The 57,461-nt window shown below is 38.5% G+C and carries 70 protein-coding genes (2 of these 70 only partly in view); 10 read left to right on the forward strand and 60 right to left on the reverse strand.

Translation table 11 applies throughout. The features are described from left to right. The 9 genes from ftsY to IEV09_RS03450 all read right to left on the reverse strand — a co-directional run. Positions 1-526: the start of a signal recognition particle-docking protein FtsY gene (ftsY, locus tag IEV09_RS03410; protein ID WP_188366874.1), read on the reverse strand. It extends 704 nt beyond the left edge of the window; only the first 526 of its 1,230 coding nucleotides appear in the window; it begins with the start codon at positions 524-526; the stop codon falls past the left edge of the window. A 5-nt stretch (positions 527-531) separates the two neighbouring features. After that, entirely contained in the window at positions 532-1,350 is an 819-nt protein-coding gene (locus IEV09_RS03415; protein WP_188366875.1) for a Cof-type HAD-IIB family hydrolase, read from the reverse strand. Continuing rightward, positions 1,343-4,936 (reverse strand): chromosome segregation protein SMC, encoded by a 3,594-nt coding sequence (gene smc / locus IEV09_RS03420; protein WP_188366876.1) that lies wholly within the window; start codon positions 4,934-4,936, stop codon positions 1,343-1,345. Before smc ends, IEV09_RS03415 begins: the two co-directional genes overlap by 8 nt. Positions 4,937-4,949: 13 nt before the next feature. Beyond that, positions 4,950-5,642 (reverse strand): ribonuclease III, encoded by a 693-nt coding sequence (gene rnc / locus IEV09_RS03425; RefSeq protein WP_188366877.1) that lies wholly within the window; start codon positions 5,640-5,642, stop codon positions 4,950-4,952. A gap of 340 nt (positions 5,643-5,982) precedes the next feature. Then, on the reverse strand, positions 5,983-6,225 hold the full coding sequence (gene acpP, locus IEV09_RS03430; protein WP_229731660.1) for an acyl carrier protein: 243 nt from the start codon (positions 6,223-6,225) through the stop codon (positions 5,983-5,985). 131 nt (positions 6,226-6,356) lie between these two features. Beyond that, positions 6,357-7,361 (reverse strand): phosphate acyltransferase PlsX, encoded by a 1,005-nt coding sequence (plsX, locus tag IEV09_RS03435; protein WP_188366879.1) that lies wholly within the window; start codon positions 7,359-7,361, stop codon positions 6,357-6,359. A 235-nt stretch (positions 7,362-7,596) separates the two neighbouring features. Further along, on the reverse strand, positions 7,597-9,630 hold the full coding sequence (gene recG / locus IEV09_RS03440) for an ATP-dependent DNA helicase RecG (RefSeq protein ID WP_188366880.1): 2,034 nt from the start codon (positions 9,628-9,630) through the stop codon (positions 7,597-7,599). Between the two features lie 81 nt (positions 9,631-9,711). Further along, complete coding sequence (fakA, locus tag IEV09_RS03445; RefSeq protein WP_188366881.1) at positions 9,712-11,376, reverse strand: DAK2 domain-containing protein; 1,665 nt, start codon at positions 11,374-11,376, stop codon at positions 9,712-9,714. 46 nt (positions 11,377-11,422) lie between these two features. Next, complete coding sequence (locus IEV09_RS03450; RefSeq protein WP_188366882.1) at positions 11,423-11,788, reverse strand: Asp23/Gls24 family envelope stress response protein; 366 nt, start codon at positions 11,786-11,788, stop codon at positions 11,423-11,425. Positions 11,789-12,069: 281 nt separating this feature from the next. Between IEV09_RS03450 and rpmB the strand changes: the two genes are divergently transcribed. Next, positions 12,070-12,258, forward strand: coding sequence for a 50S ribosomal protein L28 (rpmB, locus tag IEV09_RS03455; protein ID WP_188366883.1), 189 nt, complete (start codon positions 12,070-12,072; stop codon positions 12,256-12,258). 404 nt (positions 12,259-12,662) lie between these two features. Further along, a complete protein-coding gene (locus IEV09_RS03460) occupies positions 12,663-13,295 on the forward strand; it encodes a hypothetical protein (protein WP_188366884.1) in 633 nt (210 codons plus the stop codon). 137 nt (positions 13,296-13,432) lie between these two features. On the opposite strand, the gene IEV09_RS03465 is transcribed toward IEV09_RS03460, so the two are convergent. After that, on the reverse strand, positions 13,433-14,173 hold the full coding sequence (locus IEV09_RS03465; protein WP_188366885.1) for a hypothetical protein: 741 nt from the start codon (positions 14,171-14,173) through the stop codon (positions 13,433-13,435). Between the two features lie 278 nt (positions 14,174-14,451). Between IEV09_RS03465 and IEV09_RS03470 the strand changes: the two genes are divergently transcribed. Beyond that, positions 14,452-15,309, forward strand: a complete 858-nt coding sequence (locus tag IEV09_RS03470) for an Rgg/GadR/MutR family transcriptional regulator (RefSeq protein ID WP_188366886.1) — start codon at positions 14,452-14,454, stop codon at positions 15,307-15,309. Between the two features lie 208 nt (positions 15,310-15,517). Here IEV09_RS03470 and IEV09_RS03475 read toward each other — a convergent pair whose 3' ends face one another. From IEV09_RS03475 to IEV09_RS03490, 4 genes are all read right to left on the reverse strand, one after another. Further along, entirely contained in the window at positions 15,518-16,771 is a 1,254-nt protein-coding gene (locus IEV09_RS03475) for an MFS transporter (protein ID WP_188366887.1), read from the reverse strand. Between the two features lie 278 nt (positions 16,772-17,049). Further along, positions 17,050-17,250 (reverse strand): hypothetical protein, encoded by a 201-nt coding sequence (locus IEV09_RS03480; protein ID WP_188366888.1) that lies wholly within the window; start codon positions 17,248-17,250, stop codon positions 17,050-17,052. 129 nt (positions 17,251-17,379) lie between these two features. Further along, complete coding sequence (gene fghA, locus IEV09_RS03485) at positions 17,380-18,213, reverse strand: S-formylglutathione hydrolase (protein WP_188366889.1); 834 nt, start codon at positions 18,211-18,213, stop codon at positions 17,380-17,382. Between the two features lie 4 nt (positions 18,214-18,217). Next, positions 18,218-19,333 carry an S-(hydroxymethyl)glutathione dehydrogenase/class III alcohol dehydrogenase gene (locus tag IEV09_RS03490; protein WP_188366890.1) on the reverse strand — a complete coding sequence of 372 codons (1,116 nt, stop codon included), beginning with the start codon at positions 19,331-19,333 and terminating at the stop codon, positions 18,218-18,220. Between the two features lie 272 nt (positions 19,334-19,605). Between IEV09_RS03490 and IEV09_RS03495 the strand changes: the two genes are divergently transcribed. Continuing rightward, positions 19,606-22,209, forward strand: coding sequence for a YfhO family protein (locus IEV09_RS03495; RefSeq protein ID WP_188366891.1), 2,604 nt, complete (start codon positions 19,606-19,608; stop codon positions 22,207-22,209). Positions 22,210-22,291: 82 nt separating this feature from the next. On the opposite strand, the gene IEV09_RS03500 is transcribed toward IEV09_RS03495, so the two are convergent. The 5 genes from IEV09_RS03500 to IEV09_RS03520 all read right to left on the reverse strand — a co-directional run bounded on the left by IEV09_RS03500 (position 22,292) and on the right by IEV09_RS03520 (position 25,558). Continuing rightward, positions 22,292-22,903, reverse strand: a complete 612-nt coding sequence (locus IEV09_RS03500) for a hypothetical protein (RefSeq protein ID WP_188366892.1) — start codon at positions 22,901-22,903, stop codon at positions 22,292-22,294. After that, positions 22,893-23,519, reverse strand: a complete 627-nt coding sequence (locus tag IEV09_RS03505) for an ABC transporter ATP-binding protein (protein ID WP_188366893.1) — start codon at positions 23,517-23,519, stop codon at positions 22,893-22,895. The genes IEV09_RS03500 and IEV09_RS03505 overlap by 11 nt, the downstream gene beginning before the upstream one ends. Then, positions 23,512-24,276: a hypothetical protein gene (locus IEV09_RS03510; RefSeq protein ID WP_188366894.1), complete on the reverse strand. Its 765-nt coding sequence runs from the start codon at positions 24,274-24,276 to the stop codon at positions 23,512-23,514. The genes IEV09_RS03505 and IEV09_RS03510 overlap by 8 nt, the downstream gene beginning before the upstream one ends. Further along, positions 24,266-25,084, reverse strand: a complete 819-nt coding sequence (locus IEV09_RS03515) for a hypothetical protein (RefSeq protein ID WP_188366895.1) — start codon at positions 25,082-25,084, stop codon at positions 24,266-24,268. Before IEV09_RS03515 ends, IEV09_RS03510 begins: the two co-directional genes overlap by 11 nt. 75 nt (positions 25,085-25,159) lie before the next feature. Then, positions 25,160-25,558, reverse strand: coding sequence for a hypothetical protein (locus IEV09_RS03520; protein ID WP_188366896.1), 399 nt, complete (start codon positions 25,556-25,558; stop codon positions 25,160-25,162). Between the two features lie 269 nt (positions 25,559-25,827). On the opposite strand from IEV09_RS03520, the gene IEV09_RS03525 reads away from it, so the two are divergent. Continuing rightward, positions 25,828-26,661: an Rgg/GadR/MutR family transcriptional regulator gene (locus tag IEV09_RS03525; RefSeq protein WP_188366897.1), complete on the forward strand. Its 834-nt coding sequence runs from the start codon at positions 25,828-25,830 to the stop codon at positions 26,659-26,661. Between the two features lie 241 nt (positions 26,662-26,902). On the opposite strand, the gene IEV09_RS03530 is transcribed toward IEV09_RS03525, so the two are convergent. The 4 genes from IEV09_RS03530 to IEV09_RS03545 form a co-directional block, all read right to left on the reverse strand. After that, positions 26,903-27,064 carry a hypothetical protein gene (locus IEV09_RS03530; RefSeq protein ID WP_188366898.1) on the reverse strand — a complete coding sequence of 54 codons (162 nt, stop codon included), beginning with the start codon at positions 27,062-27,064 and terminating at the stop codon, positions 26,903-26,905. Further along, positions 27,052-27,270 carry a hypothetical protein gene (locus tag IEV09_RS03535; protein ID WP_188366899.1) on the reverse strand — a complete coding sequence of 73 codons (219 nt, stop codon included), beginning with the start codon at positions 27,268-27,270 and terminating at the stop codon, positions 27,052-27,054. The genes IEV09_RS03530 and IEV09_RS03535 overlap by 13 nt, the downstream gene beginning before the upstream one ends. Positions 27,271-27,364: 94 nt before the next feature. Then, positions 27,365-28,090 carry a LytR/AlgR family response regulator transcription factor gene (locus IEV09_RS03540; RefSeq protein ID WP_188366900.1) on the reverse strand — a complete coding sequence of 242 codons (726 nt, stop codon included), beginning with the start codon at positions 28,088-28,090 and terminating at the stop codon, positions 27,365-27,367. Beyond that, a complete protein-coding gene (locus IEV09_RS03545) occupies positions 28,083-29,390 on the reverse strand; it encodes a sensor histidine kinase (protein WP_188366901.1) in 1,308 nt (435 codons plus the stop codon). Before IEV09_RS03545 ends, IEV09_RS03540 begins: the two co-directional genes overlap by 8 nt. 203 nt (positions 29,391-29,593) lie before the next feature. On the opposite strand from IEV09_RS03545, the gene IEV09_RS03550 reads away from it, so the two are divergent. From IEV09_RS03550 to IEV09_RS03565, 4 genes are all read left to right on the forward strand, one after another. Then, the gene (locus IEV09_RS03550) at positions 29,594-29,956 is read left to right on the forward strand and encodes a mediterrocin family bacteriocin (RefSeq protein WP_188366902.1); all 363 of its coding nucleotides are present in this window, start codon (positions 29,594-29,596) and stop codon (positions 29,954-29,956) included. 95 nt (positions 29,957-30,051) lie between these two features. Beyond that, complete coding sequence (locus IEV09_RS03555) at positions 30,052-32,022, forward strand: DUF1430 domain-containing protein (protein WP_188366903.1); 1,971 nt, start codon at positions 30,052-30,054, stop codon at positions 32,020-32,022. Next, on the forward strand, positions 32,019-32,630 hold the full coding sequence (ccmA, locus tag IEV09_RS03560) for a heme ABC exporter ATP-binding protein CcmA (protein ID WP_188366904.1): 612 nt from the start codon (positions 32,019-32,021) through the stop codon (positions 32,628-32,630). Before IEV09_RS03555 ends, ccmA begins: the two co-directional genes overlap by 4 nt. Then, positions 32,627-33,085, forward strand: coding sequence for a hypothetical protein (locus tag IEV09_RS03565; protein ID WP_188366905.1), 459 nt, complete (start codon positions 32,627-32,629; stop codon positions 33,083-33,085). The genes ccmA and IEV09_RS03565 overlap by 4 nt, the downstream gene beginning before the upstream one ends. Positions 33,086-33,279: 194 nt before the next feature. Here IEV09_RS03565 and truA read toward each other — a convergent pair whose 3' ends face one another. From truA to thiD, 35 genes are all read right to left on the reverse strand, one after another. Next, positions 33,280-34,020, reverse strand: a complete 741-nt coding sequence (gene truA, locus IEV09_RS03570) for a tRNA pseudouridine(38-40) synthase TruA (RefSeq protein ID WP_188366906.1) — start codon at positions 34,018-34,020, stop codon at positions 33,280-33,282. A gap of 271 nt (positions 34,021-34,291) precedes the next feature. Continuing rightward, positions 34,292-35,089, reverse strand: coding sequence for an energy-coupling factor transporter transmembrane component T family protein (locus IEV09_RS03575; RefSeq protein ID WP_188366907.1), 798 nt, complete (start codon positions 35,087-35,089; stop codon positions 34,292-34,294). Continuing rightward, positions 35,079-35,945 carry an energy-coupling factor ABC transporter ATP-binding protein gene (locus IEV09_RS03580; protein WP_188366908.1) on the reverse strand — a complete coding sequence of 289 codons (867 nt, stop codon included), beginning with the start codon at positions 35,943-35,945 and terminating at the stop codon, positions 35,079-35,081. The genes IEV09_RS03575 and IEV09_RS03580 overlap by 11 nt, the downstream gene beginning before the upstream one ends. Then, positions 35,921-36,760, reverse strand: a complete 840-nt coding sequence (locus tag IEV09_RS03585; protein ID WP_188366909.1) for an energy-coupling factor ABC transporter ATP-binding protein — start codon at positions 36,758-36,760, stop codon at positions 35,921-35,923. Before IEV09_RS03585 ends, IEV09_RS03580 begins: the two co-directional genes overlap by 25 nt. 314 nt (positions 36,761-37,074) lie before the next feature. Next, complete coding sequence (gene rplQ / locus IEV09_RS03590) at positions 37,075-37,455, reverse strand: 50S ribosomal protein L17 (protein ID WP_188366910.1); 381 nt, start codon at positions 37,453-37,455, stop codon at positions 37,075-37,077. Between the two features lie 23 nt (positions 37,456-37,478). Continuing rightward, entirely contained in the window at positions 37,479-38,417 is a 939-nt protein-coding gene (locus IEV09_RS03595; RefSeq protein ID WP_188366911.1) for a DNA-directed RNA polymerase subunit alpha, read from the reverse strand. A gap of 79 nt (positions 38,418-38,496) precedes the next feature. Then, positions 38,497-38,886 carry a 30S ribosomal protein S11 gene (gene rpsK / locus IEV09_RS03600; RefSeq protein WP_188366912.1) on the reverse strand — a complete coding sequence of 130 codons (390 nt, stop codon included), beginning with the start codon at positions 38,884-38,886 and terminating at the stop codon, positions 38,497-38,499. A gap of 27 nt (positions 38,887-38,913) precedes the next feature. Beyond that, positions 38,914-39,279, reverse strand: a complete 366-nt coding sequence (rpsM, locus tag IEV09_RS03605; RefSeq protein WP_188366913.1) for a 30S ribosomal protein S13 — start codon at positions 39,277-39,279, stop codon at positions 38,914-38,916. A 17-nt stretch (positions 39,280-39,296) separates the two neighbouring features. Beyond that, the gene (gene rpmJ / locus IEV09_RS03610) at positions 39,297-39,413 is read right to left on the reverse strand and encodes a 50S ribosomal protein L36 (protein ID WP_188366914.1); all 117 of its coding nucleotides are present in this window, start codon (positions 39,411-39,413) and stop codon (positions 39,297-39,299) included. 32 nt (positions 39,414-39,445) lie between these two features. Then, a complete protein-coding gene (infA, locus tag IEV09_RS03615; RefSeq protein WP_071874013.1) occupies positions 39,446-39,664 on the reverse strand; it encodes a translation initiation factor IF-1 in 219 nt (72 codons plus the stop codon). 188 nt (positions 39,665-39,852) lie between these two features. Beyond that, the gene (locus IEV09_RS03620; RefSeq protein WP_188366915.1) at positions 39,853-40,497 is read right to left on the reverse strand and encodes an adenylate kinase; all 645 of its coding nucleotides are present in this window, start codon (positions 40,495-40,497) and stop codon (positions 39,853-39,855) included. 65 nt (positions 40,498-40,562) lie between these two features. Continuing rightward, the gene (gene secY / locus IEV09_RS03625) at positions 40,563-41,855 is read right to left on the reverse strand and encodes a preprotein translocase subunit SecY (protein ID WP_188366916.1); all 1,293 of its coding nucleotides are present in this window, start codon (positions 41,853-41,855) and stop codon (positions 40,563-40,565) included. Next, positions 41,855-42,295 (reverse strand): 50S ribosomal protein L15, encoded by a 441-nt coding sequence (gene rplO / locus IEV09_RS03630; RefSeq protein WP_188366917.1) that lies wholly within the window; start codon positions 42,293-42,295, stop codon positions 41,855-41,857. Before rplO ends, secY begins: the two co-directional genes overlap by 1 nt. A 46-nt stretch (positions 42,296-42,341) precedes the next feature. Then, positions 42,342-42,521 (reverse strand): 50S ribosomal protein L30, encoded by a 180-nt coding sequence (rpmD, locus tag IEV09_RS03635; protein ID WP_188366918.1) that lies wholly within the window; start codon positions 42,519-42,521, stop codon positions 42,342-42,344. A 13-nt stretch (positions 42,522-42,534) separates the two neighbouring features. Further along, positions 42,535-43,035, reverse strand: coding sequence for a 30S ribosomal protein S5 (gene rpsE / locus IEV09_RS03640; protein WP_188366919.1), 501 nt, complete (start codon positions 43,033-43,035; stop codon positions 42,535-42,537). A gap of 20 nt (positions 43,036-43,055) precedes the next feature. Then, the gene (gene rplR / locus IEV09_RS03645) at positions 43,056-43,412 is read right to left on the reverse strand and encodes a 50S ribosomal protein L18 (RefSeq protein WP_188366920.1); all 357 of its coding nucleotides are present in this window, start codon (positions 43,410-43,412) and stop codon (positions 43,056-43,058) included. Positions 43,413-43,477: 65 nt separating this feature from the next. Next, positions 43,478-44,014, reverse strand: coding sequence for a 50S ribosomal protein L6 (rplF, locus tag IEV09_RS03650; RefSeq protein ID WP_188366921.1), 537 nt, complete (start codon positions 44,012-44,014; stop codon positions 43,478-43,480). A 31-nt stretch (positions 44,015-44,045) separates the two neighbouring features. Then, on the reverse strand, positions 44,046-44,444 hold the full coding sequence (gene rpsH, locus IEV09_RS03655; protein ID WP_188366922.1) for a 30S ribosomal protein S8: 399 nt from the start codon (positions 44,442-44,444) through the stop codon (positions 44,046-44,048). 35 nt (positions 44,445-44,479) lie between these two features. Further along, complete coding sequence (locus tag IEV09_RS03660) at positions 44,480-44,665, reverse strand: type Z 30S ribosomal protein S14 (protein ID WP_188366923.1); 186 nt, start codon at positions 44,663-44,665, stop codon at positions 44,480-44,482. An 18-nt stretch (positions 44,666-44,683) separates the two neighbouring features. After that, positions 44,684-45,223: a 50S ribosomal protein L5 gene (gene rplE / locus IEV09_RS03665; RefSeq protein ID WP_188366924.1), complete on the reverse strand. Its 540-nt coding sequence runs from the start codon at positions 45,221-45,223 to the stop codon at positions 44,684-44,686. A gap of 28 nt (positions 45,224-45,251) precedes the next feature. Next, positions 45,252-45,563, reverse strand: a complete 312-nt coding sequence (rplX, locus tag IEV09_RS03670; protein WP_188366925.1) for a 50S ribosomal protein L24 — start codon at positions 45,561-45,563, stop codon at positions 45,252-45,254. A gap of 34 nt (positions 45,564-45,597) precedes the next feature. Then, positions 45,598-45,966 carry a 50S ribosomal protein L14 gene (gene rplN, locus IEV09_RS03675; protein ID WP_188366926.1) on the reverse strand — a complete coding sequence of 123 codons (369 nt, stop codon included), beginning with the start codon at positions 45,964-45,966 and terminating at the stop codon, positions 45,598-45,600. Between the two features lie 60 nt (positions 45,967-46,026). Further along, positions 46,027-46,293, reverse strand: coding sequence for a 30S ribosomal protein S17 (gene rpsQ, locus IEV09_RS03680; protein WP_188366927.1), 267 nt, complete (start codon positions 46,291-46,293; stop codon positions 46,027-46,029). 24 nt (positions 46,294-46,317) lie between these two features. Next, on the reverse strand, positions 46,318-46,506 hold the full coding sequence (gene rpmC, locus IEV09_RS03685; protein ID WP_188366928.1) for a 50S ribosomal protein L29: 189 nt from the start codon (positions 46,504-46,506) through the stop codon (positions 46,318-46,320). After that, positions 46,496-46,930: a 50S ribosomal protein L16 gene (gene rplP, locus IEV09_RS03690; RefSeq protein ID WP_188366929.1), complete on the reverse strand. Its 435-nt coding sequence runs from the start codon at positions 46,928-46,930 to the stop codon at positions 46,496-46,498. Before rplP ends, rpmC begins: the two co-directional genes overlap by 11 nt. Before the next feature lie 2 nt (positions 46,931-46,932). Further along, the gene (rpsC, locus tag IEV09_RS03695; protein ID WP_188366930.1) at positions 46,933-47,589 is read right to left on the reverse strand and encodes a 30S ribosomal protein S3; all 657 of its coding nucleotides are present in this window, start codon (positions 47,587-47,589) and stop codon (positions 46,933-46,935) included. A 13-nt stretch (positions 47,590-47,602) separates the two neighbouring features. Beyond that, entirely contained in the window at positions 47,603-47,950 is a 348-nt protein-coding gene (rplV, locus tag IEV09_RS03700; RefSeq protein ID WP_188366931.1) for a 50S ribosomal protein L22, read from the reverse strand. Between the two features lie 20 nt (positions 47,951-47,970). Beyond that, positions 47,971-48,249 (reverse strand): 30S ribosomal protein S19, encoded by a 279-nt coding sequence (gene rpsS, locus IEV09_RS03705; protein WP_188366932.1) that lies wholly within the window; start codon positions 48,247-48,249, stop codon positions 47,971-47,973. 42 nt (positions 48,250-48,291) lie between these two features. Next, positions 48,292-49,125, reverse strand: a complete 834-nt coding sequence (rplB, locus tag IEV09_RS03710) for a 50S ribosomal protein L2 (RefSeq protein WP_188366933.1) — start codon at positions 49,123-49,125, stop codon at positions 48,292-48,294. A 41-nt stretch (positions 49,126-49,166) separates the two neighbouring features. Continuing rightward, entirely contained in the window at positions 49,167-49,454 is a 288-nt protein-coding gene (locus IEV09_RS03715; protein ID WP_188366934.1) for a 50S ribosomal protein L23, read from the reverse strand. Then, positions 49,454-50,077, reverse strand: coding sequence for a 50S ribosomal protein L4 (rplD, locus tag IEV09_RS03720; RefSeq protein WP_188366935.1), 624 nt, complete (start codon positions 50,075-50,077; stop codon positions 49,454-49,456). Before rplD ends, IEV09_RS03715 begins: the two co-directional genes overlap by 1 nt. Before the next feature lie 29 nt (positions 50,078-50,106). After that, the gene (gene rplC / locus IEV09_RS03725) at positions 50,107-50,736 is read right to left on the reverse strand and encodes a 50S ribosomal protein L3 (protein ID WP_188366936.1); all 630 of its coding nucleotides are present in this window, start codon (positions 50,734-50,736) and stop codon (positions 50,107-50,109) included. Between the two features lie 21 nt (positions 50,737-50,757). Further along, complete coding sequence (rpsJ, locus tag IEV09_RS03730) at positions 50,758-51,066, reverse strand: 30S ribosomal protein S10 (protein ID WP_005880808.1); 309 nt, start codon at positions 51,064-51,066, stop codon at positions 50,758-50,760. 270 nt (positions 51,067-51,336) lie between these two features. After that, the gene (locus tag IEV09_RS03735) at positions 51,337-51,864 is read right to left on the reverse strand and encodes an ECF transporter S component (protein ID WP_188366937.1); all 528 of its coding nucleotides are present in this window, start codon (positions 51,862-51,864) and stop codon (positions 51,337-51,339) included. A gap of 1 nt (position 51,865) precedes the next feature. Further along, positions 51,866-52,690, reverse strand: coding sequence for a bifunctional hydroxymethylpyrimidine kinase/phosphomethylpyrimidine kinase (gene thiD / locus IEV09_RS03740; protein ID WP_188366938.1), 825 nt, complete (start codon positions 52,688-52,690; stop codon positions 51,866-51,868). Positions 52,691-52,800: 110 nt separating this feature from the next. On the opposite strand from thiD, the gene IEV09_RS03745 reads away from it, so the two are divergent. Continuing rightward, positions 52,801-54,237 (forward strand): aminotransferase-like domain-containing protein, encoded by a 1,437-nt coding sequence (locus IEV09_RS03745; RefSeq protein WP_188366939.1) that lies wholly within the window; start codon positions 52,801-52,803, stop codon positions 54,235-54,237. A 65-nt stretch (positions 54,238-54,302) separates the two neighbouring features. On the opposite strand, the gene tuf is transcribed toward IEV09_RS03745, so the two are convergent. Together tuf and fusA are read right to left on the reverse strand one after the other, a co-directional pair. Further along, positions 54,303-55,490 carry an elongation factor Tu gene (tuf, locus tag IEV09_RS03750; protein ID WP_188366940.1) on the reverse strand — a complete coding sequence of 396 codons (1,188 nt, stop codon included), beginning with the start codon at positions 55,488-55,490 and terminating at the stop codon, positions 54,303-54,305. Positions 55,491-55,644: 154 nt separating this feature from the next. Next, positions 55,645-57,461, reverse strand: partial view of an elongation factor G gene (gene fusA, locus IEV09_RS03755; RefSeq protein WP_188366941.1) — the 3' portion only. 271 nt of this gene lie beyond the right edge of the window; 1,817 of the gene's 2,088 nt are visible here — the last part of the coding sequence; the start codon falls outside the window, past its right edge — the gene reads right to left on this strand; its stop codon occupies positions 55,645-55,647.

Genomic DNA, 57,461 nt, shown 5'->3' on the forward strand with positions numbered 1-57,461 from the left:
TCGCGTTTTGAACCGCTGCAGGCTTCTTAATGTTTTTCAATTTAACTTCTTGACGCAATTCCTCGGCAATACGCATCGACGTCTCAAAACCAACATCGGCGCCAATCAAGGTTTCTTCAACTTCCTCAAAGAATTCTTCATCGACACTGCGGAAATTAGCAAACAATTCATTCATACGTTCTTTAAAAGTCTTACGTGTTTTTTCTAAGCCTTTATCGTATTTCGCTTGAACATTTACTTCGTTAACTGGCTCAACGACTTCTTCTGTCACAGGCTCTGATTCGACTTCAACGACAACTTCCACCGATGTTTCTTCAGCCACTTCTTCTGTCGGTAGGTCTTCGATTGTCACGGATTCATTGACGATTGAAGAAGCTTCATCACTTGCAACGACTTCTTCGACTTGTTCCTCAACGACTGCTTCATCGGTTGATTCTTCAATGACTTCTTCAAGCAACGGCTCTACTTGTTTATCTTCTTCTTTTTCCTTTATAAAGGCTTTTTTTAACTTATTAAATAATCCCATGTCGATTACCTCCCCTCATTCAAAACATATTTTTCGATTGCTTGTGCAACACCGTCAGCTTCATTTGATGACGTCACGGCATCCGCAGCTTGTTTGACTTCTTCTGTCGCATTGGCCATTGCCACACCTAAACCAGCATAATGCAACATTGATAAATCATTTTCTTCATCACCAATCCCCATCACATTGGCCGGCTCTAGGCCCAAATCACGAGTTAACAATGATAAGCCATACGCTTTAGTGACACCTTTTGGCATGAATTCAAGTAGCATCTCACGGCTCTTAATCACTTCAAATTGTTCACGAATTTCGACTGGAATTTTTTTGATTTGTTGATCCAAAAACACTTGGTCAAAACCGATTACCGCTTTGTTGTAAACACGCTCTGGATCAAGTTCATCCAATCCGACCCAAAAATGAGTTAATAAAGGATTCATCGTCGCATAAAGCGATTCATTTACTGCGGAAGTTGGTAAGTGGTAAACTTTTTCCTCCGACAAAACATCTAGCGGTAAATCCAACGATTGTGCTAATTCAATCAAGTACTGTAACTCATCAAATCCTAAATGATTCTTCTCGATGATTTCTCCCGTATCATTGCGTTGAACTAAGCCACCGTTAAAAGTCACACTATAATCGCCCGGCTCTTCTAAATTCAGCTCCGCTAAAAACGGATGGATTGCTGACAATGGACGTCCCGTACAAACAACGACTTTGACACCTTGAGCTTTCGCTTTGGCAATCGCTGCTTTATTTCTAGCTGAAATTTCTTTCTTATTATTTAACAAGGTACCATCTAAATCAATGGCGACTAATTTAATCATGCTTGGCTCCTTCTAATTGCTGTATTTCTGAATCTTTCGTGACGTCTTCTAAACGTACAGAAACAATTTTAGAAACGCCTGATTCTTCCATCGTCACACCATATAAAACGTCGGCTGATTCCATCGTCCCTTTACGATGCGTCACCACGATAAACTGTGTCTCATTTTGGAAGGTCCGTAAGTAATTTCCAAAACGTAAGACGTTCGCCTCATCCAGTGCCGCTTCGACTTCATCCAGCACACAAAATGGTACCGGACGCACTTGAATAATCGAAAAGAGTAATGCGATCGCTGTTAACGCTCGCTCGCCCCCTGAGAGTAAACTCAAGCTTTGCAGCTTCTTACCCGGTGGTTGGGCTTCAATTTCTATTCCAGTATGCAACAAGTCCTCTGGGTTTGTCAAAATAAGCTCTGCACGTCCGCCCCCGAACATATTCGGAAAGACTTTTTTGAACTCTCGACGCACGCCTTCGAAGACTTCCTTAAATCGACTTTTGACTTCCTCATCCATCTCAGACATCGTTTCAAATAATTGTGTCTTAGCTGAAATCAAATCATTTTGTTGTCCCGTTAAAAAGTCGTACCGCTCTTTGACTAAATCAAATTGTTCAATCGCGTGAAGATTGACTGGTTCTAGATCGGTCATTGCTTGACGCAACCGTTGAATTTCGGCTTGCTGTTCATTGGTTTTGGCAACTAAGCCGTACATCGACAATCCTTGTTCATACGTGATTTGATGTACTTCCTGTAAATAAGCTAAACGATTGTCGAGTAGAATATCTAAGCGACTACGCTCAACTTCCAATGCTGTTTTAGCTTCCAGCAGGCTCTTTTGCTGTTGGTTGGCTTCACTTAATATCTGATCTTTCTCACGAATCGCCTGTTGTACAGCGACTCGTTGATTACGTGTCGTTTGGATTGTCGCTTGTAGTGTTTCTTTTTCAGCGATTAATTGATCAATCTTTTGACGTAAACTTTCTTCGGTCATCTCATGACTGGAAAAGTCGGTTGATAAATTCGCTAAATATTGACGAATAATCGTCGCACGACTTTCTTGTTCTTCAATTTGTTGCATAAAGTGCGTTGTTTGTTGACGCAAATGGGTACATTGTTCTTTTGAAACAGCTAAACGTGACTGAATTTGCGCCACATTTTGTGTCGCTGCTTGACGTTTTTCTTCCAAACTATCTTCTTCATTCGTGAGTGTTTGGATTTCCTCCGTAATGCGCGCCAACTGGGCTTCGATTTCTTTTAGTAACGTTTGATTCCGTTCTTTTTCTTCTCGATAAGTCGTCAAGAATGTTTGAACATGTGCCGTTTCGTAAGCAAAAACTTTCATTTCTTTATGAATGCGATCGATTTCAACTTGTAAATGTTGCTGTTGGTTACGTGCCTCTTGCTCGGCCATTTTAGCGGCTTCACCTGAGTCTCGCAACTGTTCTAACGTTTCTCTCGCCGATTTCATTTGTTGTTCAAAGGTTTGAACTTGTTTTTCAACCACTTGCAGTCGTTGCGTTAGTTGCTCACTGCGACTCGTTAGTTGTTGCAATTCTTGATTTTGGCTAAAGAGGCTCCCTTGTTGTCCACGTTTGGTCGCACCACCGGTCATCGAACCACCTGCATGCATAATGTCGCCTTCTAGGGTCACGATACGATAGCGATATTGCAATTTACGAGCTAACGCATTGCCGGATTCTAAGTCTTCCGCAATTAACGTCGTTCCAAGTAAATTCCCCATCACACCGGCAATTTTTTCTTCATACGTCACAAGTTCGCTTGCCACACCTAAGTAGCCCTCGACACTCGTTGCTTGCTGTTGGATACTTACAGGAATTTGACGTGCGTGAATCGTCGTCAATGGTAAGAATGTCCCACGCCCACCACGACTGCGCTTCAAGAACGAGATTGCTTGACGCGCATCGCTTTCGGTTTCAACAATTAAATTTTGCGCACCATTTCCAAGTGCGGTTTCAATCGCTAATGTATACATGTCTGGCACTTCAACAAGTTCCGCTACCGCTCCGACAATCCCCGATAACTCATGACGGTGTTGTAAAATATGACGCGTTCCTTGATAAAAACCACTATAGTTTTCTTGAATTTCTTGCAGACTCTTTTTACGTGCTTGCACTTGTTGCAATTCTCTCATTAAGTCAAACATCTTCGCTTGTCCTTGTTCGAATTGCATTTGGTTTTCTTTTAACTTTTCTTGTAATTGTAAATAAGAAGTACGTTGTTGTTCTAACTGGGCTTGCTCGGTTTTTAATTGTGTACGATTGGTTTTAAAAACCGCTTCTTTTTCAGCTAATTCTTGTTCTAGTGCCGCTTGTTTTTGCATAACGTGTTGGTTTTGGCTCGTTTCTTGTAAATATTGACGTTCCAAGTATTTCAACTCGTTGCTTGTACTTGCTTGTTGCTGTAGGTAATCGACATACTGCCCACGCAATTCTTCAATTAATTCTTTTGCTGTTTTTTGATATTGCACTAATTCCAATTGACCTTGCTCTAGGTCTTTTTCGAGCGTTTGCACCTCGCCATTTTTTTGTGACAGATCAGCCAAACAAACAGCTTTGTCTTCTTCTAACTGCGCCATTTTATCTTGAATTTCAGCCAGATTTTCTTGATACTCACTGACACTTTTTTCGGTATGCTTCGAACGCTCTAACAACACGTCACGTTGACCTTGGGCTTGTTTTAAATCCTCAACTAACGAAAGGTGGCGTTCATTGTGCGCTTCGAGTGCTTCGTCAAGTTGACTACGTTCTTCACGTAAACGATTCAGTGCCGTCTCTTCGTCAATCACCGCTTGACTCGCTGCTTGGACTTGAACTTTCAGTTGCGTTACGCGCTGACTTTTCTCATCAAACTGGGTTTTGGCTTCTGAAATTTCCGCTACAATGTAGGCAATATCCAATTCAGTAAATGATTCTTTTAAGGTCAAATACTGCTTCGCATTCGCACTTTGAGTCGCAAGCGGTGCTAATTGTTCCTCTAATTCATAGACAATATCTTGCACACGATTTAAGTTATCTTCCGTCTCGAATAACTTTTGCTCCGCTTGTTTCTTACGTTGTTTGTATTTTAAAACACCGGCTGCTTCTTCGAAAATTCCTCTACGGTCTTCTGGCTTGCTACTAAAAATCGCCTCGACTTTCCCTTGTGAGATAATCGAAAACGATTCTTTTCCAAGCCCCGAATCCATAAATAATTCTTGAATGTCTTTCAAGCGACATGCCTGTTTATTCAAAAAATAATCACTGTCACCACTACGTGAAATACGACGTGTGACACTAATTTCATTATATTCTAGTGGTAAATATTGGTCTTCATTTGAAAGTACAATCGTAACTTCTGCAAGATTCAGCGCCTTACGCGTATCTGAACCCGCAAAAATAATATCGGGCATACGACCGCCACGTAAACTCTTAACCGACTGTTCCCCTAATACCCAACGAATCGCTTCTGTAATATTACTTTTTCCACTGCCGTTTGGACCGACAATCGCAGTAATGTTTTCTTCAAAATCAATTACCGTTCGATTCGCAAACGATTTAAACCCTACAATTTCAATTCGCTTTAAATACACTGTTGATCCTCTCTTAATGCAGATTACGCTCTAATGCATTGGCTGCTGCTGCTTGTTCTGCTAATTTTTTTGATTTACCGTACCCTTCGCCAATTTTTTGGTCGTTGCAATGTACCTCTGTCCAAAATTGTCGATTGTGAGCCGGTCCTTCTTCTTTAATTAAACGATATTCAATATTGACATCGCCTGATTGTTGTAACACTTCTTGTAATTTGGTTTTATGATCCATCTCATGTGAAAAAGCACCCGCTGTAATTTTAGGGAATACAATTTTTTCTAAAAATAAATCGGCTCCAGCTAACCCTTGATCAATATATAAAGCGCCTAAAAAAGCTTCAAATAAATCACAAAGTAGCGCTGGCCGTGTTCGCCCACCTGAATGCTCTTCGCCTTTACCTAAACGAATGTATTGATCAAAGTGGCATTCTTTCGCAAATTTCGCTAAACTGTCTTCACGAACAATGGCTGCACGTAGCTTGGTTAATTTCCCCTCTGGTACCGTTGGATATTCACGATATAAAAACTGTGAAACGAGCAATTCCAACACCGCATCGCCTAAAAACTCTAAGCGTTCATTGTCAGATAGTTGTAAATATCGATGCTCATTCACATAAGATGAATGGGTAAAAGCTTGCTCTAAAAGCTCTCCTTTTGAAAAGGTGATGCGGTATTCTTCTTTTAATTTTTTTAGTAAGCCTTGGTCCATCTAATCCAGTCCTTTCCTTTGTTCTCACACTTCACTATTATAATCGTTTTTCAATGATTATGAAACCTAAGCTAGCGCTTCCTAACGAATTCTTTTGGTTTTATTTGTTCATTCAAGCATTCCGCTAATCGATTCGCCTTAAGTTTCACTTTTAATCAGTGTTCTTCGTTATTATCTAAAGCGTTTTGCGCCATTTGACGCTTTTTCCCATCTGAAAAGAGACCTGATAATCCATTCTTCACCCACTTAAAATAGCATGCAATGTTCATTATTCGAACCAATAAACGCAAAAAAAGCAACGGACTGTTGAATCATCCATTGCCTTTCATTGATGGCTTACTTAAACTAAATGTTTTTCGATATAGTCAACTGCTGCACCTACTGTTTGAATTTGTTCTGCATCTTCATCTGAAATTTCAGTTGAAAAATTTTCTTCTAATTCTAGAACAAATTCCATGACACTGATTGAGTCAGCATTCAAATCTTCTTTAATTCTCATCGTATCGGTTACTTTATCTTCCTCGATTTCAAAATGATTAGCGATTACTGATGCTACTTTTGCAAATATTTCATCACGCGTCAATTGCATTCACCTCCACATTATTGGACAAGGTCTAAAAAGGACTATGTCAATTTTATCGATTTATGACTGATTTGTCTAGCTTTTTTTCAATTTTGTTACATTTATGTCGATTTGAAGTCACAAAACAGGACTTAATCCTGTGATTTTGGTTCAAATTTTTCAACTAAATGAGCCACAACTTGCGATTCTAACATCGTGTGAATTTGACGAATTGTCGTCGCAACCGCTTCTGGACCCGTTGATCCATGCGTTTTTACGACTGGTGCTTTCAGACCGAATAGCACGGCACCACCATATTTTGCATAGTCCATTTCGTCTTTTAAGTTTTTCAAGGCATCTTTTAATAAAAGTGCGCCGATTTTCCCTTTAAGCCCTGAATCTAAAATCGATTTCTTCAATAAGCTCACAATATTTAACGCTGTACCTTCAATTGATTTTAAAACAGCATTTCCAGTAAAGCCATCTGTTACTACAACGTCTGCGACACCCGTTAAGATATCACGCGCTTCGACGTTACCAATGAAATGAATGCTTTCTTCTTGTGACAGCAATTCAAAGGTTTTTTTCGTCAACTCACTGCCTTTTGTTTCTTCCGTTCCATTGTTTAATAAACCAACACGTGGTTTCTTGATACCACGGACGTTTTGCGCATAAAAGGAACCTAAAATACCATATTGAACCAAGTGCTCTGGCTTATTATCCGCATTCGCTCCAAGGTCTAACAAATCAAATCCGGTATCTGAACCAATCACTGGCATGGTTGATAATAACCCTGGTCGCTCAATCCCTTTAATTCTTCCAACAATTAGTAACCCGGCTGCTAAAAGTGCGCCGGTATTTCCAGCTGAAAAAATCGCATCCGCTTCGCCATTTTTCACGGCTTGTGCCGCTAAAACCATCGAAGCTTGCTTTTTACGACGAATCGCACGAACGGGTTCATCGTCACTATTAATTTTTTCATCGGTATGTATAATTTTAATGTTTGATTGGTCATTCGTTAAGTATTTCTTAATTTCTGATTCTTTTCCGTATAATTGGAATTCAATTGTCGGGAAATCTTTGCTGGCTAATAACACGCCTTCTACAATTGCTTGTGGGGCATTGTCGCCGCCCATTGCATCAACAGCAATTCTCATTGCACTCGGCACTTCCTTTCATTTTCATTGAATAGTATAGCATATTTTTTCTTTGGCATGCATCATTGATTTCGGGAGCTGTTATTGAGCCAAAGATCTCAACTTGAATGCATTGATTCATCCCTTTTCGAGCTACGATTTCTTGCACCTTAACACTTGATTTATAACTTTAATCAATCCGTATAAAAAAGATAGCGATTTCGGAGATAAGGCGCTGAACATCTTTTTTATAACTTTAATCAAAATATTGTCCTTCTTTTTGTTCGCCTAGATAGTTCACGAGTGGTTGGTAATCTGGTAAGATTTCCCAGCCTTTTTGTTGTAAGATGCTTTCGGCTTCAATTTTTGCGACTTCTAAGATGTGCCCATCTGCTACGAGATCTGCGGTCGCAAATTCAGGTAAGCCTGATTGTCGATTACCAAAAACTTCCCCAGGGCCGCGTAACTCTAAATCTTTTTCACTGACGATAAAACCATTCGTCGTTTCCGTCATAATTTGCATGCGCTTCTTACCGGTATCGTTTTTCGGATTTGCAACGAGAATACACGTAGATGCCGCCGCACCACGACCGACACGTCCGCGCAATTGATGAAGCTGAGCAAGACCGAAACGATCGGCATCAATAATAATCATCATCGTCGCGTTCGGCACGTTTACACCAACTTCAATCACGGTCGTTGACACGAGGATTTGGCTTTCGTTGTTCTTAAAGGTTTCCATAATGGCATCTTTTTCTTGGTTTTTCATTTTCCCATGGAGCAAACTGACTTGGTAACGATCGCCATAAAAGTCTTGTAACTCTTCAAAAATCGTCACGGCGTTTTGCACGTCGAGCATTTCGGATTCTTCAATTAACGGACAGATGACATACATTTGATGTCCTTTTCCTAATTCTTCCAGACTGGCTTCTAGCACTTTTTCAAGTTGCGGTGGTTTGACCCAACGTGTGATGACAGGGATTCGACCGGCCGGTAATTCATCAATAATCGAAACATCCATTTCGCCATACGCCGTAATCGCTAACGTTCGTGGAATCGGCGTGGCTGTCATAAATAACACGTCTGGTTTTAATCCCTTCTCACGTAAAACTTTACGTTGGTTCACCCCAAAGCGATGCTGCTCATCGGTAATAACAAAGCCTAAACGAGCAAAATTGACGTCTTCTTGAATCAAAGCATGCGTACCGACTAGGACGTCAATTTCACCACTGGCTAACTGGCTTAAGATTTCTCTTCGCTCTTTGACTTTTGTCGAACCCGTCAGCAAAGCGACTTTGATATCAAAGCCCTCATATAATTGCTGCAAACTCTCCATGTGTTGTTGTGCGAGAATTTCGGTCGGTACCATCAACGCCCCTTGAAACCCCGCTGTTTTCGTCGCATAAAGCCCAATTGCCGCAACAACTGTTTTCCCACTTCCTACGTCTCCTTGAAGCAAGCGTTGCATGTGGTTTGGACTGAGCAAATCGCGACAAATTTCGTTTGTGACACGTTTTTGGGCACCGGTTAACTCAAATGGCAATTGCTGAGTAAAAGCTTTCAACGCATCGACATCATACGAAATCGCCATGCCGTTGCTTTCTGACTTCTCTTTTTGTTTTAATTGTTGCAATTGCATTTGAAATAAGAAAAACTCCTCAAAAACCACACGTCGCTTGGCTTGATGGTGCTCTGTGGCATCTTTTGGAAAATGCATGGCATACATCGCTTCTTGACGCGACAACAGGCGATACTTTTCAATTAAGGATAAGGGTAAATTTTCTTCAATCGCGTCATAGTAATGCTCAAATCCTTGCTTAATTAATTGAATCAACGTCGCTTGCCGCACGGCTTTATTTACACTATAAATCGGTGCAAAATCTTCCTCTTGCTTTGGTGCTAAGATTTTCATCCCTGTTAAGCTTTTACGTTTGGCATCCCATTTGCCGTAAACAGCAATTTCGGTCGAGACTTCCACCTTATCCTTTAAATACGGTTGATTAAAAAATGACACGGCAAAAACATCGTGTTCTTGCATCATACGAAATTGTAAACGTGATTTTTTATAACCAAAACGACTCAAAACTGCCGGAGAAACGACCAATCCTTTAATCGTGACTTTCTCTTGATCCTGAATCTCGGCTAACTTTCTTTCTTGAATGTCTTCATAGCGAAATGGATAGTAACCAAGCAACTGTTCAATCGTCTCGATACCTAAGGTCGCTAAGTTCTCAGCCCGTTTGGCGCCGACACCACTTAATTTTGTAATGCTTTCTTTTATATTCACCAAACTGACTCCTTTCTTTGAAAAAAAGCTTGGAACAAACAGTAATGTTCGCACCAAGCTTTTACAATTTTATTTAATTGATTCTTATTCTGCTGCAAAAAGATACGGATAAACCGGTTGATCACCATGATGGATTTCAACTTCAAGCTCGTCATTTAAAGCAAGAATCGCTTCTTCAAATTTCTCAGCTTGTTCTTGAGTACCTTCTTCACCAATAATAATCGTCACAATTTCTGTGTCTTCATCGATCATTTTTGATAAGGTTTCGAAACCAACTTCAAACGCGTCTTTTTTCGATACAACGATTTTACCGTCGATCATTCCTAAAAAGTCGCCTGTTTGAATTTGAATCCCGTCAATTGACGTATCACGAATCGCATGCGTCATTGAACCACTCACAACACTTGAAAGCATTTCGATCATCGCTTCTTTGTTTTCTTCAAGAGTCGCTTGCTCATTGAAGGCTAACATCGCTGTCATCCCTTGAGAAACGGTCTTACTTGGAACAACTACCACAGGAATTTCTGCGACTTCAGCTGCTTGATCGGCTGCCATAAAGATGTTTTTATTATTTGGTAAAACAATCACTTTATCGGCATTGACTTCAGTAATTGCTTTTAAGATATCTTCGGTACTTGGATTCATTGTTTGTCCGCCACTAATCACATAGTTTGCGCCTAAACTCTTGAATAACTCTTGCACGCCCTCACCAGCTGCAATTGCAATAATCGCATATGGTACACGAGGTTTCTTCACAGGTGCTTCATCATTTTCGACCAATATTTCGTGTTGGACACGCATATTGTCTACTTTGATTTTCATTAGTGAACCGAATTTTTGACCATAATTCATCACTTCACCCGGATGCTCCGTGTGCACGTGAACTTTAATGATCTCATCGTCATTCACAACAAGTAGTGAATCGCCTAGTTCGTTTAAGTAGTTACGGAATGTATCGTAATCAAATTCGCTATCAACCGTTGGGCCTTCGCCAATTTTCACCATAATCTCTGTACAGTAACCAAAGGTAATGTCTTCTGTCGCTACGTGATTATGAACGCTACGGTGATGCTCAGCATTAATCATTTCGTCCATTGCAGCGGGTGTATCAAAATTATTTTCTGGAACGTATTCCCCATTTAAGACACTTAGGAAACCTTCATAAATAAATAATAATCCTTGTCCACCACTATCAACGACACCCACTTCTTTTAAGACAGGTAATAAGTCAGGGGTTTTCGCTAATGCACGTTTTGCGCCTGTGACAACAGCCGTCATCACTTCGACACAATCGGTTGTTTCTAGTGCTTTTTTCTCACCAAATTCAGCTGCAACGCGCGCAACCGTTAAAATGGTTCCCTCGACTGGCTTCATTACTGCTTTATAGGCAGTATCCACTCCGTGAGTAAATGCTGCCGCTAAGTCTTTTGCTGTTAAAGTATCTACATTTGGAACTTGTTTTGCAAATCCGCGGAATAGCTGAGATAAGATAACCCCAGAATTCCCACGAGCGCCCATTAATAAGCCTTTTGATAAGTGTGTTGCTAATTCGCCAACTTTTTCAGATGGTGAATCGCTCACGGCTTTCGCCCCACTAATCATTGATAAATTCATATTTGTTCCTGTATCGCCGTCTGGTACAGGAAACACGTTTAATGAGTTGACGTACTCCGCATGCTCTTGTAGACGATCGGCACCAGCCTGAACCATTTCTTGGAACTGGCTTGCGCGAATATTCGTTACTTCCACTGATAATCCTCCTTAAAAATCAACTACTTCACAGTAGTTTTAACCTCTAGTCTTCTGGTAACACTCGAACGCCTTGGACAAAGACATTTACAGAGTTTGCTGTAATGCCTAACATCGATTCAAGATTGTATTTTACTTTTTCTTGAATATTGCGTGATACTTCGGAAATTTTGGTTCCGTAGCTAATGATCGTGTAGACGTCCACTGCAATTTCGTTTTCTTCTTGACGTACGACAACGCCGCGAGAATAATTCTCTTTACGTAAAATTTCATTAATGTTATCTTTAATTTGATTCTTACTTGCCATACCGACAATCCCAAAGACATCGGTTGCGGCACCGCCAACAACGGTCGCAATTACTTCGTTGGAAATCTCAATTAAGCCTGATGCTGTTTGAATTTTAACTGCCATCGATAAAGCCTCCTTAGATAGACTAATCTTCTTTTCTTATCTCTAATATTTTAACATAGACATGCCCTAAATAAAAGAAAGAGTCCTATGTTTTCAACTTCTGACTCGATTATGATTGATTAACCTTGTTCAATTTACCTGTTTCAGTTGAAATTGTCAATCAAATAAGATGGAAAAAGCTTGCATTCACTTCATAATTATGATAAGTTATTTTAGTATGAGCCGAAAATATATGCTAATATATTGCTCCAACAGATCAAGGCAAAAGGAGGAAATCTATAATGGCTAAAGTTTGTTACTTCACTGGTCGTAAAACAAGTAGTGGTAATAACCGCTCTCACGCAATGAACGCTTCAAAACGTACAGTTAAACCTAACTTACAAAAAGTTCGTGTGATGATCGACGGCACACCTAAAAAAGTATGGGTGTCAGCTCGTGCTTTGAAATCAGGTAAAATTGAGCGCGTTTAATTTTATACGACATTAGACAACCGTTTCTTAAGCTGAAGCGGTTTTTTATTTTCAAAAAAGTACCGCACAATAAAAAATCGGGTGAAATCTGTTTAACAACAGCAATTTCATCCGATTTTTCTTTTCTATTTGTCGTTCTTTTACTTAACTTCGATACTTCCACGTGTCCTTCAATGAAAAAATCATGACACCTCGACCGATTGTAAATACGATAGCCCGCACAGAAGTCGATTTTATCAAAACAGCGTCGAAATGCCATGCGTACCTATTTGTCTTTGTTTTAAAATCAATATTATCTAACAATACGATAATACCATCCATAGTATTATTTATCTTGTTGATATGATAAAATACAATCAATAACAACCAAGTCCATACTTCTAAAATCGGGGAGGTTAAAACAGTTGAAGAAAAATCTATTTTATTTACTTCTATTTTTACTTTTGGCTGGATGTACCTCAACGCCAAAAAAATTGAGTAAAGATGAAGCCATTCGATTAGGCGATTTTACATATTTAAAACCGAATCATGATGAACGGTTTACAACAGATAAAGATTTTTATCGAAACAATGAACAAGGGATTATCTATCAAGATGGCGAACCACTAATCGGATTGACATTCAAAAAAATTAGCACTGAAAATACTGAGGCAATGAAAGAATACTATACAGAAGCTCAACTACTGAAACATCAAAAAAATAACCGCAACATAAAGTTAGAAGTAGAAATTCAAAATTTTAATTATAGTGAACCCTTTGATCCATCCTTTATGAAATTTCAAATGGCTTTTATTACTGACAAAGGTGAAGAAGCCTACTCGATTTCATCATTACCGTTGGATCCTATAAAAAAAGGAGAGATTGCCACTTATACATTTTCCATAAAACTTGACGAACGTCCTGTAAAAGATGTGGATACTTTATACATTCTCTACTATTACATTGAAGATTTATTAAATCTCAATTTACGTACGCATTCCAATCATTTAGAATTTGATCTTGACGTTACCCATGAAATTGACGCCTTGGATAAGTAATATTCAATATTCATCCCCTCCTTTTAACAAATAAGATAATGAAAAGGTCAACGCTAATCATTATGGTGAGCGTTGACCTTTCCATTATCTTATTTATGATTCGAAACCTACCTGTCGAATATGTTAATATCCTGTAACTACAATCTATTACTTAGTTGCAATTCTTCAAAAACAGCTTCACGTAATTCCCCTGTTACTTGGGTAAGCAACGCGATTTTTGTTTCAGTCGCTGTAATGTTGTTTAGCAAAATCACTAAATTTTTGGCATCTTCCACTTTAGAATCAGCTATCATCCTTGAAGCATTGTCAATAATAATCACCTGTCCTGAAATATCTTGTAGTGATTGTTTAATCATTGTAATCCATGAACCTTCTTGATGTTCAAAAGTTTGTTCAAATGATGCTTCTAACTTATCGATATCAAGCTGTGTCAGGTCCTCTTTTAAAACCAATTTTTGATTAAAGACTCCTTGAGTAATTGCGGTACCATCTATAAACAACCGATTGACTTCTTCTTGAAACTCAAATCGTTGGCGAAGTAAACTTAGTTTTTCTTCTAAACGTTCAACGTGACGTACCGCATTGGATTTTAACTTGTATTTAGCAATCAATTGCTCATTTTCAGATTTCACGGCTGCCAATTGTGCTTCTAACTGAGTAAAATCATCTTCTTTTATGCTCATCTTCAAATAACCTGAAGCATCTTCCAATTTTTCAACAGCCAACGTCAAATCCCCATCTTTACCGACCAATTGTTGATTACTTTTAAGCTCCGCTTGAGCATCAACGACTTCGTTTTCTTTCATTTCTTGATAAAACAAACCGCCGAGTGCAACTGCTGCAACGCCAACCAAAACAATCCATTTTTTCTTTTTCATCTTCATCCTTCTTTCTTAAATTTAATTCAAATAATAAGAAAATACAAATTATGAAAATCAACATTCGCTTAAATAGCGTTAATCTTCTCTGAAATTAGAATAGCCATTCTATACATGATCCATCTTTAATTTTTTGTCATACCTTTATATAAACATTACTAAGAAACTGTCTACTTCATTTAAAGATAGTTTACAAAACAAATTATACCATATAGAATAAAAATAAATTTACCATGACTTAAAATGCGTCAAAAAATAGAAAAGGAGGTTTCACTTCATTGAAACAAGGCGAACTCTTTAAAAAGTTACGAAAGGAAAGAAACTTTTCTCAAAAATCTTTAACACAAGGCCTTTCATCCAGAAGTACACTCTCGTCATTTGAAAATCGAAATACTCATCTTTCTTCTGATCTGTTATTTAATTATTTAGATCGTTTAAATATTACACCAAATGAATTTCAATTCTTACTTAACGATGGTCGTTCTACCAGAAAACAAAAATATTCCATAGAATACCATTCTCGACATTACGAACAAACATTAACAAGTGATTTTTTAGAATTACTCCAAATGGAATATAAACAAACGAATGACGTTTTTTACTTATTACTCTATCTACAAGGTTACCTTGAAAATGCTCGTCAAGTAGGCGACTTCGATTCGGTTTTATTTAATGAACACGCAAAAACGGTACAAGACTATCTCTTCCACATTGAAACATGGGGTAAATTTGAGTTTTCTTTTTTTATTAATCTCTTATTTATTTTTGATGAAGCATTACTTCAACTTCATATCAATCCGATTCTAAATAAAATCATGGCTCACTCGGATGATTATCTTTACTCAAATGTTATCAGCGTGGCGCTATTAAATGGTTGTCACTATGCTGTCATCAAAAGAAACCCTTCACTTTTAGAACAGTTTCTACAAACTCTTATTACGCTACCTGATACTCCTCACTATTTTTATTTAAAATCTCACCAGACCTTTTACCACATGATTCATACGTATTTCTTAACGAAACAACTCGACATGAAAAAGATGAATCAAGCACTCGATATTTTTAAACAAGTGGGTTACGACACTCATGAAAAACGTTTACGTTCACTCCTCAACAAAACAATCACCCCCAGTTAGAAGCGATAGTCAACTTCTAACCGAGAGTGATTGTTTTGTTCATTCTTATTTCTTTTTCTATCTCTAATGGTAACGTACAACCCTTCGTTTACGAATGAGGCCTTTGCCTATTTTTCTAGGATCATCTGTCCCTTCTAGTTTTTCACGAACCAAGGTATTCATTGATGTTGCTTGATTTTTATCCATCATTGAAGCTGAATCATTTCGACTACACGGCTTCCTCGCTATAAGCAATTTTCAAGCGATGTTCCTTGATTCGTTTACGGTAACGGAACACAAGGAGAACATACGCCATTGCTGACAAGAGATACGGCAACACGAGGGGCACGTTTTCAAATAAATACCCATAAAAAATCTGCCCCAATGGAATCAAACCGATAAACATCGTCGTCACAACACCATTAATTCTTCCGGCATACTCAACATCGACGGTTACTTGTATCAGTGTCAAAATCGCGATGTTAAGCGGACCTTCAAACAAGCAAATTAAAAAGAAGAATCCTAGATAAAAAACATAAGGAATAACATAATCCGCAAATTTTTGAGCGGCAATCAACGAAATACCAAATACAAAAATGGCATTGGTCAAAATACTGATTTGAAAAATATGCTCAAGTGTCACTTTTTTCTTAATCAATTGAAACAAGACCGGTCCTAAAAAGGAAGCCGTCATTCCGACTGTTTCGACTAAAGCGAATTGTTGATCCGTCGCGCCAAAATGAATTTTAACTAGATAACCGGTTCCGACAGTAAACAACGGTACCGCAAAAAAATTCAAAAACATCACGGTCAGAGCTAGATTGGCTAGTGTTTGATTTTTAAAGAGATACTGGCAACCATCTTTGAAATCGTCGGCAAACATTTGGAGGCTCTTTTTCCCTTGTTTTGAAACATGAGGGATATGAATGCCTAAAATGAGTAAAGAGGATAGGATTAAACCGAAACCATCTAAAAGATAAATCATGCGAATCCCTAATAAGCCATACAATGCCGCTCCAACTAGTGGGCCAATCAATACTGGTGTCGAATCGATAAACGATTTTACGGCATAGACATCTGGTAATTTTTCTTTAGCCGTAATTGAACGAATCACACCAGAAAGGGCCGGTGAGTAAAACGATGAGAGGACACTTAACAATACCGAAACGACATAAATCGCACTTAATGGATATTCGCCACTTCTAAAAATGATTACTGGCACAAGAACGATGACGGTATTTAACGCATTTAATGTTAAAATTAATTTTTTTCGATTAAACCAATCGGCTAGTACACCGGCAAAGGGAGAAATCAGAATTCTGGGAATCAAACCGAGTGAAAGAACAAAGGCAAATTGACTACTCGATTTTGTTAAATCTAAGACGTACAAAGACAATGCCGTATTTTGAATAAAAGATGCCAAGATTGAGATAAATGAACTGATAAATAACAAGTTCAAATTTTTATCATTAAATTTTTTCATAGAGAGCCTGCTTTCTGATCAACGAAAATCAGCGGCTACACCAAGCGATTGTTCGTTGATTGCTATTGGTTTTTGTCTGGTCGCTTAACAGTTACAATGATCATCGCTAATCACTCCCTTCATTTTTGTACTAACATCAATGAATTCTTGGTTTTAAAAAAAATACTAACCAAGTATCCCTCTTCTTGATTTCACTAACTCTTCTGCTTATTTATTCAATCACTTGACCCGCTTCTAACTGAAAGTGACAAAAACCCACTTGCTTCATTTCTTGAAGGTCAACGTGATTCGAAAATATCTTGTGATAACAAACCAAGGTTAACCACTGCCTTGATTGGTGTCTCTAGCGTTATTTTTTGTGCTTCAATAATAACCATCGGAATGAATATACCGTTTAATGCGGTCAACAACATTCCCACTAACAAAAGAAAAATATTTTGCATTTTTCCTTTTTTAAATATTTTCCAATTTAACTTCATTGTTACACTCCTTTGTTTTCAACATCTCATAGATGTATTGGAGTTTAACAACTTGTTTTTTTTATCATTAAAACAATAATCAAAAAAATCCACCTATCTGTTTCTAAAAACAGTCAGGTGGATTTTTTCTTATTTTAAATATTTTGCATGAAATGCAAAATGGTCTTCTAAAAAGGTCGAAATAAAGAAATAACTATGATCGTATCCAGCGAATTTTTGGTAGTCCACTTTTTGATCGTTTTCAAGTGCATTCTTTAAGAAAGTTGTTTCTTTTAATTGTGTTTCATAAAAACCATCTGCTTCTCCCTGCGTGATGAGGATCGGTACTTGTGGCGCTGTCTTGATTAATTCTGAAGCATCCCAAGCTTTCCAAGTTGTTTGATCGTCTCCTAAATAAGCCGTCAACGCTTTTTCTCCCCAAGGCACTTGCATCGGATTTAAAATCGGTGCAAAAGCCGAGATCGCTTGAAATCTGTCCGGATTTCTTAAACCTAGAACGAGCGCGCCATGCCCGCCCATCGAGTGTCCTGTAATGCTTTCTTTGCCAGAAAAATTCGGAATCAACGGCTTAACAACTTCGGATAATTCTTGGGTAAGATAGGTATACATTTGATAGTTTTGTGCCCAAGGCATTTGTGTGGCATCGACATAAAATCCGGCACCTTGTCCTAAGTCCCAGCCGGTATCATCGGCTACGTCTGCTCCACGTGGCGAAGTATCTGGAATCACAACCGCCATCTGATATTTTTCAGCCAAACGTTGGAACCCACTTTTTTGACTGAAGTTATCATCGGTACAAGTTAATCCCGATAGCCACCAAAGAAGTGGTAGCTCTTTGCCTTCTGAATTTGACGGTAGGTACAAACTAAAAGTCATCGCACATTGTAAAACCTCTGAATCATGGCGATATTTGCGTTGTTCGCCACCAAAAGCCAATGCTGTTTCAAGTAATTCGACAGTCATTTCCTCACTCCTCATAAGTTAAAATTGTTCGAATCGATTCACCTTTGTGTAATAAATCAAATGCTTCATTGATCTCTGAAAAATTCAAATGATGGGTAATAAAAGAATCCAAGTCAATCTTGTCCGCCATATAATCGGCAATCATCCCTGGTAACTCTGTTCGACCTTTGACACCGCCAAAAGCCGATCCGCGCCAAACACGGCCAGTGACTAATTGGAACGGTCGCGTACTAATTTCTTTTCCTGCCCCTGCGACACCAATAATGATACTTTCACCCCAACCTTTATGGCAGCACTCTAATGCCGAGCGCATAACGTCAACGTTACCGATACATTCAAAACTGTAATCTACGCCGCCATCGGTCATTTCGACAATGACTTCTTGAATCGGCTTGTCAAATTTCGTTGGATTAACGAAATCAGTCGCCCCCATTTTTTTGGCTAGTTCAAACTTGTCTTCGTTCATATCAATCGCTATGATGCGTTTGGCTTTAGCTTGTACCAATCCTTGAATAGCAGCTAAACCAATCGCTCCTAAACCAAATACAGCCGCTACTGCGCCCTCTTCGACTTTTGCGGTATTATGAACGGCACCAATTCCTGTCGTTACACCACAACCAAAGAGACAAACTTTATCCAATGGCGCTTCTGGATCAACTTTTACTAAAGAAATTTCTGGTACAACAGTATATTCACTAAACGTACTTGTACCCATATAGTGATAAATTGGTTCACCATTATAAGAAAAGCGGGTTGTCCCATCTGGCATCAGCCCTTTTCCTTGGGTCTCTCTGACTGCGCTACATAAGTTGGTTTTACCTGATAAACAAAATTTACACTCGCCACATTCTGCCGTGTATAACGGAATCACGTGATCACCTGGTTTGACTAGCGTAACCCCTTCACCGACAGAAACAACTACTCCTGCACCTTCGTGGCCTAAAACCGCCGGGAAAACACCTTCTGCATCATCACCTGATAACGTGAACGCATCGGTATGACAAACGGATGTATATAGAATTTTAACTAAGACTTCCTTGGCTTTTGGCTCCTCCACATCAATTTCAACAATTTTTAGTGGTTCACCGGGGTGAAATGCTACCGCTGCTCTACTCTTCATTTTGATCACTTCTTTCCTTTTACTTTCACACGGTTCTTATTATCACATACTCTTCTAGTGAATGCTATTTGAGTGCTTTATCACAAGGAGAACAGTGGTCCGGAATCATCGTTACGCTCTTTTCAAAACTTCGCTTTCTGATACAAGAAATTCTTAAAAAAATCAGCACGTAAGCGCACAAATCGAAGCAATTTTTTCTTTTCGTACTTCCTTTGCTTTCGTCTATGGTAAAATATAGGCAAGACAAATAGTTATTTGAAGGGGGTCTTTCTTTGCAACAAATTCGAACATTTATTAACGAGAATAAACGCTATTTACTAGCAAGTTTCCTGATTCCTTTCGGGATTATGGCACTGATTTATTTAACGATGGGGATCTATCCTGGGAGTAGCCGAAGTGTACTCGCCAGTGATGCCTTTTCTCAATTTTCCAACTTCCATGCGAGTTTCCGTAATGCCATGCTTGGTAAGCAGAGCTTCTTTTATACTTGGAATGCTTCCATCGGCCTGAATTATTGGGCACTCATATCCTATTATTTAGGTGGTTTCTTTACGCCGATTGTTCTGCTCTTTCCGAATCAGTTGATGCCGGATGCGCTTTACGTTATTACCTTACTTAAAATTGGTAGTGCCGGTTTGGCTTTTTGGTTTTATGCCAAGCATACATTTAAAATCGGCCCATGGAACCATGTTGCACTAGCCGTTTGTTATGCGCTCATGTCCTTTGTGACGGCTCACTCGGAATTGGTGATGTGGCTCGATGCGTTCATTTACCTTCCGCTGGTCATTTGGGGAATTAATCGTTTACTGGAAAAACAAAAGCCGACACTCTTATTTGTGAGTTACTTACTGTTATTTTTATCGAACTATTATATGGGCTTTATGATTGGCGTCTTCTCCTTTTTATATTTCTTTTTACGTGTCTTCGGACAATGGGAAACGGGTAAAAAACAAATCTTACCTTATCTTGGCACCTCGCTGCTAGCAGGTGGCGCTTCGATGGTCATGATTTTACCGATGTTTCTCGACTTGCGTTCCAATGGTGAGGCACTCTCAGAAATTACGAAATTCAAAACGGAAGCGACCGGTGCGCTTGATTTCTTCGTTAAAAACATGATTGGCGTTTATGACACAACCAAATATGGTTCAATTCCGTTTATCTATGCCGGTATTTTACCATTGGTCTTTGTCCTGTTTTATTTCTTTACAAAACAGGTCGCCTTAAAAGATAAGCTGCTGCATCTCGTTTTATTCGTCGTGCTCATCGCGAGCTTTTATATCGTGCCTTTGAACCTTTTCTGGCACGGGATGCATGCGCCAAATATGTTCTTATTCCGCTACGCCTTTTTACTTTCATTCTTGCTCTTAATGCTCGCAGGTTACGGCTGGGAACAACTGACAAAAGACGATCACGGCTTATTCTTAGGATTAATTTTGACACTTATCATCGCTTTTAGTGTGGCATATGGGTTAATTCCTAAAGAACAATACACGTACTTAAACGTGCAATCATTCTTAGTGACGATCGTCTTCTTAATCGTTTATCTCTTGCTGTTCAGTCTCTATCAGCTAAAATTATTTACGCTCAAACGCTTTACCGTCTTCTTATTGCTCTTTGTTTCATGCGAAATGGCACTGAATACACATGGCATGTTGATGGGGATTTTAAATGATTGGAATTATGCGTCTCGTAGCCTCTATACCGCACCGCATAAACCGATTAAGACACTCGTTAATCAAGCGAAAAGCGATGCGGACGGCTTCCACCGTTTAGAAAATTTAGATCCGATTTCAGCCAATGATAGTATTAATTACGATTATAGTGGCGTCGGCTTGTTTTCTTCGATTCGCAATCGAAACGCATCGGGGCTTTTAAACAAACTTGGTTTCCGTTCAAGAGGGACGAATCTAAACATTCGCTACCCAAATAACACGCTCCTAATGGACAGTCTACTTGGCATTGAGTACAACATTTCAAAAACCGATGTCCAAAAATACGGCTTCAATCGGATCAGTGAAAAAGACAATTACGCGCTTTACAAAAATGATTACGCCCTACCGATTGCTTTTTTAGCACCAAAAGAAAGCACAAAAGTCCAACTGACTGAAAATGATAACCTCGGCAATCAAACGGCACTCTTTAATAGTCTGACTGGCTTGAACGAAACCTTCTTTCAGTTCCATCCGATTACAGTGGTTAGCAATAAAAACACAACCATCAGCGATTCAGGTACCAACACAACGTTTACAGAAATTGAACCAAACATCGCCAAAGAAATCACGTGGGAAGTCACTGTTCCTGCTCAATCCCAAGCCTACTTGAGCTTGTATCCTTCTGATTTCGGCAAATTAAAAAGCTCGAACGTGACGATTACTGTCAACGGCGAGCAACGCAAAACACAAATTAATATTAACGGTCAGTATTACAACTTAGGCTATTATCCAGAAGAGACGACCTTCCAATTTACTGCAAGTTTTTATGGGACACCGGAAGTTTCCTTCCAAAACCCACAAGTCTTAACATTGGATACGGAAGCTTACAGTCGCACAATGAATCAGCTTCAAAAACAAAGTGCCGATTTAACCGTTAGCAATCGTAAAGTCAAAGGAAGCGTGGATGTCGAAGCCGCACAACAACTCGTGACAACGATTCCCTACGACAAAGGTTGGAGCGCCAAAGTCAACGGTAAGAAAGTTGCGATCGAAGCCTTCCAAGGTGGATTCGTCAGCATTCCACTAGAAGCCGGCACCAACAAAATCGTCTTAAGCTTCTTACCACAAGGCTTCTTAATCGGCCTGTTCTTATTTATTAGCTGCATCGCCCTCTTTATCTTTTGGCAACGATGGCAGAGACAAAAAGAACTTAAAAAAGACTAAATAAAAAATTCGTGTATCGAAAATCTTAATTGATTTTCGATGCACGAATTTTTGTTTAGAAAAATGAATGCTAGTCAACACTCTATTCTGTTGTTCTCGTAATCATTAATTTGAAAATTAATCCTTTGTCTTCCTCTTGACCTTCTCCATCTTCAACAATCAAGCTCACATTCTCTGTGATTTTGTACTCTCCTTGTTTTTTGGGATCATAATTGATAACCATTTCAAGTGGCTTATTCGTGATTTGAGCATCCATTAAGAAATTACTCACCAAGTTAAAGGCTAATTCAGCGGGTGTAACATTGGTATTCTCTATTTTTTCAGAAGTCCCAATAACATCCACACTATAAGAAATCGGATAATTCTCATCTACTTTAGCAGTAATATTTTCGATAACATCACCATTGGCATAGAAAATACGATACTCATCAAATCCATTGTTCCTTCCCTTCTCCATGCTTATGGAAGAATCTTTTTCAATAAGCTTTAAGTACTGTGAGATATTGAATTGAAACACGCCAGACGTCAACATTAACTCGTCCTTAATTGCTTGATCTTCTTCACTGAAGCGTTCTCGATTGGCTTCATCTTCTAGTGTCACGATCCGATGCGCTTCATTTATTTCTTCTTTTATACTGCAACCGGTAACGGTTGATAATAGCACCATAAAAAACACAACTGATTTAAATTTCATGCATTCTCTCTCCCTTAATCTCAAAAACACTGTCACATAACGTTTGAATATCTTTTTCGTCGTGACTCGTCAAGAGAATTGTTTTGCCTGAACGCTTTAATTCTTGAATGATTCGATAGACCTCTTGCACACCTTGCTCATCCAAACCATTAAATGGTTCATCTAAAATATAATAGTCAGGATTTTCCATGATCGCTTGCGCAATTCTTAGCCTTTGTTTCATACCTAAACTAAAATACTTATACTTTTTATGAATCGCCTCTCCCAATCCAACTTCTTCTAACGTTTCTAATAAGATGTCTTGATTCACTTTTTTTTGAATTTCGGCTAAACAAGTTAAGTTTTCTAGTGCCGTAAAATGGTTGATAAAATTAGGACTTTCAATAATAATCCCCATATTATTCAAAAATTTACCTTCCATTACACGATGACTATCAATCCATATCTCCCCTGTTTTTATTGGAATAAAACCCGCAATGGCTTTAAATAAAACCGATTTTCCAGAGCCATTTCTACCAACGATTCCGTAACATTTCCCCGCCGTAATCGAGAGGTTAATCTCTTTTAAAATACTACTTTTATTCATATCAATTGAAACATTTGTCAGTTTAATCATTATAACTCTCCTGTCTTATTTTCATTCGACTTAAGAACACCACTTCTATCATTAATAGAACCAACCAAAAGAAGAGACTATCGATAAAGAAAAATTGCCCATCAAAAAGGATAAGATTCACCGCAGTGACGACTCGATCAAGAACGTTTAAAGTTGTTAAGATACTTACTGTAATAAGCAAAAATAGCAGTGCTTGATTTTGTATGTACCCGATAAAAATAAACACACTCGCAACGATTAGCATGATAAAAAACAGTACTGCATACGTAAATAGTTGTAATTTAAAGTTTCCTTCTTGGTAGTTAAAAGAACTTTCGGTTGAGAGTATAGGTGATGTATAGAGAATCACACTCAAACTTATGATTAGCGAGATCGTGTAAATGACGGCATCAAACATCATTTTCTTGAAAAAAAATAAGAAATAATCCCATTTACTCGATGCTCTTTGTTTGATAAAGAGATGAAACGATAGCGGATAGCGTAAAAATCGAATCGTCGCAATAATACCTAATACTTGAAAAATCACAGGTAAAAAAAGTTGTTGCGTATTTGTTAAGTCAAGATAAGTATGAGTCGCGTCCACAGAAGACGAATAGAATCCTAGCAAGAGATGCATGACATCCCAATTATTCACCGTAACATCTAAGTTATAGATAATATCAGAAAAAATTTTATTGGGTATATTAAAAGTCATTAATAACAAAACTTCTGTGATTAATCCAATATTTTTCAAAAAATATTTAAGTTTAAACATCATGTCGTTTTCCCCACTTAAAGTACCCAATGAATCCAGTCCCTGCTAACATTAAAGGAAGAATGGTATACTTCCAGATCTCCGTAATTTTACTATAGTAACCTAAAAAAGGAACAGATAGATCCATATAAGGAAGCTCAAAATTCGTACTCATAAAATAATAGAGATAACTAAACACCAATGGAACCAAAATAAAAGCGTACATGCTTTCTTTCGTAAATAACGTAAACACGGAGAATAAGATCGAAAATGAAAAAATAATCGGCAAATCATTCAATAATGTGATGGATAAATAATAATAAAGCGGGTGCCCCTCAAAGAAATCACTTGGTAATAAAAAATTAAAAATATAAGCCGTTGATTCTAAAGTAATGTCGTGAGTTACTGGTGTAATCAGTGAATAAAGAAAATACGTCAACAAATGACTCGCTGTCACCGTTAGTGCAATGATGGCTGAATAACTTACGATTGCTTGAATCAACTTCACAGGATAGTTTTTAAATCGGTGTCGTCCGACAATAAAATAGGATGTTAACTCCTCTTTGAAATTCATTAAACCAATTAAAATCAAAAAAGGATACACGACCGTTAAATTAGCTGCATGATTATTAATATTTCCCCATCGTAAACTTGCAATGATAAATTGTTGCCTCAAGCTATAATTTTTCTCCGCATTGTACTGATCGGGTCCTGTTAAAACGTCCCAAACTGGAAGAATATCAAAAATGATGTAGCAAGTAAATACGAATAGTGGAAATCCTATTAAGATTAAAAGTAACTTTTTATTAAGAAAAATTCGTTTATTGTACACAAAAACACTTCCTTATAATTCAATAAAAAACTAGAAGGATGGTTGACTGTATCCACCTTCTAGTGCTTGTTTCTATTAATTTGAGTCCGGGCTCCACGAACCGTAAATAGTGAAGTTATCTTGAAACAATTTTTTATTAAATAGCTTTAAATAATAAGATCCACCAGCTGCTGAATCATCATAGAATGATCCTCTAGTCGCTGTCCAAACTTGTGCTGAACCCACACTTTTTCCAGTATTTGAATTATAATTTGTTACATCGACTCTTTTTCCTCCGACAGTATCCATTAAATTCAAAATTGTATTTGTACTATTCATTTTTTTTAATGTTGATGTTGCGTTTCCATTACTCGTTACTTTAAAATTACTTAATTCACCTATTTGTCTAGCACCAACGATTTCCACCGATGCCCCTGCAATAACGGTTGCCGCAAACGCACCTAATAATAATTTTTTCTTTGTTTGTTTCTTCATTTTCTAAACACTCCTCTTCCTTATCCATGCTAATAAATTTTATTTTCATAATCTACTTGCTTACAATCTTTCTATATTTTAAAATAAAAACAAGAAAATAATATTCCAGAATCAACCTCTTGGGTTAATAGGAAACCAAATGTCTAAATAAGAATACATGAGACTCATCCCTTTCTAAATTTTCTTAATAAGTTAACGCAACCCAATTATATCGATTCAAAACATTTTTCTTCCAATTTGTTCGATAATTGGACAAAAAGGAGCCTTATATGATAAAAGATGGTAAATTAATTAAAAAATTACGAAAAGAAAGAAATATTACACAGGAAAAACTAGTTAATATGCAATATTCTCGTAGCACTTTAGCTAGGATTGAAAGTGAAGATCTCGATATGAGGACAGAAATGCTCATTAATTTACTCAATCGAATGAATATTTCTCTTGAAGAATATCAATTTTATAAAAATGAAAATCTACTATCTAAAAAAGATGATGCAAGGAAAAATTTTACGGACAAAGCACTCAACCTAAAAACAGGTGATTCTTATTTAAAAGACCTCTATGACGAGTATCTGAAATCAAATGATTTTTACTATCTCTATCTTTATTGCTTAGGAAAAATTCTTCAACATAAGGTTAACAAAAAGGCAATTGATCTGACCAAAGAAAGTCAAATTATTAAAGAGTACCTGGCAAAAATCGAAACATGGGGTTTTTTTGAATTTGCATTGTATGCAAATAGTTTATATCTATTTAACGACGACTTTATTGAACAGCAGTATAGCTTCGTCTTACGTAAAATGAATCAATTCTCTCACATAGATAAATTCAAGCACCTTAAAATTCGTTTTTTATTAAATTCTATTATTTTATCTTTTGAACGAAATAAATTATCCTTATTGGACCAGTATTTATCAGATTTATTTGAAAGCACAATCGATTCTGATTATATATTAGGGAGAATTTTCTGGCGATTTTTTACAGACTTAAGAACTAATCAACAGCTTTTTGATACTACGCTCACTTATAATTGGTTACACTCTCTCGGTTATGATGATTTAGCAAATAATTTTTTAGAAATAGAGCAATTGTTTCGTAAATAATTTCTTCAAATAAGAGATAAAGTTCCGTTCTCAAGTGATTGAATCGTTTCGATTTATTGGTGAAACCCGCTATGCTGATGTGTTGCATTTTTTTCTGAACCGTTTACTAGGTAAGTTTTACTGTTAACCTATTCTTTTGGCAACGATGGCAAAAACAAAAAGAACTTAAAAAAGACTAAACAAAAAATTCGTGTATCGAAAATCTTAAATGATTTTCGATACACGAATTTTTGTTATTAATCTAATTTGTCCCACCTTTTTCAAAGGCTGTCAAACACATTAAAATCAGCAAACAAATAAACAACCCCATCAGAAACACTAACTGGTAACGATCTTCTTGCGGACCAAAAATCGTTAAAATAATTAATAACGCCGTAACAATATAGAGGATTACACGTACCATCCAATATATCCTCCAGAAGTCTTTTCGACTTTCATTAAAGTCATTCCTAAATATTTCGATGGTGGATAGGATTTAAACTTATGCATTTCGTAACTGGCTCTCATATTATTTTGATTTCCTACACTGATATCTGTCTCTGCGTAGCCAACTTGCGCACTACCGATTCCAATTGATAACACTAATGCTGCTAAAATGAATTTTTTCATGAACGACACCTCTTCTATTTTTATCCCATCATACAATAAAAGACTTTATCGAAACGAATTTATACCTAAACGGTCGTATTTCACCCCTGAACGGTCAAATCAATTGCTTTAATTGTCGTCTACCAACGAAGCATTTTTCGCCATTACTAAAAATTAACTCACGATTCTTTGCATCAATCTCGCGAATATTTTGTTTATTTGCGACAAATGATTTATGCACTCGGTAAAAAGCAGGCGATAATTGTTCGATTTCCTTTAAATTCCCAAGAAAACTCACTTCACCCTTTGCTAAATGTAAAATTAATTTGTGTGAATTTCCTGGAGTCGTCTCAATAAACATCACTTCAGAGCAGTCAATAAAACGCACCTGACTCCCAATTTCAAAACGAATCGGTTCCTCAAGTCGTTGCGAGGTTGTCACGTAGTGCTGATAGGCTTGTCGCAAAGCGGCCGTTACCCGCTGCTTCATTTCGTCTTGATTATCTTTGGCAATATAGTCCATTGCCTCGACTTTGTATTGAAACGTCAAAGGCAATAACTCATCATGTGTCGTGATAAAAATAATTTTACCATGCGGGTTTTGATTACGAATGGTCGCACCTAATTGAATCCCATCCATCTCAGTATTTAAATCAACATCCAAAAAATAAACCCCATGCGTCTGCGGTTGTTCTTTTAAATAATTTAGTATTTCTAGTGGGTTTCCTGTGCTCAAACGCAATGTCATTTCCCAATCATTCAATAAAATCGTTTGTTGAATCAACTGCTCTAAGTGATTTCTTTGCGCAACATTATCTTCACAAATAAAAATTTCAAGCATCGCTTCCTCCTACAATCATTAAGTTTTGTACGAAATAATTTGGTTCAATTATTGTCTCAAGAAAGAGTCCTGACGATTGATTGACTAATGTTTCAACCGTTGCTAGTCCGAGCCCTCTATCTGCACCTTTGGTTGAAAATCCGAGTTCTTTTAATTGATGCAGCGGTTCAATCACTGTTCGAACCGTATTGCGAATCATCAAATGAACGTCCTCTCCTTTAGAAAAAAGAGCGACATCTAGTCTTCCTTGCTTCAACGTTTCTAACTCTTCAATTGCATTGTCTAATAGAATCCCAACAACACGAATTAAGGCAAGTTCATTAATCTTAACCTCCCAATGTATCGCTTCAATTTCTAAATGAACTTGAACCCCTTTTTCTTGAGCTAATAACAACTTTACAGTCAATAAACTACGTAAGCCCACATGTTCGATTTTTTGTAAATCCGCTAATCGAGTACTATCTGTATGAAGCCATTGCCGTGTCGGTTGTATTTCTGCTTGATAATATTTTCTCATCGTGGCGATATCCCCTACTTCGAGATAACTTTCCAAAGACATTAAAATATTCAAGTAATCATGTTTAAATTGACGAATCGCTTGGTTTTGCTTACTTATTTCTTGAATATACAGTTGCATCGCCTGTTGTTCGATTACTTTTTCTTTTGTTTCAAAAGTTAATTTTTGATTACTTGAAAAAATTGCGATGCTTAAGGTAAAAATACCAATCATTAAGACGGAAAAAGATACCATCATCTCTGTTAAGATATATCTTTCAGAGTCTATCGGAATCCTTGTTAAATACTGAAGAAGGATGGCAAATTGATTGATTAGTAGTGCTACAAATAAAAAACATCCCATTCGTTGTTTCCAAAACAGGTTCATTCGTTGAGCAATATATTTTCGGACGAGGAGACTTGTAACAACTCCTATCCCAATTGTGAACAATACATACAGCATTATTTGCCATTCTTTTGCTTCCAGTGCTAAGAAAAACAAGACTTCTCTTGGATAAAGTAAAAAATTGTTTAATTTAAAAATACCAAACGCGATAACAAAATGAAATAAAGTAATCCCTATCGGTTGTTCTCGTCGATTCATATAAGACAAGGAAACTAAAAGTACCACAAAAAAAAGTTCTGCAACGACGGGAATAACTAGTTTAAGCTGCAAATTAATGACAATAAATAATAAAATGATTGCGCCTATACTTACCTTCTTGTTTCTCAATGACAAACGATCGAGTATGATAAAAGCCAAAAACGTATCAATAATATTTAAAAGATCAATGACATAAATCACAGCTACAACTTCTTTCACATATGATATTTTTGTTTTTATTATATCATATTTGCTTCTTGAATAATAAAAATACTCTTAACTTTTACCGTTTAGGTGTCATTTTCGACCGTTCAGGCAATAGGGCTTTACTTTCATATTAAAAATGACATACTAAACATATCAACTCAACGTTGAAAAAATAAGATTGAAAAGAGGACATTAAATTGAAAAAGAAAATTATATTAAGTTTGGCTGCAACATCTTTATTGGGTGCTATTACTTTATCCCCTATTTTAGTTCATAAAGTCGAAGCTGCATCCATTACCAAAAGTTACAGTGGTTCTTTCTCTAAAGCATGGCAAAAAAGCGCATCTACTTCAGATGGTGCTGGGGTTTTGACTTATGGATACAATACTGCTGCAATTAATGAAGACTATGCGCATGGCTACCATGCAACCAAAACACATTATGCCAGTGTATCTAATAGTAATGGAAGTCATACAAGTGGTAATGTTGGAAAAGGGAAAACGGCAAAGATAGAAGTCCGTCATAGCGGTTCAAACATTTCCTACTCGATGAGTTACTAATTTCTCTCGGCATTTGATTACGCTTTTCCCCGATACAAGTAATCGATTGTATCGGAGAAAAGCTTTATTTTTATCTCTTAAATTTGGAGGAAACAATGAAAAAAATAAAATACCTCTTAGCCTTTATTCTATTTTTTATCGGCTTTAGTTTTTCTGGAGAAAGCTTCATGCTCTATTTAGACACTTTTGAAGAGAACTTTCCGCAAACAACGTTATTTAAACCTGTTTCTGTCTCAGATGAAGAAATGAAGTCGGATCTCACGCTCGCGGCCAATCGAAACAATATCCAATTCTTCGCCTACCAAGAAAAATTGACTGGCGCCAAACAAACGGATATTTATATTTACACCACCCAAGAAACCAAAGAAGAGTTAAAGAACCATGCCGCAATCAGCGAAAAAGAATATATGAGCTTATTACTTGGTAAAGCGACGATTCATCTAGAAGATTGGCAAACGATTCCGCAAATGGAGACAGTCGATAAAATTTACCTCTTAGGCGATGAAGAGAATCTCCAGCAATTTAAATCCGAGCTCGTCGATAAGTATGCTGGTAATTTTCCTAGAATGGTTACATCTTCCAATGAATCGGCACGAAATGTGCTGTTTGTTTGGATGATTCTTTTGATTTTGCTCTTATTTTTTACCTATTATGACATCTTATTTATGCGTAAAGAAATTTTAGTGAAAGTGGTCTTTGGTGAGGAGTTAAAATACCTTGTCTTAAAAAATATACTCATTGATACCTTTTTAACTTCTGTTTTTTTTGTTTCTGCCTACTTTTTCACTTCCTTCTTTACAAATACTCGCTTTGAACGTGTAAGCGTCTTGATTGCATTTAGTCTTTTTCTATTATTCAATGCGGCACTCTATACGACTCTTTTTCGGACAAACCTAAAAGAAGCTTTTTCAAATACGCAAAACGAGCGGCGTTTACTATTGGTTAATTACATGGTTAAGGTCGTCTCATTGTTATTGACCATCACAGTTACCTCTAGCTGTTTGGCACTATTTTCAGAATCATGGCAGTACGCTCAGCAAAAAGATTTTTTCAAAATATACCAAAACTTTAGTTACGTAAAACTCCATTTACTACCAAAAGACGAAACGAATGATTCTTTCGTGGCGCTCAATGAACAAAGTGCCAATTTACGAGAGCAATTTTATCAAGAATATGCAAATCAATCCTTACAGCTGGTTAACTTGTCCTATGCCGACTTTCGAATAACAAAACCAACTGTCCTGCTTAATTCTGCAGCGATTCCTTATCTAATCGAACAACTACCTGAGTTAAGATCTTATTCCTTTACAGAAGGGATTCATTATTTTTTCCCTAAAAAATATCAAATGGATCAAGAATTACAACAAACGACTTCAGAGGTCATTCAAGATTATATTGAGACTTCCAATCACGCAGAAAATTTTTCGACTTATGAGGACAGCACAAAAATCATGAGTATTGACGGGAAAAATTATTTTAATCGAAGTCGCTATCTAAAAAATCCAATCATCATCTTAAATCATACACTACCTGATGCTTCTGATTTGGAACGAAACTTGCGCCGAGCCTATTATGCCTATGATGTGATGTATCAACTCACCGATGACGCATTTGATTCATTTATTAAACAAAATCACTTAGAAAATGAGTTGGCTGAAAAAACCAATGTTGAAGACGTCTACCAATACCATTGGCAATTCTTAAAACGTAGTGCCTTGATTGCTACGGTACTCTTTTTCTTCACAATTTTTCTAGAAATGATTGTGATTAGCCTTGTTTTAAAATTGGAATATCGTGTCCATGCAATGGAACTGTCGCTTAAAAAATTATTGGGTTATTCCATCTGGTCACGCAATCAAAAAATGACATTAATGACATTATCTGCCAGCCTGCTTAGCACAATCAGCGCGATTGTGATGAATCAATGGCTTCAAATTGCTGAAGCTCGTTATATCTTGTATGGCGGACTTCTCGTATTGGTTGTTGAACTATTATTCATCGCAATCCACATCAAACGCATGGATCAATCTGAAATTCCAAAAATACTTAAAGGAGGCGCCCTATGATTGTCATTAATCAACTAACGAAAACATTTGACGAGCAAACGATTTTTGAAGATTTAAGTTTAACGATTGAAACAGGGGAATTCGTTGTTTTTTCTGGTCCTAGCGGTTGTGGAAAAACAACCCTCTTAAACATGATTGGTGGACTTGAAGTAGCTGATCATGGCGAAATTATAGTGAATGGTAACAATATTTTAAAACAAAAAAATTTGATGCCCTATTTTAGAGAACAAGTTGGTTTCCTTTTTCAAAATTTTGCTCTGATTGACAATAAGACAGTCAAAGAAAACTTAGCAATTATTAAGAAAAAAAGTCGAAACTCACAAATTTCGCTAGAAGAAGCTCTTCAATTCGTTGGCCTAGCAAGTAAAATGAATAGCAAAGTTTACAAATTATCCGGTGGTGAGCAGCAGCGAGTCGCCTTAGCTCGCTTAATGTTAAAAAAGAACCAAATTATTTTAGCAGATGAACCCACCGGATCACTAGATAAAAAAAACGCCGAAGAAGTCATGACTATTCTAGAAGCGATGCACCATTCGGGCAAAACAGTAATTGTCGTTACCCACGATGAGGAAATCAAAAAACGTGCAAAGCGAGTGATTCAATTATGAAGAAAAGAACAAAAATTTTACTAAGTCTGTTGTTCGGAGTGATTCTCCTCTTTCATCTTGCATGGGCTGGAAATTATTTCTTAAATTATCGTCCGTATACCAAAACGGTACCCATGCATGAGAGTGGCGAGTACTTTTTGATGACGGATAATTATGATTTGAGTGTAGCGATGCCTAGCTATCCAACCTTCACTGGGAATTTAGCGATTACAAATAAAAACGATGATTTATCCTTTATTATTTGGCCATCAGTCGGCGCTACACCTGAAATCGGACTACAAATTTTAAGTCTTGATGGTGTCACTTATTCCGTCATTCTTGATCAATCCTTGAATTATGACAACGAGAAAAATCCATCTGACATGCCTAAAGAACAAATTAATCAATTAATCATCGATCGTCGTACCGAAATGGACGAAATGTACGACTATGCAAAAAAGAGCTGGAATTTGTAAATTCCCAGCTCTTTTTTTGGCATATAAATGAAATGCTTTTTTATTAATCTTATCAAAGCGCTCACCAATTCACCTGATTGAACGGGAATTGGCGAGCTGATACTCGGTAATAAGCTGACTTTCAATAAAAATCAAAAAACGATTTTTTTGTAAGCTTTACTTATTACTCGTATCAAAGCGCTCGCCAATTCACCTTAATAGCGTACTTCTTTTAAATAAAGTCCTTCTGGATGTGCAGTCGGTCCCGCTAAATTGCGATCTTTACCTGCAATAATCCCTGGAATCGCATCGACCGGCATACGGTCATTGCCGATTTTTAATAGCGTACCGACAAGAATCCGAATCATTTTATATAAGAAACCATTGCCACTAAAAGTAAAAATCAACTCATCACCATCTGAACTAACCGTCAGGCTTGCCTCATCAATCGTTCGAACGTGATCTTCAATTGAACTACCGGATGCACAAAATGAGGTGAAGTCATGTGTACCCAATAAATCCGGTAAGGCTTGTTGGATTTTTTCCACATCGATCGGATAAGGGAAATAACTTGCGTAGTAACGACGAAACGGACTACGTGGCTTCCCAATATCAACACGAAATTCATACGTCTTGCCCGTTGCTAAGTAACGTGCATGGAAATCATCGGCCACAATCTCGACACTACGACAAGCAATATCTTCTGGTGTTTGTGTATCCAGACCAAAACGCATCCGCTCAAGCGGTCGTTCATGCGGAAAATCAAAGTGAATCACTTGTCCAATAGCATGAACTCCAGCATCGGTTCTACCTGAAGCATGGACTTCAATTGATTGACTCGCCATCTTACTTAATGTCTTTTCCAACTCACTTTGAACGGTCCGTCCATTCGGCTGACGCTGAAACCCGCTAAAATTTGTTCCATCATAGGAAATAATTGCTTTATAACGTACCATTTTTTGATTATCCTTCTTTCCTCAAAAAAAGACCATGACCGAAGTCACAGCCTTTTGATTATTATTCTTACTTTTTTATTCTCATTCGTTCACTATCCTCGGACAATATCAGCTCGAAGCAGTTTATCAGAGCATACCGGACAAAAAATCACCTTAATTTAACGGGATTTTCGTATCTATCCTTCGGCAATTTCAATAATGGTCACCGTCAAAAGTGCCGACTCTGCCCATTCTCTCCAATTGCTCAGGATAAAGCGATTCGAAAATGACCTTAATTTCTGATATACATTAACACTGCTGTTAGGACTGCAAATGTCAAAATGACGATTGTGTCTTTCGTGCTCCAGTGTAGAATACGATATTTGGTTCTACCGTCACCACCTTGGTAGCCACGTGCTTCCATCGCAGTTGCTAAATCATCCGCACGGTTAAAACTGCTGACAAAAAGCGGAATTAACAACGGTATAACAGCTTTCATTTTTTGAATCAAATTACCTTCACCAAAATCGACACCACGTGCTCGTTGCGCGTTCATGATTTTTTCCGTTTCATCCATTAATGTTGGAACAAAACGTAAAGCAATCGATAGCATCAATGAAATTTCATGCACCGGTACTTTTAACGGTTTTAGTGGTCGTAATAAATATTCAATCGCATCGGACAATGCTAACGGTGGTGTTGTTAGTGTTAAGAGTGTCGACATGAAGATAATTAAGACGAAACGACAGAAGATAAAGAGTCCGTTTTTCAAACCAAATTCAGTTAGTTGAAAGACGCCCCATTTCCAGTAAACTTCGCCACCACTTGTAAAAAAGACTTGTAAGGCTACGGTGAATAAGATTAACCAGATTAGTGGTTTAACCCCTCTTAAGAAGAAACCAAAATCAATTTTTGATAGCCATAAACAAAACAAAGTAAATGCACCTAGGAATAAATAACTCCATAAATTATTGGCTAAGAAAATAATCGCAATAAAGTAAAAACTCGCTACTAATTTTGCTCGTGGATCTAAACGGTGTACAAGGGAATCACCTGGTAAATAACGACCTAATATTAGTTTATTCATCATGAGCAAATCCTCCTAATTCAACGAGCATTTCAGCTAATTCGGTTGAAGTTAGTGGCAATTGGTTAAAGGTAAATCCCTTATCAACCAATTTTTGGGCAAAAGCCGTCGCTGTTGGTACACCTAATTGTTTCGCTTGTAACCATTCGACTTCTTGGAAAACATCACGTGGTGTGCCTTGTTTAACGACCGTACCTTTTTCTAAGACGTAGACGAAGTCGGCATAGTCTGCTACATCGTCCATTAAATGGGTAACGAGTACAATCGTGATATTGTTTTCCTTATGTAAACGGGCAAACATTTCCATCATTTCTTTGCGTCCTTGTGGGTCAAGGCCAGCCGTTGGTTCGTCTAGGACTAAGACTTCAGGTTCCATTGCTAAGACCCCTGCAATTGCCACACGACGCATTTGGCCTCCTGATAAATCAAAAGGTGAGCGTTCTAAATAGCTTTCGTCTAAACCGACCATTTTTAGTGTTTTAGCGGCTAATACTTTTGCTTCCTCTTCCGGTACGCCAAAGTTTTGCGGACCAAAAGCAATATCACGTGCCACTGTCTCTTCAAAGAGTTGTGACTCTGGAAATTGGAAAACAATTCCGACTTTTTGACGGATGGGTTTTAAATTTTTATTATTTGTTTCTGGAGTGATTGTTCGTTCACCAATTTGAACCTTACCGGCTGTTGGTTTCAACAAGGCGTTCAAATGCTGAACTAAGGTTGATTTCCCACTACCTGTGTGACCGACAAGTGCCGTGTAGCAACCCTCTTTCACGACTAAATCAATATCATGTAAGACGCGTTGTTCAAAGGGTGAATTCGGTTGGTAAGTAAAGCTTACTTTTTCAAAACGGATGTCCATAACCAGTCCACCATCCCTTCTTCGGTTAAGTACGCTTCTGGCACATCGATGCCTTTTTCTTTTAATGAGTGTTTTAGTCTTTCTGGAAAAGGTAAATCCAGTCCCATTTCAACCAATTCTGGTCCTGCAGAAAATATTTTCTCTGGGGTTCCCTCATCGATTAACTCGCCTTGACGCATCACTAAGACACGACTGGCATTCGCCGCTTCATCAATATCGTGCGTAATCGAAAGCACCGTTAAATTATTATCTTCTTTGATCTTCTTAATGGTTGCGATGACTTCTTCGCGCCCTTCTGGATCAAGCATGCTCGTTGCTTCATCTAAAATAATAATATCTGGACGTAATGCTACAATTCCAGCGATCGCTACGCGTTGCTTTTGCCCACCTGATAAACGAGCCGGCTCTCTTGTGGCAAAATCTTCCATACGTACTTGTTTCAAAGATTCTTCGACACGAGTGACCATCTCTTCACGGGGAATCCCTTGATTTTCCATCCCAAAAGCGACATCATCTTCAACGGTTGCACCCACAAATTGGTTATCTGGATTTTGAAAGACCATTCCAACCATATGGCGGATTGACCATAAATTTTCTTCATTTAACGGATACTGACCAACTTGAACGCTTCCTGCTTCTGGCGCTAATAAGCCGTTAATCGTTTTGGCTAAGGTCGATTTACCTGACCCATTATGGCCGATAATCGCTACCCATTCACCAGGATAAATTTTTAACGAGACGTCATTTAAAGCTGGACGCTCGTCGGTTTTATGGTATCTAAAAGTAAGGTTATTTAACTCAATAATCGGATTCATTCTAATTCTCCTAATTCCTTGATTTCTAACTAACACTACCAAAAAATGGGGCTTTTTTCAAATGCTACGAACCTTTTCATGGAACTTTCTTGATTTGTTTGTTTTTTTCATCCGCCAGCACCTGTCTTGACAGGTATTCGCGGACAAAAAAAACACTTTATGATGAGTGCTCACCCCTTGAATAATCAAGGGGCCAGCGACGAGCTAGACTCGGAAGTTTCCTTCCAACATCATAACACTCTTAAAGTATCATCTACAAAGTGATGTTAGAAAAGTAGAAAAGTTTCCTTTTCTACTTTCTATTAAGTGTGATTTTAAACTAGTTCAATAATAACCATTGGTGCAGCATCTCCGCGTCTTGGTTCTGTCTTCAAGATACGAGTATAACCGCCTTGGCGATCTGTATAACGAGGAGCAATATCATTAAATAGCTTTTGTAAAGCTGATTCAACAACGATTTCTTCGTTTTCTTCACGCACGCTTGCAACTTCGTTACGAACATAAGCAGCTGCTTGGCGACGTGCATGTAAATCACCACGTTTACCTAAAGTGATCATCTTTTCAGTAGTTGAACGAATTTCTTTCGCACGAGCTTCTGTCGTGACGATGCGTTCGTTAATGATTAAATCAGTTGTTAAATCACGCAACATCGCTTTACGTTGTGATGATGTGCGTCCTAATTTACGATAACTCACGTGGTTTCCCTCCTTCGTAAAAATTAATCGTCTTTACGTAATTCTAAACCTAGATCACTCAATTTAGATTTCACTTCTTCAAGCGATTTACGACCTAAATTACGTACTTTGATCATTTCTGGCTCAGATTTATTTGTTAGTTCTTGTACAGAATTAATTCCTGCACGTTTTAAACAGTTATATGAACGTACTGACAAGTCTAATTCTTCAATCGTCATTTCTAACATTTTTTCTTTCTGTGTTTCTTCCTTTTCAACCATGATTTCAGCGTTTTTCGCTTCGTCAGTCAGATTCACAAAAATATCTAAATGTTCAGTCATAATTTTTGCAGCTAAACTCATAGCATCTAATGGCTCAATTGAACCATCTGTCCATATTTCCATTGTTAATTTATCAAAATCATCTCGTCGTCCAACACGTGTGTTTTCTACTTGATAGTTCACACGGCGAACAGGAGTGTAGATAGAATCAACTGGAAGCACACCAATTGGCATGTCTTCTTTTTTGTTCTCATCCGCTTGAACATATCCACGACCCGGTTTAACTGTTAAACGTGCGTGGAAAGTTGCGCCTTCAGATACAGTACAAATATACATATCTTTATTAAGGATTTCTACATCACTATCGACGATAATATCGCCAGCAGTTACTGTAGCAGGTCCTGTAATATCGATTTCAAGAGTTTTCTCTTCTTGACCATACATTTTTAATGCAAGACCTTTAATATTTAAAATGATCTGAGCTACATCTTCTCTTACACCTTTGACAGTTGAAAATTCATGTAACACACCATCAATTTGAATACTAGTAATGGCTGCACCTGGTAAAGAAGATAATAAAATACGACGTAGGGAATTTCCTAAAGTAGTTCCGTAGCCTCTTTCAAGAGGTTCCACGATAAACTTGCCATAATCTTTCTCTTCATCAATCTTAGCAATTCTTGGTTTTTCGAATTCAATCATTATTATCTCTTACCCCTTTCAAAACGAAAAGTGTCTTGTTCAATGACGTGATTTTGAAACTCAAAATGAGTGGCACTCATTAAACACGACGGCGTTTTGGTGGGCGACATCCATTATGAGGAACTGGTGTTACGTCACGGATTGCAGTCACTTCTAAACCTGCTGCTTGTAATGCACGAATTGCTGCTTCGCGTCCTGAGCCAGGACCTTTAACAGTTACATCGACACTTCTTAATCCATGTTCCATTGCTACTTTACATGCCGCTTCCGCTGCCATTTGAGCTGCAAATGGTGTTGATTTTCTGCTACCTCTGAAACCTAATGCTCCAGCTGATGACCATGCTAACGCGTTACCATGAGTATCAGTGATCATCACGATTGTATTGTTGAATGTTGAGTGGATATGTGCAATACCTGTCTCAATATTCTTTTTCACACGGCGTTTACGACTCACTTTTTTTGCTGCCATGAAGTTTTAACCTCCTTCACTTAGGAATTATTTTTTCTTACCTGAAACTGTTTTTGATGGACCTTTACGAGTACGTGCGTTGTTTTTAGTGTTTTGTCCACGTACTGGCAACCCACGACGATGACGGATTCCACGGTATGAACCGATCTCCATCAAGCGTTTGATGTTTAAGTTCACTTCACGACGAAGATCACCTTCAACTTTTAATTTGTCAATTTCAGCACGAATAGCATCTGTTTGTTCATTCGTTAATTCACGAACTCGAACTTCTTCAGAAACGCCAGCGTTTGCTAAAACTTTCTTTGCAGTTGTATTCCCAATACCAAAAATGTATGTTAGGGACACAACGACACGTTTATCACGAGGAATATCTACTCCTGCAATACGAGCCATATTCGTTACACCTCCGTTTATCCTTGACGTTGTTTATGTTTTGGATTTGCTGGGCAAATCACCATAACTCGTCCATTACGACGAACTACTTTACAATGTTCACACATTGGTTTTACTGATGGTCTTACTTTCATGATCTTACCTCCTGTGATTTTACGGAGTACAATTATTTAAAGCGATAAGTAATACGGCCACGAGTTAAGTCATATGGTGAAAGTTCAACTGTCACCTTGTCTCCTGGTAGAATTCGAATATAATGCATACGAATTTTGCCAGAAACAGTTGCTAGAACTTGATGTCCGTTTTCTAATTCGACTTTGAACATTGCATTCGGCAAAGTATCGACGACTGTACCTTCGACTTCAATCATATCTTCTTTTGCCACGCACAGTACCTCCTTGAATTTGTTTCGCGTTTTCACACGATAAAACGGCGGAAACGAGAGCTCCCACCTTAGATTCTCAATACAACCATCTGAATAAATTCAGAAGTCGGACTGACACATTATATCATAATGTGTCTTACTAAGCAAGAGTTGTTTCCTAATGCAAGTCGGTTACGGGCAATCGATCGTTATCCGATGATTTTTTTTACGTCTGCAAAGACAGCATCGATTTCACGATTGCCATCAATTGACTGCAATAAACCCTCTTCTTTATAGTAAGCTAAAATTGGTTCACTACTTTTAATGTTAATTGCTAGACGATTTTTAACCGTTTCGGGTTTGTCGTCTTCTCGTTGATAAAATTCATGGCCACCACAGCGATCACAAGTTCCTTCTACCGTTGTCGGGTTGAAGACTTTATGATACGTTGCACCGCATTCACGGCACATGTAACGGCCAGCTAAACGATCAACAAGAATTTCTTCAGGGACATGAATGTCAATAACAGCATCCAGTTTCTTATCAAGTTCCTTCAGCATTTGATCCAAAGCTTTTGCTTGTTCCAAAGTACGTGGAAAGCCATCTAATAAGAAGCCTTTGTCCGTATCTGGTTGCGCTAAACGCTCTTTCACAATTCCGTTAGTCACTTCATCCGGAACTAATGCGCCTTGATCCATGTATGATTTTGCTTTTAGGCCTAATTCTGTTTCGTTCGCCATTGCGGCACGAAACATATCACCTGTTGAAATGTGCGGGATTTGGTACTCAGCAATAATTTGCTCTGCTTGCGTTCCTTTTCCTGCACCGGGTAATCCCATTAAAATGATGTTCATTTTAATAATTCCTCCCATAAGTGTTTGTGCGATGTTGAGGATAACCTCAACACCCGACAAAACTTTTAATTCATAAATCCTTTATATTGACGTTTAAGCATTAGTCCTTCTAACTGTTTTGCAGTTTCCAGAGCAACACCGACGGCAATAAGCAAGCTTGTACCACCCAAGCCAATTGATTCAGGTAAGTTCCATAGCATTTGTGCGAGAATTGGCAGCAGGGCAACTAATCCTAAGAATAGTGCGCCGACTGTACTCAAGCGCATCAAGACGCCTGAAACATAATCTTCGGTTCCTTTACCAGGACGGACACTTGGAATGTAACTTCCTTGTTTTTGTAAGTTTTCCGCTAATTTCTCAGGGTTAACTTGAACAAAAGCGTAGAAGAAGGTAAACGCAACAATTAAGACTGTGTAAAGGATTGCTCCTGGAACAGTATTATAGTTGAACAATGTTTGAACCGTTTCAAACCAAACTTCGCCTTCATAATTACCAAATGCTTGTAAAATAGCGCTTGGCGTTGTGATGAATGAACTGGCAAAAATAACTGGGATAACACCAGCTGCGTTTACTTTCAATGGAAGGTAAGAGCTTGTTGGTGCACCTGCTACTCGTTTCGTATATTGAATCGGTATTTTTCGTTCTGCTTGTTGGAAATACGTCACAAAAGTCACGATTGCCAACACGGCAATGATTAATACGATCATAAAGATGACAGATTGCCAAATTTTTGACGCTTCAATATTGATAAAGTAGTCTTCGATTAATCCTTTAATATCAACCGGTAAGCGTGAGATGATACCCGCAAAGATGATCATTGATACCCCATTACCAATTCCTTTTTCGGTAATTTGTTCACCTAACCAAGTCACGAACATGGTACCTGTTGTCAGAATAATTCCGATTAAGATAAATGTTTGTGCGTTTGGATTTGGAACAAAGCCGTATTGTGTGAACATATTAAATCCAGCTGTCAACGCCATTGATTGTGCGAATCCTAGGACTAGCGTCATATAGCGTGTTGCTTGATTTAATTTGCGACGACCAACTTCACCTTGTTTTGACCATTCAACGAATTTCGGCACGATATCCATTTGCATCAATTGAATAATAATTGAGGCAGTGATATACGGTGAAACTCCCATGGAGAAAATAGAGAAGCGTTGCATTGCACTTCCACTTACTAAATCTAACATGTTTAGAAAGGGTAAGTCAGAGATACTTTGCAAACGAGATGCGTCGACACCAGGAACGGTGATATGAGTACCTAAGCGAAAAATGAAAAGAATGAATATCGTAAAATATATTTTATTTCTAATTTCCTTTACTTTAAAAGCATCCTTTAACAGTTTCAGCATTAAATCACCTCGACAGATCCACCAGCAGCTACGATAGCTTCTTCGGCTGTTTTAGAGAATTTCGCTGCTTTCACAGTTAATTTTTTCGTTAATTCGCCATTTCCTAACACTTTGATTCCAGCTTTTTCATCTTTTACGATTCCAGCTTCAACTAAAGTTAATGGTGATACTTCAGCTCCATCTTCAAAGCGGTTTAAAATGTCAAGATTAACAACTGCATACTCTTTGCGGTTTACGTTTGTGAATCCACGTTTTGGTAAACGCATGAACAATGGTGTTTGTCCACCTTCAAATCCTAAACGTACTCCACCACCTGAACGAGCTTTTTGACCTTTTTGTCCACGTCCAGCTGTTTTACCATTACCAGATGAAGAGCCACGACCAACACGGTTACGTTCTTGGCGAGAGCCTTCTGCAGGTTTTAATTCATGAAGTTTCATGCTTTGGCACCTCCTTATTAAAAATCGGTATATCTAAATGTACTTTTTAAACTTCTTCTACTGCTACTAAGTGAGATACAGTGTTAACCATGCCTTTGATTGCTTCATTAGCTGGTTTTACAACTGTACTGTTCACTTTACCTAAACCTAACGCTTTTACGGTATCCTTTTGGTTTTGAGGACGTCCGATAACACTGCGTTTTAAAGTAATTTTTAATTCAGCCATGTTTTTGTCCTCCTTAACCTACGATTTCTTCTACAGATTTTCCGCGAAGTGCTGCCACTTCTTCAACACGTTTTAATTGAGTTAATGCATCAACAACTGCGCGAACAACGTTGATTGGTGTGTTTGAACCTAAAGATTTAGTTGTGATATCGTTGATACCTACTAATTCTAATACGGCACGAACTGTTCCACCAGCGGCTACCCCAGAACCTTCTACAGCAGGTTTCATTAAGATATGTCCGCCACTGTATTTACCAATGACGTCATGAGGAATTGTTGTTCCTACAACTGGCACTTCAATTAAGTTTTTCTTAGCACTTTCAACGGCTTTACGGATTGCTTCTGGAACTTCTTGTGCTTTACCAGTACCAAATCCTACATGTCCGTTTTTATCACCAACGATGACTAAAGCTGCGAAACGTAAACGACGTCCACCTTTTACAACTTTTGTTACGCGATTAATCGCAACAACGCGGTCTTCTAATTCCAAATGTTTTGGATCGATATAAACCATGAATGGTATTCCTCCCTTTCTTAAAATTCTAGTCCATTTTCGCGAGCTGCTGTTGCTAATGCCGCTACACGGCCATGGTAAAGGTATCCACCACGGTCAAAGACTACTACTTTGATTCCTTTTGCTGCTGCACGTTCTGCGATTAATTTACCGACAGCTTGTGCTTGTTCAACTTTGTTCCCACCTGAAATTTCTTTATCTAAGGCAGAGGCACTTGCTAGCGTCACACCCGCTACGTCATCAATAATTTGAGCGTAGATGTTTTTGTTAGAACGGAAAACGTTCAAGCGTGGGCACTCAGCAGTACCAGAAATTTTATTACGGACACGTTTATGTCTGCTTTGGCGTGTCTTATTTCTAGCTGTTTTTGTAATCACAATTGTCACCTCTTTAAAATTTGCTAGCCTAAGCTGCGCTTCGCAAAGCTTGTTGCTTGCGAAGATTATTTACCAGTTTTACCTTCTTTACGGCGTACGAATTCACCAACATAGCGAATACCTTTGCCTTTATACGGTTCTGGAGGACGAACGCCACGAATATTCGCTGCTAATTCACCTAATACTTCTTTATCAATACCTTTTACGATTACTGATGTGTTTGAAGGAACTTCAATTGTCGTTCCAGCTGGTGCGTCGATTTCTACTGGATGAGAGTAACCTACGTTTAATACAAGTTTTGATCCTTGTAATTGTGCACGGTACCCAACCCCGATTAATTCTAACGCTTTTTGGAAACCTTCGCTTACACCAATAACCATGTTATTGAAGTTTGCGCGGCTTGTTCCATGAATTGTTTTCATGTCTTTGCTATCATTTGGACGAGTGAAAGTTACTTCATTTCCTTCAACATTCATTGTAATGTCTGCAGAGAATGTACGTGTTAATTCACCTTTTGGTCCTTTAACTGTAATGTCATTTCCGTTTTGTGTAACTTCTACACCTGCAGGAATAACAACTAATTTATTACCAATACGACTCACTTAGAGACACCTCCTTGTGTTTAAATTTAAATTACCATACGTAAGCGACTACTTCGCCACCAACATTTTTAGCTCTAGCTTCTTTATCAGTGACAACACCTTCAGAAGTTGAGATAATTGCAATACCTAAACCGTTTAATACTTTAGGAACTTCGTCTGCTTTAACATAAGCACGTAGACCTGGTTTAGAGATGCGTTTTAAGTTAGTGATAACACGTTCGCCTGTTCTTCCATATTTAAGGAATACACGGATAACGCCTTGTTTGTCATCTTCGATATATTCAACATCACGGATGAAACCTTCTTGTTTTAAGATTTCAGCGATGTCACGTTTGATTTTTGAAGCAGGTACTTCTAATACTTCGTGTTTTACCATGTTGGCATTACGAATGCGCGTTAGAAAATCTGCGATTGGATCTGTCATTACCATTAGATGATTTACCTCCTTTATGCGAGTTTACTTGTTTACCAGCTAGCTTTCTTCACGCCGGGAATTTGACCTTTATAGGCAAGTTCGCGGAAGCAAATACGGCAAAGTTGAAATTTACGATAAACTGAATGTGGACGTCCACAACGTTCACAACGAGAATTTTGTTGTGTTGAGAATTTAGCCGGACGATTATGTTTAGCAATCATTGACTTTTTAGCCACGTAGTTCGCCTCCTTTTTTTATTTTTGGAATGGCATGCCTAATTGAGTTAACAATTCACGAGACTCTTCGTCTGTGTTGGCAGTCGTTACGATAACGATGTCCATTCCGCGTACTTTATCTACCAAATCATAATCAACTTCTGGGAAGATTAATTGTTCTTTGACACCTAAAGTATAGTTTCCACGTCCATCGAAAGCTTTTTTGCTTACGCCGTGGAAGTCACGTACACGCGGTAAAGCAACTGTAACTAATTTATCTAAAAATTCGTACATTCTTTCTCCACGTAAAGTAACTTTTGCACCGATTGGCATACCTTCACGTAAACGGAATCCTGCAATCGATTTTTTCGCTTTTGTAATAAGTGGTTTTTGACCAGTGATAATTTGTAACTCCTCAACAGCTTTATCTAAAGCTTTTGCGTTCGATACGGCATCACCCACACCCATGTTGACAACAATTTTCTCAACTTTTGGTGTTTGCATTACTGAGCTATATTCAAATTTCTCCATCAATGATGGTGTAACTTCTTTGTTATATTTTTCTTTAAGGCGGTTCATTCAATAAGCCCCTCCTTCCTTAGTATGATTATTTATCTAAAATTTCTCCGGTTTTTTTAGAAACGCGGACTTTTTTACCGTCAACTTCTTTATAGCCTACGCGAGTCGCTTCGCCATTTGAAGGATCAATCACCATCACGTTAGAAACATGAATTGGTGCCTCCATTTCTACGATACCACCTTGTGGGGCTGTTTGAGAAGGTTTTTGGTGTTTCTTAACGATGTTCACACCTTCAACGATGACTTTGTCTTTTTTAGGGAAAGCTTCTAATACGATCGCTTCCTTGTTCTTGTCTTTTCCAGTGATAACTTTAACTTTATCGCCTTTTTTAACAAACATTTTGTTTCGCACCTCCTTTGTTAATGAGTAAGAATTATAATACTTCTGGTGCTAGTGAAACGATCTTCATGAAGTTGCTTTCGCGTAATTCGCGGGCAACTGGGCCAAAGATACGAGTTCCACGTGGGCTTTTATCATCACGGATAATAACCGCAGCATTTTCGTCAAATTTGATATAAGAACCGTCTGCGCGACGTGCGCCTGATTTCGTACGAACGATAACAGCTTTAACGATCTCACCTTTTTTGACAACTCCACCTGGCGTTGCTTGTTTAACAGTAGCAACGATTACGTCACCGATGTTAGCAGTCTTACGGCCTGAACCGCCAAGGACTTTAATTGTCAAGATTTCACGAGCGCCAGAGTTGTCAGCAACTTTTAAACGACTTTCTTGTTGGATCACGATGTGTATCCTCCTTTCAGATTTTCAATTCAATCTATATAGGAAAATCTCGTGTGATTATTAAATAATCACTGCCTTTTCAACAATTTCTACTAGACGGAAACGTTTTGTAGCTGATAATGGGCGAGTTTCCATAACTTTCACGATATCACCGATTTTTGCTTCGTTGTTTTCGTCGTGAGCTTTGTATTTCTTAGAGTATTTCATACGTTTACCATAAATTGGGTGGTTTTTCTTTGTTTCAACTACTACTGTAATTGTTTTATCCATTTTATCGGATACCACGCGGCCTTGGTAAACCTTGCGTTGGTTTCTTTCCTCAGTCATACGCTAAATGGCCTCCTTCCACTATTACTTTACTTGTTCACGCAATACAGTTTTAATGCGTGCAATCGATTTACGTACTTCTTGAATACGTGCTGTGTTTTCTAATTGTCCGGTAGCTAATTGGAATCGTAAGTTAAACAATTCTTCTTTTAATTGTTTTTCTTGATCAATCATTTCGGCAGTGGTTAATTCTCTAATTTCTTTAACCTTCATTCGATTCACCACCCATTTCTTCGCGTTTTACGATCTTAGTTTTCACAGGTAGTTTGTGAGAAGCAAGACGTAAGGCTTCGCGAGCAACTTCTTCAGATACGCCTGCAATTTCAAACATGATTTTTCCACGTTTTACTGGTGCAACCCATCCTTCAGGAGCTCCTTTACCTTTACCCATACGTACGCCGATAGCTTTACTTGTATAGGATTTGTGAGGGAAAATTTTAATCCATACTTTCCCACCACGTTTCATGTAACGAGTCATTGCAATACGTGATGCTTCGATTTGGCGGTTTGTAATCCAGTGAGATTCAACAGCTTGTAAACCGTATTCTCCAAAAGATACTTCTTTTCCACCTTTAGCTTCTCCACGCATTTTACCGCGGAATTCACGACGGTGTTTTACACGTTTAGGTACTAACATGCTTATTTCCCTCCTTTCTCAGTGTTTTTCTTTGTTGGAAGAATTTCTCCACGATAAATCCACACTTTAACTCCTAGTTTTCCGTATGTAGTATCTGCTTCTTCCCATGCGTAATCAATGTCAGCACGTAAAGTATGCAATGGAACTGTTCCTTCAGAATATCCTTCGCTACGAGCAATTTCTGCACCGTTTAAACGACCTGATACTTGAGTTTTGATTCCTTTTGCTCCTGAACGCATTGTACGTTGAATTGCTTGTTTTTGTGCACGACGGAAAGCAACACGGCTTTCTAGTTGACGTGCGATTCCTTCGCCGACTAATTTAGCGTCTAAATCTGGTTTTTTGATTTCTACGATGTTGATGTGTACTTTCTTACCAGTTAATTTGTTTAATTGTGTTCTCAAGTTTTCGACTTCAGATCCACCTTTACCGATAACCATACCTGGTTTAGCTGTGTGGATTGAAATGTTCACGCGATTTGCAGCACGTTCGATTTCAACTGTTGACACAGCGGCATCAGCAAGTTGTTTTGCGATAAATTTACGAATTCTTAAATCTTCGTGTAGAAAGTCTGCATAATCTTTCTCAGCATACCATTTCGCATCCCAGTCGCGGATGATGCCTACTCGCATTCCAATTGGATTTATTTTTTGACCCACTGAATGTCCCTCCTTATTTTTCTGATACGACTACCGTAACATGACTTGTACGTTTGTTGATTGGAGAAGCTGATCCTTTTGCACGCGGACGGAAACGTTTCATTGTCGGTCCTTCGTTAACAAAAGCTTCAGAAACTACTAAATTCTCAACATCTAAGTCGAAGTTGTTTTCCGCATTAGCGATCGCTGACATCAATACTTTTTCGATGATTCCAGCCGCTTTATTCGGTGTAAATTTCAAGATTGCAATTGCTTCTGCAACGCTTTTCCCTCTTACTAAATCAATTACTAGACGTGATTTGCGAGGAGAAACGCGAACTGTTTTAGCAGTTGCTTTCGCTGATGTAATATGTTCTGCCATCTGTATATCCTCCCCTCAGATTAACGTCTTGTTTTCTTATCGTCAGCAACGTGTCCGCGATAAGTTCTTGTTGGTACAAATTCACCTAATTTATGTCCTACCATATCTTCTTGAATGTAAACTGGTACATGTTTACGTCCATCATAGACAGCTATAGTAAAACCGATAAAACTTGGGAAGATTGTTGAACGACGTGACCAAGTTTTAATAACTTTTTTCTTTTCAGCGCCTGCTTGTGCGTCGACCTTTTTCATTAAATGATCATCGACAAAAGGCCCTTTCTTTAAACTACGACCCATGGTGAACCTCCTCTCAAAATGTGCAACACATGGTTAGTGTAATTATTTTTCGTTACGACGACGAACAATAAGTTTGTCAGATTGCGCTCTCTTGTTACGAGTTTTGTATCCAAGAGCTGGTTTGCCCCAAGGAGAAAGCGGTGCTTTACGTCCGATTGGTGCTTTACCTTCACCACCACCGTGTGGGTGATCGTTCGGGTTCATTACGCTACCACGTACTGTTGGGCGTTTACGCATCCAACGAGAACGTCCAGCTTTACCGATGTTGATTAATTCGTGTTGTTCGTTACCTACTGAACCGATTGTTGCACGGCAAGTTGATAAGATCATACGAACTTCGCCTGAGTTTAAGCGGATTAATACGTATTTACCTTCTTTACCAAGTACTTGAGCACTTGTTCCAGCTGAACGGATTAATTGTCCACCTTTTCCAGGTTTTAATTCGATGTTGTGAACGACTGTACCTACAGGAATATTTACTAATGGTAATGTATTACCAACTTTGATATCCGCTTCTGGTCCAGATACTAAACGCATACCTACTTCTAAGCCTTTTGGTGCTAAGATGTATGCTTTCACTCCATCTTCATAGTGAACTAACGCGATGTTAGCAGAACGGTTTGGATCATATTCGATCGTTTTTACAACTGCTACAACGTTATCTTTGTTACGTTTGAAGTCGATAATACGGTATTGACGCTTGTGACCGCCACCGTGGTGACGTACAGTGATGCGTCCGTGGTTATTACGACCGGCATGGTTTTTTAATGGTGCTAATAAAGTTTTTTCTGGTGTTGCTGTAGTAATTTCAGCAAAGTCAGAAGATGTCATATTACGACGACCATTAGTAATAGCTTTATACTTTTTAATTGCCACGTCTTTTTCCCTCCTATGTTGATCTAGTACAACTCAGCCAATTACTCAGCTGAGAACAATTCGATTGCTTTAGAATCTTCAGTTAATGTCACAATAGCTTTGCGACGTTTTTTTGTATAACCTGCATATTTACCAACGCGTTTAAATTTAGGACGAACATTAATAATGTTTACGTTCTGAACTTTTACGTCAAATGCTGCTTCTACAGCTTGTTTCACTAAAGTTTTGTTTGCGCGAGTATCCACATCAAAAGTGAATTTTTTCTCGTCCATAGCAAGCATTGATTTCTCAGTGATAACTGGGCGTTTGATTACGTCTAATAAATTCATTATGCAAGCACCTCCTCAATTTGAGTAAGAGCAGTTTGTGTTACTAATACTTTGTCGTTAGATACAACGTCTAATACAGTTACGTTATTTGAAGCGATAACTGAAACGTTTGGTAAGTTACGAGCAGATAATGCTGCGAAGTCGTTACCTTCCTCTAATACAACTAGTACTTTCTTATCGATTGATAAGTTAGCAAGAACTTGTTTGAATTCTTGTGTTTTTGGAGCTGAGAAGCTTAAAGCATCTACAACAACAAATTTACTTGAAGCAACTTTTTCTGATAATACAGATTTGATTGCTAAGCGACGAACTTTTTTAGGAAGTTTGTAGCTGTATGAACGAGGTGTTGGTCCAAAGACAACTCCTCCTCCACGCCATTGTGGTGAACGAATTGATCCTTGACGCGCACGTCCAGTTCCTTTTTGTCTCCATGGTTTACGACCACCGCCACGAACAGCGCTACGGTTCTTAACAGCGTGTGTTCCTTGTCTTAATGAAGCACGTTGCATGATGATTGCATCAAAGACAACTGATTCATTTGGTTCGATTCCGAAGATTTCTTCGTTTAAAGTGATTTCGCCAGCTTGGCTTCCATCTTGTTTAAATAATGCTACATTCGGCATTCCTTAGTTCCTCCTTTCTTCCTATCTAATTATTTAGCTTTTACAGCTGATTTAATAGTAATCAATGATTTTTTCGCTCCAGGAACGTTACCTTTGATTAGGATTGCGTTGCGATCTAGGTCAACACGTACAATTTCCAAGTTTTGGATTGTGATACGGTCGCCACCCATACGGCCAGCAAGTTTTTTGCCTTTGAACACACGGTTCGCAGCAACTGCTCCCATTGATCCAGGACGACGGTGGTAACGAGATCCGTGAGACATTGGTCCACGAGCTTGTCCATGACGTTTGATAACGCCTTGGAATCCTTTACCTTTTGAAGTTCCTGTTACATCAACGATATCGCCTGCTGAAAATACGTCAACTTTAATTTCTGATCCTACTTCTAAGCCCTCTAGCTCAACATTCTTGAATTCGCGAATGAAGCGCTTAGGAGCCGTGTTTGCTTTCGCAACATGACCTTTCGCAGGTTTGTTACTTAAAACTTCACGTTTATCTTGGTAACCAACTTGAACAGCTTCGTAACCATCGTTTGCGATCGTTTTTAATTGTAAGACAACGTTTGGCGTTGCTTCAATTACTGTTACTGGAATTAATTCACCAGATTCTGTGAAGATTTGTGTCATTCCCACTTTTTTCCCTAAGATTCCTTTGGTCATGATTACACCTCCATTTTACTTTTATAATTTGATTTCGATGTTCACACCAGATGGTAAGTCAAGCTTCATTAAAGCATCAACTGTTTTTGGTGTTGGGTTCACAATGTCGATTAGACGTTTGTGTGTACGCATTTCGAATTGCTCGCGTGAGTCTTTGTATTTATGTGTCGCACGAATAACTGTGTATAGGCTGCGTTCTGTTGGTAACGGAATTGGACCTGATACGCTAGCACCAGTTCTCTTTGCAGTTTCTACGATTTTATCCGCTGATTGATCTAAAATACGGTGTTCATACGCTTTTAATCGGATACGAATTTTTTGTTTTGCCATTTCTTTCCCTCCTCGCCTCTTTTTAAAGTAGACATAGCTCCACGAAAATTTTTCCGTCACGCTCGTCCATGGCAAAGCGTCCGGGCGTGTCGCAACCTCTCGTTTCATAGCCGGTAAAAATTTCTTCCTACCAATGCGTTCACTACTTGATGTAAACAGCACCTGTATGATTATATTATGGATGAAAGATAAAAGCAAGTGTTTTCCATGCTTTTTTTCATAAAAATTGAAAAAGATAAAAAAAAGAGGATTTCTCCCCTTTTTTGCTCGTTATCGCTTTAAAATACGCTTTAATGGGAAGTATAAAAGTGCGACAATTATAATAGTTGTCACTACGTTAATTAAACTAGCTGGCAACTTAGCAGCAGCTGCAATAAAGGCCGTTGAGAGATCATTACCCAAAAAGACAAACAGCACCGTATTCTTTAGTTGGGTCATCAACAATTTTCCTAAGCCTGTTAAACTACCAATGACGATTAATTGCCAAACATGTGTGGGATTCTTCTTATATAGTAGAAAGCCACCGTAAGCAAATGCCCCGACAACAAAACTTTCCAATAAAAAATATGGCGCTTCTGCCGCATAGCCATTTAAAATATCAAAAATCATAAATCCTAATCCACCCGCTAACGAACCTTTTGTATAACCAAGTAACAAGACCGCTAACAATAAGACAGCATTACCTAAATGCGCAAAAGCTCCTGTCGGCATCGGAATTTTAATCATCGTCCCAATAACCGTCAACGCTGCAAACAATGAAACAAAAACAATCGTCCTAGCTGAATTTTCTCGAATCATATCACAGCACCTCTTTCATACGTTCTTGGGCGCTATTATAAGCCCCATGCCAGACATGTCCCACATAAGGATTAATCCGCACGCCTTGTTGAATCGCTGCTGCCACAAATAACTTTGCAACACGAACAGCTTCCAAAACCGTGTACTCTTTTGCTAACGCAGCTGTAATTGCTGCTGCAAAGGTACAACCCGCACCATGATTATACTCAGTAACGTATAATGGTCCTTCAAAAACTTCAAACTCATAACCGTTGTAGAATAAATCGATTGCTCGTGTTTCATGCAATCGATGTCCCCCTTTAACAACGACATTCGCAACGCCTAATCGATGGATAACTTTCGCAGCTTCCTTCATATCGTCGATTGTCTTTAAATCACCTAAACCTGACAAAATTCCTGCTTCGACCAGATTTGGTGTCGCGACTCGCGCTTGAGGTAACAAATAACGCTTTAACCCTTCGACACTCTCCGGTTGTAAAATTTGCGCTGTCCCTTTACAAGCAATTACCGGATCGACGACGATGTTTTTAACACCCTGTTGCTTGATCACTTCGCTTGCAACTTGAATATTGCGCTCATTCCCCATCATTCCTGTTTTTATCGCATGAATAGCTTCCCCTGCAAAAACAGAAACCAATTGTTTTCGCAACAACTCTTCAGGCAAGACTGTTACCTCATGTGTCCAGCCATTTGTCGGGTCCATCGTCACCACCGATGTCACACTCGAAAAACCAAAAACGCCAAACTCTTCAAATGTTTTTAAATCCGCTTGAATCCCAGCACCACCTGTTGAATCCGAACCTGCAATCGTCAATACTTTTTTCATTTCATCCCTCCTACTCCTAGAACTAAGTATAGCGAAGTCAAAACTTGACGAAAACAGCCAATTGGACTATTTTTAAACCATCCACTTTATTTTGAAAGAAGGTTTGTGACATGTGGCAACCAAATAAAAAAGATATTTCTCCTTTGTATCAACAAATCATCGACCACCTCATTCAAGTCATTCAAAAAGGCGATTTAATGCCCGGTGATCACTTGCTATCCGAACGAAAGTTAGCCGAAGCGTACCAAGTCAATCGTTCAACCGTCGTTCGTGCGTTGGACGAGCTTGAAAGTTATGGTTGGATTGAACGTATTCGCGGCAGTGGTACACGTGTTTTAGAAAGCAGTATTCATAATCGACAAATTCCAACACCCTTCATCCGTTTGCTTGGCCGTTCACACTCGAAAGAAGACCCTTATACTATTGCGCTAAAAAGAAAAATCAAAGAACCGACAACACTTGATCTTTACACCGGAGACTTGCCGATTGATTTGATTCCAAATTTCCAGTTCCCACAACTTTCTTGGGAAGAGCTCATCGATGCCGAACAACAGTTAACGTCTACCGGTTATCTACCATTGAAAGCACAAATCCAAAAAAAATTAGCTAGACATATCCAACACCACTCTAGCAACCAAAAAATCTTAATCACTTCTGGATCCACACAGGGAATTATTTTACTTTTACAAACGCTTCTACAACATGGCGATTGCATCGGTACCGAGGCGACCTCATTTTTATATTCTTTACCGATTTTTAGCCCACTTGGAATTGAACTCCAAGGAATTAAACAAGATAACGAAGGAATCGATTGTAATGACTTGGAAGCCAAACTTCAAAAAGGAAAGATTAAACTCCTTTACTTGAATCCTAACTTTCAAAATCCAACGAGTACTACAATGTCACTCGCACGGCGACAAACGATTTTAGAACTTTGCAAGAAGTACCAAATCCCGATTATTGAAGATGATGTTTTTGGTGACTTAACACTCCAGACGCCTTTGCCGACTCTAAAAGAATTAGCACCTGAACAAGTCATCTACTTAGGTTCTTTCTCTAAATTATTTAGCTCTCGCATCAAAATTGGCTGGATTTATGCCAACGCGCCTTTAATTACACGCTTAGCTCAGGTGAAAAACCAAACGGAACAAGAGACGGATCTTTTACCTCAACTCCTTCTAACAGCGGCACTGACTGACTCCGCTTATGAGCCAAAACACCAAGCTTTACTCAGCGAAATGAGACGACGAAGTGAATCATTTACAACCAAAATGACTGCGTTAGCGGACTATTGGGATTTTTCACCAATCGAAGGTGGTCTGTATTATTGGCTCACTTGGAAACATGAGCGTTTATCTCGTAAAGATTGGCAATTATTCTTAGATTATCACTTAGCCCTTGCACCCGCTTTTTTATTCGGCGACTCAACCAATCAATGCCGCGTCAATTACACACGACTTTCTATCGAACAACAGGTTATTTTTTTTGATAAACTGCAACAGATTAGCCAACAAATCAAAAGCGACTCACGCCACCCGTTAAGGTGATGTGAGTCGTTTTTCAATAAAAAAAGAAGCAAAGAGCATTTACGCTCTTCGCTTCCTTAATGTAATTATTTAGTGATTTCAGAAACAACGCCTGAACCAACAGTACGTCCGCCTTCACGAATAGAGAAACGAGTTCCTTCTTCGATAGCGATTGGGTGAATTAAGTCAACGTTAATTGTAACGTTATCACCAGGCATAACCATTTCAGTACCTTCTTGTAAGTGAACAACGCCAGTTACGTCAGTTGTACGGAAGTAGAATTGTGGACGGTAGTTAGTGAAGAATGGAGTATGACGTCCACCCTCTTCTTTACTCAATACATAAACTTCAGCGATGAATTGAGTATGTGGAGTGATTGTTCCTGGTTTAGATAATACTTGTCCACGTTGGATGTCTTCACGAGCAACCCCACGTAATAAAGCACCGATGTTATCGCCTGCTTCAGCGTAGTCTAATAATTTACGGAACATTTCAACACCTGTTACAGTAGTGTTTTTAGTTTCTTCTTCAATACCAACGATTTCAACAACGTCTCCAACGCGAACTTCTCCACGTTCAACACGGCCTGTTGCAACTGTTCCACGACCAGTGATTGAGAATACGTCCTCAACTGGCATCATGAATGGTTTCTCAGTATCACGAACTGGTGTTGGGATGTACTCATCAACAGCAGCCATTAATTCAAAGATTTTCTCTTGGTATACTGGGTCGCCTTCTAAAGCGCGTAAAGCAGAACCTGCAACAACTGGAGTGTCATCGCCTGGGAAATCGTAATCTGATAATAAGTCACGAACTTCCATTTCTACTAATTCTAATAACTCTTCATCGTCAACCATATCCATTTTGTTTAAGAATACAACGATGTATGGAACACCAACGTTACGAGATAATAAGATATGCTCGCGAGTTTGTGGCATTGGACCATCAGCAGCAGATACTACTAAGATTGCTCCATCCATTTGTGCAGCACCAGTGATCATGTTTTTAACGTAATCCGCGTGACCTGGGCAGTCCACGTGAGCGTAGTGACGAGTTTCAGTTTCGTACTCTACGTGTGAAGTTGAGATTGTGATTCCACGTTCGCGCTCTTCTGGAGCACCATCGATTGAAGCGTAGTCAGAAGCTTGCGCCCAACCTTTTGTAGCTAATGTAGTTGTAATTGCAGCTGTTAAAGTAGTTTTACCATGGTCAACGTGTCCGATAGTACCGATGTTTACATGGGGTTTAGAACGGTCAAATTTTTCTTTTGCCATTTTAAATGTTCCTCCTAAAAATATGAATTTTGATTTTTTTATGCTGATAGGTAAGCAATCTAACAAAAGATTGCTTGCCCATATCATCGCTAACATTGTACACGAAATTCAACAAAAAACATAGCTCTTTGCAAAATTTCATTTGTCATAAAGATTATTCGTCGGTTTTGCCGCCGTTTTTCTTAATGATTTCTTCTTGAATTGATTTTGGTACGTCTTCATAGTGGTCAAATACCATCATGAATGTTCCACGTCCTTGAGTTGAAGAACGTAGAGTTGTTGCGTAACCAAACATTTCTGATAATGGCACCATCGCGTTAACGATTTGTGCATTACCATGAGCTTCCATACCTTCAACGCGTCCACGACGAGCTGTTACGTGACCCATAATGTCTCCTAAGTTTTCCTCAGGGGCAGTAATCGTCACTTTCATCATAGGTTCAAGAATTGATGGATTTGCTTTTTTAGCAGCAGCACGTAACGCTAATGAAGCTGCGACACGGAATGCTGTTTCACTTGAATCGACATCATGGTAAGAACCATCATATAGTCGAGCTTTAACGTCTACTAATGGATATCCAGCTAATACACCGTTCTCCATAGAGTCAATTAAACCTTTTTCAACCGCTGGGATGTATTCACGAGGAACCACACCACCGACAATCGCGTTTTCAAATTCAAAGCCTGCTCCTTCTTCGTTCGGAGAGAATTGGATCCATACGTGACCGAATTGACCTTTACCACCCGATTGACGAACGAATTTACCTTCAACGTCTGCTGAAGAGCGGAACGTTTCACGGTAAGATACTTGTGGAGCACCTACGTTAGCTTCTACTTTGAACTCACGGCGCATACGGTCAACTAACACGTCTAAGTGAAGCTCACCCATACCTGCGATAACTGTTTCACCAGTTTCCGGGTTAGAAGTAACGCGGAATGATGGATCTTCTTCAGCAAGTTTTTGTAACGCCACACCCATTTTATCTTGGTCAGCTTTTGATTTTGGCTCAACAGCAACTTCGATAACTGGTTCTGGGAATTCAATTGATTCTAAGATAACTGGGTTCTTCTCATCACATAGAGTGTCTCCAGTTGTTGTATCTTTCAAACCAACAGCAGCTGCGATATCACCTGAATAAACCGTTTGGATTTCTTCACGAGAGTTCGCGTGCATTTGTAGGATACGACCGATACGTTCACGTTTGCCTTTTGAAGCATTCAATACATATGATCCAGAGTTTAATGTTCCAGAGTATACGCGGAAGAATGTTAAACGACCTACGAACGGGTCAGTCATTACTTTAAATGCTAATGAAGAGAATGGTGCTTCGTCAGTTGACGCGCGCTCAGTTTCTTCATCTGTTTTCGGATTAATACCTTTGATCGCCGGAACATCTGTTGGCGCAGGTAAGTAATCGATAACTGCATCTAATAATAATTGAACACCTTTGTTTTTGAAAGCTGTTCCACATAGAACTGGGAAGAATTCAACTGTTAAAGTTGCTTTACGAATCGCTGCTTTTAATTCAGCTTCTTCGATTTCTTCGCCGTCTAGGAATTTCAGCATTAATTCTTCATCGAAATCAGCAACTGCTTCGATTAATTTTTCACGATATTCTTCAGCTTGCTCTAAGTATTCAGCTGGGATCTCTTCTTCAACCATGTCAGTTCCTAAATCATTTGTATAGATTTCGGCTTTCATTTTTACTAAGTCGATGATTCCAGTAAATGTATCTTCCGCACCCATTGGTAATTGGATTGGGTGAGCGTTTGCTTGTAAACGATCGTGTAATGTTGATACAGAATATAAGAAGTCTGCACCAGTTTTGTCCATTTTGTTACAGAAAACAGCACGTGGTACACCGTAGTCTGTTGCTTGACGCCAAACAGTTTCTGTTTGAGGCTCTACACCTGATTGTGAGTCTAGAACAGTTACCGCACCATCAAGTACGCGTAGTGAACGTTGAACTT

This window comes from Enterococcus alcedinis, from assembly GCF_014635985.1.
In the GTDB taxonomy this organism is placed as follows: domain Bacteria; phylum Bacillota; class Bacilli; order Lactobacillales; family Enterococcaceae; genus Enterococcus_I; species Enterococcus_I alcedinis.

Bases quoted from the DNA above. Each gene is read 5' to 3' on its own strand.
- IEV09_RS03505 (WP_188366893.1), bottom strand. From the start codon at position 23,519: ATGATTAAACTGACAAATGTTTCAATTGATATGAATAAAAGTAGTATT.
- IEV09_RS03450 (WP_188366882.1), bottom strand. From the start codon at position 11,788: ATGGCAGTTAAAATTCAAACAGCATCAGGCTTAATTGAGATTTCCAAC.
- tuf (WP_188366940.1), bottom strand. From the start codon at position 55,490: ATGGCAAAAGAAAAATTTGACCGTTCTAAACCCCATGTAAACATCGGT.
- IEV09_RS03580 (WP_188366908.1), bottom strand. From the start codon at position 35,945: ATGGACATCCGTTTTGAAAAAGTAAGCTTTACTTACCAACCGAATTCA.
- IEV09_RS03490 (WP_188366890.1), bottom strand. From the start codon at position 19,333: ATGAAGAGTAGAGCAGCGGTAGCATTTCACCCCGGTGAACCACTAAAA.
- IEV09_RS03465 (WP_188366885.1), bottom strand. From the start codon at position 14,173: ATGAAAAAGAAAAAATGGATTGTTTTGGTTGGCGTTGCAGCAGTTGCA.
- IEV09_RS03715 (WP_188366934.1), bottom strand. From the start codon at position 49,454: ATGAATTTATTAGACGTAATCAAACGCCCAGTTATCACTGAGAAATCA.
- IEV09_RS03565 (WP_188366905.1), top strand. From the start codon at position 32,627: ATGAAGAAAAGAACAAAAATTTTACTAAGTCTGTTGTTCGGAGTGATT.
- IEV09_RS03415 (WP_188366875.1), bottom strand. From the start codon at position 1,350: ATGATTAAATTAGTCGCCATTGATTTAGATGGTACCTTGTTAAATAAT.
- rplX (WP_188366925.1), bottom strand. From the start codon at position 45,563: ATGTTTGTTAAAAAAGGCGATAAAGTTAAAGTTATCACTGGAAAAGAC.
- rpsH (WP_188366922.1), bottom strand. From the start codon at position 44,444: ATGGTAATGACAGATCCAATCGCAGATTTTCTAACGCGCATTCGTAAT.
- rpmJ (WP_188366914.1), bottom strand. From the start codon at position 39,413: ATGAAAGTAAGACCATCAGTAAAACCAATGTGTGAACATTGTAAAGTA.
- truA (WP_188366906.1), bottom strand. From the start codon at position 34,020: ATGGTACGTTATAAAGCAATTATTTCCTATGATGGAACAAATTTTAGC.
- rnc (WP_188366877.1), bottom strand. From the start codon at position 5,642: ATGGACCAAGGCTTACTAAAAAAATTAAAAGAAGAATACCGCATCACC.
- rplD (WP_188366935.1), bottom strand. From the start codon at position 50,077: ATGCCGAATGTAGCATTATTTAAACAAGATGGAAGCCAAGCTGGCGAA.
- IEV09_RS03480 (WP_188366888.1), bottom strand. From the start codon at position 17,250: ATGAAGTTAAATTGGAAAATATTTAAAAAAGGAAAAATGCAAAATATT.
- IEV09_RS03520 (WP_188366896.1), bottom strand. From the start codon at position 25,558: ATGAAGAAACAAACAAAGAAAAAATTATTATTAGGTGCGTTTGCGGCA.
- IEV09_RS03530 (WP_188366898.1), bottom strand. From the start codon at position 27,064: ATGGTACGTGTAATCCTCTATATTGTTACGGCGTTATTAATTATTTTA.
- rpmC (WP_188366928.1), bottom strand. From the start codon at position 46,506: ATGAAGGTTAAAGAAATTAGAGAATTAACCACTGCCGAAATGATTGAT.
- IEV09_RS03735 (WP_188366937.1), bottom strand. From the start codon at position 51,864: ATGATTCGAGAAAATTCAGCTAGGACGATTGTTTTTGTTTCATTGTTT.
- IEV09_RS03540 (WP_188366900.1), bottom strand. From the start codon at position 28,090: ATGCTTGAAATTTTTATTTGTGAAGATAATGTTGCGCAAAGAAATCAC.
- rpsJ (WP_005880808.1), bottom strand. From the start codon at position 51,066: ATGGCAAAACAAAAAATTCGTATCCGATTAAAAGCGTATGAACACCGT.
- rpsK (WP_188366912.1), bottom strand. From the start codon at position 38,886: ATGGCAGCAAAAAAAGTGAGTCGTAAACGCCGTGTGAAAAAGAATATT.
- IEV09_RS03745 (WP_188366939.1), top strand. From the start codon at position 52,801: ATGTGGCAACCAAATAAAAAAGATATTTCTCCTTTGTATCAACAAATC.
- rplV (WP_188366931.1), bottom strand. From the start codon at position 47,950: ATGGCAGAACATATTACATCAGCGAAAGCAACTGCTAAAACAGTTCGC.
- IEV09_RS03575 (WP_188366907.1), bottom strand. From the start codon at position 35,089: ATGATGAATAAACTAATATTAGGTCGTTATTTACCAGGTGATTCCCTT.
- fghA (WP_188366889.1), bottom strand. From the start codon at position 18,213: ATGACTGTCGAATTACTTGAAACAGCATTGGCTTTTGGTGGCGAACAA.
- plsX (WP_188366879.1), bottom strand. From the start codon at position 7,361: ATGAGAATTGCTGTTGATGCAATGGGCGGCGACAATGCCCCACAAGCA.
- rpmB (WP_188366883.1), top strand. From the start codon at position 12,070: ATGGCTAAAGTTTGTTACTTCACTGGTCGTAAAACAAGTAGTGGTAAT.
- IEV09_RS03620 (WP_188366915.1), bottom strand. From the start codon at position 40,497: ATGAACATCATTTTAATGGGATTACCCGGTGCAGGAAAAGGAACGCAA.
- IEV09_RS03500 (WP_188366892.1), bottom strand. From the start codon at position 22,903: ATGAAATTTAAATCAGTTGTGTTTTTTATGGTGCTATTATCAACCGTT.
- rplO (WP_188366917.1), bottom strand. From the start codon at position 42,295: ATGAAACTTCATGAATTAAAACCTGCAGAAGGCTCTCGCCAAGAACGT.
- thiD (WP_188366938.1), bottom strand. From the start codon at position 52,690: ATGAAAAAAGTATTGACGATTGCAGGTTCGGATTCAACAGGTGGTGCT.
- IEV09_RS03585 (WP_188366909.1), bottom strand. From the start codon at position 36,760: ATGAATCCGATTATTGAGTTAAATAACCTTACTTTTAGATACCATAAA.
- secY (WP_188366916.1), bottom strand. From the start codon at position 41,855: ATGCTGAAACTGTTAAAGGATGCTTTTAAAGTAAAGGAAATTAGAAAT.
- rplE (WP_188366924.1), bottom strand. From the start codon at position 45,223: ATGAACCGCCTTAAAGAAAAATATAACAAAGAAGTTACACCATCATTG.
- rplP (WP_188366929.1), bottom strand. From the start codon at position 46,930: ATGTTAGTACCTAAACGTGTAAAACACCGTCGTGAATTCCGCGGTAAA.
- IEV09_RS03510 (WP_188366894.1), bottom strand. From the start codon at position 24,276: ATGATGTTTAAACTTAAATATTTTTTGAAAAATATTGGATTAATCACA.
- IEV09_RS03535 (WP_188366899.1), bottom strand. From the start codon at position 27,270: ATGAAAAAATTCATTTTAGCAGCATTAGTGTTATCAATTGGAATCGGT.
- IEV09_RS03595 (WP_188366911.1), bottom strand. From the start codon at position 38,417: ATGATTGAATTCGAAAAACCAAGAATTGCTAAGATTGATGAAGAGAAA.
- ccmA (WP_188366904.1), top strand. From the start codon at position 32,019: ATGATTGTCATTAATCAACTAACGAAAACATTTGACGAGCAAACGATT.
- IEV09_RS03475 (WP_188366887.1), bottom strand. From the start codon at position 16,771: ATGAAAAAATTTAATGATAAAAATTTGAACTTGTTATTTATCAGTTCA.
- rpsS (WP_188366932.1), bottom strand. From the start codon at position 48,249: ATGGGTCGTAGTTTAAAGAAAGGGCCTTTTGTCGATGATCATTTAATG.
- IEV09_RS03525 (WP_188366897.1), top strand. From the start codon at position 25,828: ATGATAAAAGATGGTAAATTAATTAAAAAATTACGAAAAGAAAGAAAT.
- rpsM (WP_188366913.1), bottom strand. From the start codon at position 39,279: ATGGCTCGTATTGCAGGAGTAGATATTCCTCGTGATAAACGTGTCGTT.
- rpmD (WP_188366918.1), bottom strand. From the start codon at position 42,521: ATGGCTGAATTAAAAATTACTTTAAAACGCAGTGTTATCGGACGTCCT.
- rplC (WP_188366936.1), bottom strand. From the start codon at position 50,736: ATGACCAAAGGAATCTTAGGGAAAAAAGTGGGAATGACACAAATCTTC.
- IEV09_RS03555 (WP_188366903.1), top strand. From the start codon at position 30,052: ATGAAAAAAATAAAATACCTCTTAGCCTTTATTCTATTTTTTATCGGC.
- rpsQ (WP_188366927.1), bottom strand. From the start codon at position 46,293: ATGACTGAGGAAAGAAACCAACGCAAGGTTTACCAAGGCCGCGTGGTA.
- rpsE (WP_188366919.1), bottom strand. From the start codon at position 43,035: ATGGTTTATATCGATCCAAAACATTTGGAATTAGAAGACCGCGTTGTT.